General features: G+C 73.4%; 51 protein-coding genes and 1 pseudogene. 17 read left to right on the top strand and 35 right to left on the bottom strand.

The annotated features are described in order from the left end of the window. Positions 1-362 precede the first annotated feature (362 nt). On the bottom strand, positions 363-851 hold the full coding sequence (locus tag ACFVNO_RS26525; protein ID WP_220560331.1) for a glutathione peroxidase: 489 nt from the start codon (positions 849-851) through the stop codon (positions 363-365). A 132-nt stretch (positions 852-983) separates the two neighbouring features. On the opposite strand from ACFVNO_RS26525, the gene ACFVNO_RS26530 reads away from it, so the two are divergent. After that, complete coding sequence (locus ACFVNO_RS26530) at positions 984-1694, top strand: response regulator transcription factor (protein ID WP_378896556.1); 711 nt, start codon at positions 984-986, stop codon at positions 1692-1694. After that, positions 1691-3145, top strand: a complete 1455-nt coding sequence (locus tag ACFVNO_RS26535; RefSeq protein ID WP_378896559.1) for a sensor histidine kinase — start codon at positions 1691-1693, stop codon at positions 3143-3145. The genes ACFVNO_RS26530 and ACFVNO_RS26535 overlap by 4 nt, the downstream gene beginning before the upstream one ends. An 87-nt stretch (positions 3146-3232) precedes the next feature. Here the strand turns inward: ACFVNO_RS26535 and ACFVNO_RS26540 are convergent, their stop codons facing one another. Beyond that, complete coding sequence (locus ACFVNO_RS26540) at positions 3233-3856, bottom strand: TetR/AcrR family transcriptional regulator (RefSeq protein WP_220560325.1); 624 nt, start codon at positions 3854-3856, stop codon at positions 3233-3235. A 62-nt stretch (positions 3857-3918) separates the two neighbouring features. Here ACFVNO_RS26540 and ACFVNO_RS26545 point away from each other — a divergent pair, with 62 nt between their 5' ends. Then, a complete protein-coding gene (locus ACFVNO_RS26545) occupies positions 3919-5325 on the top strand; it encodes a serine hydrolase domain-containing protein (RefSeq protein ID WP_378896562.1) in 1407 nt (468 codons plus the stop codon). Here ACFVNO_RS26545 and ACFVNO_RS26550 read toward each other — a convergent pair. From ACFVNO_RS26550 to ACFVNO_RS26570, 5 genes are all read right to left on the bottom strand, one after another. Next, the gene (locus ACFVNO_RS26550; protein ID WP_378896565.1) at positions 5276-6037 is read right to left on the bottom strand and encodes an SDR family NAD(P)-dependent oxidoreductase; all 762 of its coding nucleotides are present in this window, start codon (positions 6035-6037) and stop codon (positions 5276-5278) included. The two genes, ACFVNO_RS26545 and ACFVNO_RS26550, sit on opposite strands and share 50 nt — an antisense overlap. Before the next feature lie 78 nt (positions 6038-6115). After that, complete coding sequence (fabI, locus tag ACFVNO_RS26555) at positions 6116-6880, bottom strand: enoyl-ACP reductase FabI (protein WP_220560320.1); 765 nt, start codon at positions 6878-6880, stop codon at positions 6116-6118. A gap of 54 nt (positions 6881-6934) precedes the next feature. Next, on the bottom strand, positions 6935-7639 hold the full coding sequence (locus tag ACFVNO_RS26560) for a beta-ketoacyl-ACP reductase (RefSeq protein ID WP_220560319.1): 705 nt from the start codon (positions 7637-7639) through the stop codon (positions 6935-6937). A 184-nt stretch (positions 7640-7823) separates the two neighbouring features. After that, positions 7824-8483, bottom strand: coding sequence for a response regulator transcription factor (locus ACFVNO_RS26565; protein WP_220560318.1), 660 nt, complete (start codon positions 8481-8483; stop codon positions 7824-7826). Continuing rightward, the gene (locus ACFVNO_RS26570) at positions 8480-9748 is read right to left on the bottom strand and encodes a histidine kinase (RefSeq protein WP_355265236.1); all 1269 of its coding nucleotides are present in this window, start codon (positions 9746-9748) and stop codon (positions 8480-8482) included. Before ACFVNO_RS26570 ends, ACFVNO_RS26565 begins: the two co-directional genes overlap by 4 nt. Before the next feature lie 358 nt (positions 9749-10106). On the opposite strand from ACFVNO_RS26570, the gene ACFVNO_RS26575 reads away from it, so the two are divergent. The 3 genes from ACFVNO_RS26575 (at position 10107) to ACFVNO_RS26585 (ending at position 15292) form a co-directional block, all read left to right on the top strand. After that, complete coding sequence (locus ACFVNO_RS26575) at positions 10107-10877, top strand: ABC transporter ATP-binding protein (protein WP_255646463.1); 771 nt, start codon at positions 10107-10109, stop codon at positions 10875-10877. 4 nt (positions 10878-10881) lie between these two features. Beyond that, on the top strand, positions 10882-13587 hold the full coding sequence (locus ACFVNO_RS26580) for an ABC transporter permease (protein WP_378896571.1): 2706 nt from the start codon (positions 10882-10884) through the stop codon (positions 13585-13587). Positions 13588-13687: 100 nt separating this feature from the next. After that, the gene (locus tag ACFVNO_RS26585) at positions 13688-15292 is read left to right on the top strand and encodes an MFS transporter (protein WP_378896573.1); all 1605 of its coding nucleotides are present in this window, start codon (positions 13688-13690) and stop codon (positions 15290-15292) included. Positions 15293-15323: 31 nt separating this feature from the next. Here ACFVNO_RS26585 and ACFVNO_RS26590 read toward each other — a convergent pair whose 3' ends face one another. From ACFVNO_RS26590 to ACFVNO_RS26605, 4 genes are all read right to left on the bottom strand, one after another. Then, positions 15324-15743, bottom strand: a complete 420-nt coding sequence (locus ACFVNO_RS26590; RefSeq protein WP_220560314.1) for a hypothetical protein — start codon at positions 15741-15743, stop codon at positions 15324-15326. Positions 15744-15910: 167 nt separating this feature from the next. Then, positions 15911-16729 (bottom strand): polyprenol monophosphomannose synthase, encoded by an 819-nt coding sequence (locus ACFVNO_RS26595; RefSeq protein WP_220560312.1) that lies wholly within the window; start codon positions 16727-16729, stop codon positions 15911-15913. A gap of 117 nt (positions 16730-16846) precedes the next feature. Beyond that, positions 16847-17653, bottom strand: coding sequence for a DeoR/GlpR family DNA-binding transcription regulator (locus ACFVNO_RS26600; RefSeq protein WP_355265247.1), 807 nt, complete (start codon positions 17651-17653; stop codon positions 16847-16849). Positions 17654-17706: 53 nt separating this feature from the next. Beyond that, complete coding sequence (locus ACFVNO_RS26605) at positions 17707-17874, bottom strand: hypothetical protein (RefSeq protein WP_220565935.1); 168 nt, start codon at positions 17872-17874, stop codon at positions 17707-17709. Positions 17875-17978: 104 nt separating this feature from the next. On the opposite strand from ACFVNO_RS26605, the gene ACFVNO_RS26610 reads away from it, so the two are divergent. Beyond that, positions 17979-18740: a 4'-phosphopantetheinyl transferase superfamily protein gene (locus ACFVNO_RS26610; RefSeq protein WP_220560310.1), complete on the top strand. Its 762-nt coding sequence runs from the start codon at positions 17979-17981 to the stop codon at positions 18738-18740. 36 nt (positions 18741-18776) lie between these two features. Here ACFVNO_RS26610 and ACFVNO_RS26615 read toward each other — a convergent pair whose 3' ends face one another. After that, the gene (locus ACFVNO_RS26615) at positions 18777-19931 is read right to left on the bottom strand and encodes an acyl-CoA dehydrogenase family protein (RefSeq protein WP_355265252.1); all 1155 of its coding nucleotides are present in this window, start codon (positions 19929-19931) and stop codon (positions 18777-18779) included. 516 nt (positions 19932-20447) lie between these two features. Here ACFVNO_RS26615 and ACFVNO_RS26620 point away from each other — a divergent pair. Then, complete coding sequence (locus tag ACFVNO_RS26620) at positions 20448-21353, top strand: LysR family transcriptional regulator (RefSeq protein WP_355265255.1); 906 nt, start codon at positions 20448-20450, stop codon at positions 21351-21353. A gap of 6 nt (positions 21354-21359) precedes the next feature. Here ACFVNO_RS26620 and ACFVNO_RS26625 read toward each other — a convergent pair whose 3' ends face one another. Continuing rightward, positions 21360-21488 carry a hypothetical protein gene (locus ACFVNO_RS26625; RefSeq protein ID WP_355265258.1) on the bottom strand — a complete coding sequence of 43 codons (129 nt, stop codon included), beginning with the start codon at positions 21486-21488 and terminating at the stop codon, positions 21360-21362. A 394-nt stretch (positions 21489-21882) separates the two neighbouring features. Here ACFVNO_RS26625 and ACFVNO_RS26630 point away from each other — a divergent pair, with 394 nt between their 5' ends. Beyond that, a complete protein-coding gene (locus ACFVNO_RS26630; RefSeq protein WP_355265261.1) occupies positions 21883-23208 on the top strand; it encodes an ABC transporter substrate-binding protein in 1326 nt (441 codons plus the stop codon). Between the two features lie 60 nt (positions 23209-23268). Here ACFVNO_RS26630 and ACFVNO_RS26635 read toward each other — a convergent pair whose 3' ends face one another. The 6 genes from ACFVNO_RS26635 to ACFVNO_RS26660 form a co-directional block, all read right to left on the bottom strand. Then, on the bottom strand, positions 23269-23913 hold the full coding sequence (locus ACFVNO_RS26635) for a VTT domain-containing protein (protein WP_355265264.1): 645 nt from the start codon (positions 23911-23913) through the stop codon (positions 23269-23271). A 29-nt stretch (positions 23914-23942) separates the two neighbouring features. Beyond that, entirely contained in the window at positions 23943-25118 is a 1176-nt protein-coding gene (locus tag ACFVNO_RS26640; RefSeq protein ID WP_378896580.1) for an AI-2E family transporter, read from the bottom strand. Further along, positions 25115-26452 carry a sensor histidine kinase gene (locus tag ACFVNO_RS26645; RefSeq protein ID WP_378896583.1) on the bottom strand — a complete coding sequence of 446 codons (1338 nt, stop codon included), beginning with the start codon at positions 26450-26452 and terminating at the stop codon, positions 25115-25117. Before ACFVNO_RS26645 ends, ACFVNO_RS26640 begins: the two co-directional genes overlap by 4 nt. Before the next feature lie 207 nt (positions 26453-26659). Next, entirely contained in the window at positions 26660-27451 is a 792-nt protein-coding gene (locus ACFVNO_RS26650) for a TIGR03943 family putative permease subunit (protein WP_355265273.1), read from the bottom strand. After that, positions 27448-28515, bottom strand: a complete 1068-nt coding sequence (locus ACFVNO_RS26655; protein WP_355265275.1) for a permease — start codon at positions 28513-28515, stop codon at positions 27448-27450. The genes ACFVNO_RS26650 and ACFVNO_RS26655 overlap by 4 nt, the downstream gene beginning before the upstream one ends. Before the next feature lie 328 nt (positions 28516-28843). Continuing rightward, positions 28844-30394, bottom strand: coding sequence for an alanine/glycine:cation symporter family protein (locus tag ACFVNO_RS26660; protein WP_355265278.1), 1551 nt, complete (start codon positions 30392-30394; stop codon positions 28844-28846). A gap of 217 nt (positions 30395-30611) precedes the next feature. On the opposite strand from ACFVNO_RS26660, the gene ACFVNO_RS26665 reads away from it, so the two are divergent. Next, positions 30612-31925 carry an MFS transporter gene (locus tag ACFVNO_RS26665; protein WP_378896588.1) on the top strand — a complete coding sequence of 438 codons (1314 nt, stop codon included), beginning with the start codon at positions 30612-30614 and terminating at the stop codon, positions 31923-31925. Positions 31926-32010: 85 nt separating this feature from the next. Here the strand turns inward: ACFVNO_RS26665 and ACFVNO_RS26670 are convergent, their stop codons facing one another. The 6 genes from ACFVNO_RS26670 to ACFVNO_RS26695 form a co-directional block, all read right to left on the bottom strand. Then, positions 32011-33726, bottom strand: coding sequence for a DEAD/DEAH box helicase (locus ACFVNO_RS26670; protein ID WP_378896591.1), 1716 nt, complete (start codon positions 33724-33726; stop codon positions 32011-32013). A gap of 325 nt (positions 33727-34051) precedes the next feature. After that, positions 34052-34888 carry an enoyl-CoA hydratase/isomerase family protein gene (locus ACFVNO_RS26675; RefSeq protein WP_220560272.1) on the bottom strand — a complete coding sequence of 279 codons (837 nt, stop codon included), beginning with the start codon at positions 34886-34888 and terminating at the stop codon, positions 34052-34054. Between the two features lie 67 nt (positions 34889-34955). Next, positions 34956-35162: a helix-turn-helix domain-containing protein gene (locus ACFVNO_RS26680; protein ID WP_220560271.1), complete on the bottom strand. Its 207-nt coding sequence runs from the start codon at positions 35160-35162 to the stop codon at positions 34956-34958. A gap of 214 nt (positions 35163-35376) precedes the next feature. Continuing rightward, positions 35377-36975, bottom strand: coding sequence for an ABC-F family ATP-binding cassette domain-containing protein (locus ACFVNO_RS26685; protein WP_355265288.1), 1599 nt, complete (start codon positions 36973-36975; stop codon positions 35377-35379). A 213-nt stretch (positions 36976-37188) separates the two neighbouring features. Next, positions 37189-38586 carry an AI-2E family transporter gene (locus tag ACFVNO_RS26690; RefSeq protein ID WP_355265291.1) on the bottom strand — a complete coding sequence of 466 codons (1398 nt, stop codon included), beginning with the start codon at positions 38584-38586 and terminating at the stop codon, positions 37189-37191. Between the two features lie 126 nt (positions 38587-38712). After that, on the bottom strand, positions 38713-39120 hold the full coding sequence (locus tag ACFVNO_RS26695; RefSeq protein WP_355265293.1) for a YccF domain-containing protein: 408 nt from the start codon (positions 39118-39120) through the stop codon (positions 38713-38715). A 772-nt stretch (positions 39121-39892) separates the two neighbouring features. On the opposite strand from ACFVNO_RS26695, the gene ACFVNO_RS26700 reads away from it, so the two are divergent. Then, on the top strand, positions 39893-40192 hold the full coding sequence (locus ACFVNO_RS26700; protein WP_017588640.1) for a WhiB family transcriptional regulator: 300 nt from the start codon (positions 39893-39895) through the stop codon (positions 40190-40192). Between the two features lie 141 nt (positions 40193-40333). Here the strand turns inward: ACFVNO_RS26700 and ACFVNO_RS26705 are convergent, their stop codons facing one another. Continuing rightward, a complete protein-coding gene (locus tag ACFVNO_RS26705) occupies positions 40334-41641 on the bottom strand; it encodes a phosphoribosyltransferase family protein (RefSeq protein ID WP_355265296.1) in 1308 nt (435 codons plus the stop codon). 128 nt (positions 41642-41769) lie between these two features. After that, complete coding sequence (locus tag ACFVNO_RS26710) at positions 41770-42330, bottom strand: GNAT family N-acetyltransferase (protein ID WP_220560266.1); 561 nt, start codon at positions 42328-42330, stop codon at positions 41770-41772. Positions 42331-42637: 307 nt separating this feature from the next. Here ACFVNO_RS26710 and ACFVNO_RS26715 point away from each other — a divergent pair, with 307 nt between their 5' ends. Next, the gene (locus ACFVNO_RS26715; RefSeq protein ID WP_220560265.1) at positions 42638-43831 is read left to right on the top strand and encodes an MFS transporter; all 1194 of its coding nucleotides are present in this window, start codon (positions 42638-42640) and stop codon (positions 43829-43831) included. A gap of 129 nt (positions 43832-43960) precedes the next feature. Here the strand turns inward: ACFVNO_RS26715 and ACFVNO_RS26720 are convergent, their stop codons facing one another. The 6 genes from ACFVNO_RS26720 to ACFVNO_RS26745 all read right to left on the bottom strand — a co-directional run bounded on the left by ACFVNO_RS26720 (position 43961) and on the right by ACFVNO_RS26745 (position 49809). Continuing rightward, the gene (locus ACFVNO_RS26720) at positions 43961-44773 is read right to left on the bottom strand and encodes a hypothetical protein (RefSeq protein ID WP_378896602.1); all 813 of its coding nucleotides are present in this window, start codon (positions 44771-44773) and stop codon (positions 43961-43963) included. Between the two features lie 30 nt (positions 44774-44803). Beyond that, a complete protein-coding gene (locus ACFVNO_RS26725; protein ID WP_378896605.1) occupies positions 44804-46246 on the bottom strand; it encodes a hypothetical protein in 1443 nt (480 codons plus the stop codon). A gap of 373 nt (positions 46247-46619) precedes the next feature. Then, positions 46620-46904 carry a hypothetical protein gene (locus ACFVNO_RS26730; protein ID WP_378896608.1) on the bottom strand — a complete coding sequence of 95 codons (285 nt, stop codon included), beginning with the start codon at positions 46902-46904 and terminating at the stop codon, positions 46620-46622. Between the two features lie 100 nt (positions 46905-47004). After that, positions 47005-47766, bottom strand: coding sequence for a hypothetical protein (locus ACFVNO_RS26735; RefSeq protein WP_378896611.1), 762 nt, complete (start codon positions 47764-47766; stop codon positions 47005-47007). Continuing rightward, complete coding sequence (locus ACFVNO_RS26740; RefSeq protein WP_378896613.1) at positions 47763-48590, bottom strand: hypothetical protein; 828 nt, start codon at positions 48588-48590, stop codon at positions 47763-47765. The genes ACFVNO_RS26735 and ACFVNO_RS26740 overlap by 4 nt, the downstream gene beginning before the upstream one ends. Positions 48591-48798: 208 nt before the next feature. Then, complete coding sequence (locus ACFVNO_RS26745) at positions 48799-49809, bottom strand: YihY/virulence factor BrkB family protein (protein WP_355265316.1); 1011 nt, start codon at positions 49807-49809, stop codon at positions 48799-48801. A gap of 526 nt (positions 49810-50335) precedes the next feature. Between ACFVNO_RS26745 and ACFVNO_RS26750 the strand changes: the two genes are divergently transcribed. The 5 genes from ACFVNO_RS26750 (at position 50336) to ACFVNO_RS26770 (ending at position 54566) form a co-directional block, all read left to right on the top strand. Beyond that, positions 50336-52033 carry a nitrite/sulfite reductase gene (locus ACFVNO_RS26750; RefSeq protein WP_378896617.1) on the top strand — a complete coding sequence of 566 codons (1698 nt, stop codon included), beginning with the start codon at positions 50336-50338 and terminating at the stop codon, positions 52031-52033. 198 nt (positions 52034-52231) lie between these two features. Then, on the top strand, positions 52232-52426 hold the full coding sequence (locus tag ACFVNO_RS26755; RefSeq protein ID WP_255646456.1) for a hypothetical protein: 195 nt from the start codon (positions 52232-52234) through the stop codon (positions 52424-52426). A gap of 2 nt (positions 52427-52428) precedes the next feature. Then, a complete protein-coding gene (locus tag ACFVNO_RS26760; protein WP_355265322.1) occupies positions 52429-53130 on the top strand; it encodes a phosphoadenylyl-sulfate reductase in 702 nt (233 codons plus the stop codon). Then, entirely contained in the window at positions 53112-53969 is an 858-nt protein-coding gene (locus ACFVNO_RS26765) for a sirohydrochlorin chelatase (protein ID WP_378896621.1), read from the top strand. The genes ACFVNO_RS26760 and ACFVNO_RS26765 overlap by 19 nt, the downstream gene beginning before the upstream one ends. 171 nt (positions 53970-54140) lie before the next feature. Next, positions 54141-54566, top strand: a complete 426-nt coding sequence (locus ACFVNO_RS26770; RefSeq protein WP_355265328.1) for an Hsp20/alpha crystallin family protein — start codon at positions 54141-54143, stop codon at positions 54564-54566. 69 nt (positions 54567-54635) lie between these two features. Here the strand turns inward: ACFVNO_RS26770 and ACFVNO_RS26775 are convergent, their stop codons facing one another. Beyond that, complete coding sequence (locus ACFVNO_RS26775; protein ID WP_378896624.1) at positions 54636-54959, bottom strand: DUF5713 family protein; 324 nt, start codon at positions 54957-54959, stop codon at positions 54636-54638. A 105-nt stretch (positions 54960-55064) separates the two neighbouring features. Beyond that, positions 55065-56262, bottom strand: a pseudogene (locus ACFVNO_RS26780) (MFS transporter). Between the last annotated feature and the right edge of the window lie 169 nt (positions 56263-56431).

The following is a 56431-nucleotide window of genomic DNA, read 5'->3' on the forward strand; positions in this document are numbered from 1 at the left end:
TGGCCCATCGCGAAAACAATGCGGTGGCCGATTGCGGACTTGAACGGAACCGGGGATCAGATGAAAAAATCCTAAACCATCTCATGAGATATCCCTGCAAAACACATGAAACCGCCCTGACATGCACTTATAAACTCAGTTCGATCATAGAGCGCGACTCCAACACCGGAGAAAAGGGGCTTCATACCACAGAACGAATGGCCGGGACACCCCCGTTTTCGCGAAATGGAACGGGGCATGGGCGGGTAATCACCCGATCCCTCCCCGTTTTCCGGAGGCCCGGAACGGGATTTCCTTCTCAACCTACCGGGAAGGTCACCAACCCGCGGGAAGAACGGGAACGGCCCGGGCGGGGCGCCGGGTCAGCCCCGGGGGAGGTTCTCCTCGATGAGCGCGACGATCGCCGGGTCGTCGGGCACGGTCGAGGGCCGGAAGCGGTGTACCGCGCCGTCGGGCAGGACCAGGAACTTCTCGAAGTTCCACTTGACCCGCCCCGCGTCGCCCCCGGCGTCCGGGGTGCGGGTGAGCTCGGCGTACAGGGGGTGCCTCCCCCTGCCGTTCACCTTGACCTTGCTCATCATCGGGAAGGTCACGCCCCAGGTCATGGAGCAGTACTCGGCGATCCTGTCCTCGCCGCCGAACTCCTGGAGGAACTGGTTGCTGGGGAAGCCCAGCACCGTGAACCCGCGGTCGCCGTAGGTCTTCTGCAGCTCCTCCAGCGCGCCGTACTGCGGGGTGAGCCCGCAGCGGGAGGCCACGTTCACCACCAGGCGGACCTTGTCCGCCCACTCCCCGAAGGTCGTCTCGCGCCCGTCGATCAGCGTCACCGGGATCTCGTTCAACTCCGCCATGGTCCACACCCCTCGTCACCGTGCCTGCGCGCCGGACTCCAGAGTGCCAGAGCCGTGCGGCGCGCTCTCACCGGTCTCTCACCCGGACGGCGTAACCTGCCGCACGGCGGCGGGCGAAGACGGGAGCAGTCGATGGCGCATTCCCCTGCCGGGGCCGAGGGGCCCCGGGTCCTCATCGTGGAGGACGAACCCAACATCCTGGAGCTGCTCACGGCGTCCCTGGAGCTGAGCGGCTTCACCACGCGGGGCGCGCCCGACGCCGAGGGCGCGCTGGCGGCCCTGTCCGGGTTCGCGCCCGACATCGCGCTGGTGGACGTGACCCTGCCCGGACGCAGCGGCCTGGACCTGGTCGGGGACCTGCGGGCCCGGGTCCCCGGGCTGCCGCTGCTGTTCCTGACCGCGCGGGACACGGTCGGGGACCGGATCTCGGGTCTGCGGGCGGGGGCCGACGACTACATCACCAAGCCGTTCAGCCTGGAGGAGGTCGTCCTGCGGCTGCGGGCGGTGCTGCGCCGGTCGGGCGCCGAGGCGGCCGGGGAGCCGCTGCGCTACGGCGACCTGGAGCTGGACGAGGACGCCCACGAGGTGCGGCGCGGCGGGGTGCCGATCGACCTGTCCCCCACCGAGTTCGCGCTGCTGCGCTACCTGCTGGCCAACGCGGGCCGGGTGCTGACCAAGACGCAGATCCTGGACCGGGTGTGGGGCGGCCAGAGCGACGACGTGCGGGTGGTGGAGACCTACATCAGCTACCTGAGGCGCAAGATCGACCGGGACCGGCCGCCGCTGATCCGGACGGTGCGCGGGGTCGGCTACGGGCTCCGCCCGCCCCGGGCCGAACGGTGAGGCGGCCGCGGTCGCTGCGCGGCGGGATCACGCTGGCGGTGCTGGCCCTGGTCGCCCTGGGGCTGGTGGTGTCGGGGGCCGCCGGGGTCCTGCTGCTGCACCGGGCACTCGTCCAGGAGGTGGACCACCGCCTGCGCGGGCTGGCCGCCGCCGAGGCGCCCCCGCGCTCCGATGGGTTCCCGCCGGAGGAGGCCGGGCACCGGCCGCCGCCGCTGCCCACCGACCTGCGGTCGCTGTCGGTGTCCGCCGACGGCGAGGTGACACGGAGCAGCGGGCAGAGCTCCGGGGACGAGGGGCTGCCCGACGTGTCCGTGGTGGGCGCCGAGGGGCTGCGCGAGCGCGCGGGCGTCCCCTTCACACTGCCCGACACCGGCGGCGGGGACGACTGGCGGGTGCTGGCCACCGCGCGGGAGGACGGCGGCGCGGCGGTGGTGGCGCAGTCGCTCGGCGGCGTCGGCACCACCGTGCGCACCCTGGTGCTCATCGAGGTGTCGGTCGGCGCGGTCATCCTGGCCGCACTGGGGGCCGGCGCGACCGCGGTGGTGCACCGCAGGCTGCGGCCTCTGCGGGAGATGGAGGAGACCGCCCGGGCGATCGCCGGGGGCGACCTGGACCGGCGGGTGCCCCGCGACGGCGCGGCCGCGGAGGTGGACCGGGTGGGCGAGGCGCTGAACACGATGCTGGGCGAGCTGTCCCGGGCGCTGGCCGAGCGCGACCGGTCGGCGGCCACCACCCGGCGGTTCGTCGCGGACGCCTCCCACGAGCTGCGCACACCGCTGTCGTCGATCCGGGGGTTCGCCGAGCTGTACCGCCAGGGGCGCGACCGGGGTGTGGTGGCCGGGGACGAGCGCGGCGACGGCTGGGTGGCGCGGATCGAGGGCGAGGCCGAGCGGATGGGCTCGCTGGTGGACGACCTCCTGGTGCTGTCCCGGTTCGACGAGGAGCCCGCCCTGGAACGGGCCGACGTGGAGCTGGGGGCGATCGCCCGGGAGGTCGCCGCGGCCGTGTCGGCCCGGGCGCCCCGGGCGTCGGTGCGGGTCGAGGCGGCCGCGCCGGTACGGGCCGTGGGCGATCCGGGCAGGCTGCGCCAGGTGCTGGAGAACCTGGTGGGCAACGCGGTCGCCCATACCCCGGAGGGGACGCCGGTGCTGGTGCGGGTGGACCGGGGACCGGTGCCGGAGGGCGGCGCCCCGGCGCGGGCCGGGGGGCTGCCGCCGGAGGTGGCCGAGGTGGCGGTCGTGACCGTCGCCGACGAGGGGCCGGGGATCGCCGCGGCGGACCTGCCGTTCGTGTTCGACCGGTTCTACCGGGCGCCGGGGCCGCGCGGACCGGGCGCCGGACTGGGGCTGGCGATCGTGGCGGCCCTGGTGGGGGCGCACCAGGGGGTGGTGACGGCGGACTCCGGGCCGGAGGGCGGCACGGTGTTCACGGTGCTGCTGCCGCTGGGATGAGGCCCCGGTGCCGGCGGGTGCGCCTTCGCCGGTGGGAGGGCGGGTGCGGACCGGGGTTGGAATCGGGTGAGAGGGGTCCGGGCGCGGTCAGCCGGTGTACTGGCGGCACTCCCCGGTGAAGACCGCGTCGATCTCGGCGCGCAGGACGGCCAGGGCGCGGTCCCGCTCGCCGGGGTCGCGGTACAGGGCGGTCGCCAGGCCCTCGGTCGCGGCGGCCAGGCGGGCGGCGGCCAGGGCGGGGTCGGCGGCGGGGTCGACCTCGCCGCACTCGAAGCCGTTGGTGACCGCGCGGGCGATCTCGGCGCGCATGGTGGCGGCGGTGCGGGCGTCCACCTCGGCCAGGCGGGGGTTCTCCAGGGCGCGGCCCGCGAAGGTACGGGTGACGCGGAACTCGGCCCGGCGGCGCCCGTCCAGGGGCAGGTACTCGGCCAGGGCTGCGGCCAGGACGTCGGCGATGGAGCGCTCGTGCCGGACGCCCCCCGCGATCACGTCCGCGACCCGGGCGGCGACGGCGGCGCCCACCCGCTCGAAGGCGTGCAGGAGCATGTCGTCCTTGGCCGGGAAGTAGTGCTGGACCAGGCCGACGGAGATGCCCGCACGGTCGGCGGTGCGGGCGACGGTGACCGCCGCCAGGCCGCCGGAGGCGATGAGGTCGGTCACGGCGTCCGCGATCTGGGCACGGCGCTGGTCGTGGTCTGCGGTTCGTGGCACGGGTTGACCGTATCAGCATACGGCTATAACAATATGCTCATACGGTTATCGAAAGGACGCCGATGCGCCTCCCCCTCGCCCTGCTGCTCACACTGACCCCCCTTCCACCCGCCGAGGCCGCGGACACCGGGGCCATGGACGCCCGCGCCGAGGCGCACGCCGCCGCGGTCGGCGTCCCCGGGCTGGCCTACGCCGTGGTCGGACCCGGGGGCGTGGAGCACGCCTTCCACACCGGCGTCGACGGCGCCGGGGAACCGGTGGACGCCGATACCGCCTTCCTGTGGGGGTCGGTCGCCAAACCCGTCACGGCCACCGCCGCCCTCGTCCTGGCCGAGGAGGGGAGGCTGGACCCCGACGCGCCGGTGGGCGACCACCTGCCCGCCTTCGAGGGGCGCGACATCACCGTCCGCCACCTGATGACGCACACCTCCGGGATCCCCGAACGCGCCGCCTTCGCGGTGGCGGACCACTACGGGCCGGACGCGATGGGCCTCGACGAGCGGGTGGAGCACCTGGCCGGGGTCGCGGCCGCGGAGCCCGGCACGCACGCCTACTCCAGCGCCAACCACCTGCTGCTCGGCGCCGTGATCGAGGAGGTCACCGGGGACCTGCACGGCCACCTGCGGGAGGCGGTGCTGGAGCCCGCCGGGATGGACGGCGCGTTCACCGACGCGGAGGAGGCCCGGGCCGCCGGGCTCACCCCCGGCCACCGCTTCCTGTGGGGCGCGCCGGTGGCGGGCGCCGACGCCGGGAAGGTGGACGACGAGGGCGTCGCCTTCGGCTACCTCGGCGGGACACTGGACGACCTCGCCGCGTTCGCCCGCCTCCAGCTGGACCCCGATCCGCCGCTGCTGGACGCGCAGACCCTGGCGGGGATGCGCGAGGGCGTCGTCCCGGTGCCCGGGTCGGCGCAGACCTACGGGCTGAGCTGGCGGGAGACCGAGCTGTCGGGCACCGGGGAGCCGGTCGTGTTCCACGGCGGGGCCACCCCGGGGTACGCCGCGATCGTGGTGCTGCTGCCCGAACGCGACCGTGCGGTGGTGGCCGCCCAGAACGCCTACGCGATCGCCGCCGACGGGGAGATCCAGCGGATCGCCTTCGACCTGGCCCGGATGCTCTCGGGCACCCCGGTGGAGGAGCCCGCCGCCGCGTGGATCCCCCCGGCCGCGGCCTGGGGCGCGACCGCCGCGGCCCTGGGGCTGGGCGCGGCGGCCGTGCGGCCGGGCCGGGGCCGGACCCGCACCGCCCTGGGCGCCGTCGGCGTGCTCGCCGCCGTCGCCTCGGCCGCGCTGCTCTCCTACCTCGGGCCGCGCAGCTCGCTGCTGTGGATCCCCGACCTCACCCTGGCCGTGGCGGCCGGGGGCCTGCTGGGCGCGGTCCTGGCCGTGCGGGGCCTGGCGCCCCTCCTGCGGGGCGGGGTCAGACCCGGTCCAGGAAGCCGCCGTCCACGACGAGGTTCTGGCCGGTGACGAAGGCCGCCGCCGGCGACGCGAGGAAGGCGACCGCGCGGGCCACCTCCTCCGGGCGGCCCAGCCGCCCGAAGGGGATGCGCGAGCGGATGCCCTCGTAGAAGTCCGGGTCCTCCTCCCGGCGGCGGGCCCAGCCGCCGCCGGGGAACTCGATCGGCCCCGGCGAGACGGTGTTGACCCGCACCCTCTGCGGCGCCCAGGCGCGGGCCAGGGAGGAGGCGTGGTGGTTCAGGGCCGCCTTGACCGCCCCGTAGGAGCGGGCCCCGGCGGGCGGGGTGACGTGCAGCGCCGAGGTGGTGGAGATCAGCACCGCCGCCCCGCCCCGGGCCGAGGCCGCCAGGTGGGGCTCCGCCGCCTCGGTCAGCCGCAGGAACGGTACGAGGTCGGTGTCGAAGGCCCGCTCCCACTGGTCGGGGGTGGGCGCGCTGCCGCCGGAGACGTTGGAGACCAGCACGTCCAGCCCGCCGAGGTCGGCGGCCGCGTCGGCCACGAAGGCGGTCAGCGCGTCGTGGTCGCGGACGTCCAGGGGCAGGGCGTACACCTTGACGCCCTTGGAGCTCAGCTCCCCCGCCGCCTCCGCCAGGGGCACCCCGTCCCGGGCGCACAGCGCCAGGTCGGCGCCCTCGTCCGCGAACACCTCGGCGATGGCCCGGCCGATCCCCCGGCTGGCCCCCGTCACCAAGACCTTGGCGCCCGACAGTCCCAGATCCATGTCCGCGTCCCTCCCTCTGCGACGAGTACGGCCGGCCCCCGGGGAGCGGGGACCGACCGCGTCAACCTAGCAGGGCGCTCAGGCCCCGGTGGAGTGGAACCCGCCGTCCACGTGGACGATCTCGCCGGTGGTGGCCGGGAACCAGTCCGACAGCAGGGCCACGACGGCCTTGGCCGCGGGCTCGGGGTCGCTCACGTCCCAGCCCAGCGGGGCGCGCTCGGGCCAGTGCTTGGCCAGCTCCTCGAACCCGGGGATGCTGCGCGCGGCCATGGTGCTCAGCGGGCCGGCCGAGACCAGGTTCACCCGGATGTTCTGGTCGCCGACGTAGCGGGCCAGGTAGCGGGCGGTGGAGGTGAGCGCGGACTTGGCCACACCCATCCAGTCGTAGATCGGGTAGGAGACGCTGTTGTCGAAGTCCAGCGCCACCACCGAGCCGCCGTTCTTCATGAGCGGCGTCAGCGAGGTGGTCAGCGACTTCAGCGAGAACGTCGAGGTGTGCATCGCGGTGGCCACGTCCGACCACTGCGTGTTGAGGAAGTTGCCGCCCAGGGCGTCCTGCGGGGTGAACCCGATGGAGTGGACGATGCCGTCCAGGCCGTCGACGTGCTCGCTCACACGCGCGGCCAGGGTCCCCAGCTGCTCGTCGTCGGTGACGTCCAGCTCCAGGACCGGCGGCGGCTCGGGCAGGCGCTTGGCGATGCGCTCCACCAGGCTCAGGCGGCCGTAGCCGGTCAGGACGACCGTGGCGCCCTGCTCCTGGGCCAGGCGGGCGACGTGGAAGGCGATGGAGGAGTCGGTGAGCACCCCGGTGACGAGGATGCGCTTACCTTCGAGAAGTCCCATGGTGTCGGGTTGTCCGTCCTGTTTCTGGTCTGCTGTGCGGTGGGCCGGGTCGGCTCAGTGGCCCATGCCCATGCCGCCGTCGACGGGGATGACCGCGCCGCTGATGTAGGCGCCGCCGGGCCCGGCGAGGAAGGACACCGTGCGTGCGATGTCCTCCGTGGTGCCGTAGCGGCCCAGGGGGATGTTCTTCTTGATCTCGGCCTGGCGCTCCTCCGGCAGGGCGCCGGTCATGTCGGTCTCGATGAACCCGGGCGCCACCACGTTGACCGTGATGTTGCGCGAGCCCAGCTCGCGGGCGAGCGAGCGGCCGAAGCCGACGAGCCCGGCCTTGGAGGCGGCGTAGTTGGCCTGGCCGCCGGAGCCGAGCAGGCCCACCACCGAGGAGATGAGGATGATCCGTCCCGAGCGCTTGCGCATCATGCCGCGGACGGCGCGCTTGGCGACGCGGAAGGAACCGGTGAGGTTGGTGTCGAGCACCGACGAGAAGTCGTCCTCGCTCATGAGGGCCAGGAGCTGGTCCTTGGTGATCCCGGCGTTGGCGACGAGGACCTCGACGGGTCCCTGCGCCTCCTCGACCTCCTTGAACGCGGCGTCGACCTGGGCGGAGTCGGTGATGTCGCAGCGCACGCCCAGGAACCCCTCCGGGGGCTCGCCGGACCGGTAGGTCACGGCCACGTCGTCGCCGCCGGCGGCCAGTTCACGGGCGATGGCCAGGCCGATTCCGCGGTTGCCGCCGGTGACCAGTACCGAGCGGGACATAGAGGGCTCCTTGTTCTACCCGCGGCCGCCGGGGCGGCCACGGCACGTGACGGGGTCGGGGATCGCAATGCAGCGTACCGAGGTCGCGGGGGGTGGTCGCAATGCGGCCGGGTACAGGACTCCTCCCCGGCTTCCTGTGGGGTTCCGACATGCCGGACCGGCCGGGGTGAGGCGGGTCACGCCGTCAGGCCCACCCGGCGTCGTGGGCGAGGATGGCCGCCTGGACGCGGTTGGACATGCCGAGCTTGGCGAGGATGCGGCTGACGTGCGCCTTGACGGTGGCCTCCCGCATGCCCAGGGCGCGCCCCGCCTCGGCGTTGGACATGCCCTGGGCGACGGCGACCAGGACGGCGCGCTCGCGTTCGCTCAGCACCTCCAGGCGCCGCTCGGCGCTGGCCCGGCCCTCGGCGGAGTCGGCCGGGGCCGGGGCGGCGAACCGCTCCAGCATGCGCTTGGTGACACTGGGCGAGAGCATGGCGTTGCCCTCGTGCACGGTGCGCACCGCGGCGATGAGGTCGCGCGGCGGGGTGTCCTTGAGCAGGAAGCCGACCGCCCCGGCGCGCAGCGCGCCGTGCACGTACTCGTCCAGGTCGAAGGTGGTGAGCAGCACCACGTGCGGCGGGTCGGGCAGAGCGGCCAGCCGGGCGGCGGCGGTGAGGCCGTCCACGCCGGGCATGCGGATGTCGAGCAGGACCACGTCGGGGGCCAGCTCCTCGGTGAGGCGGATCGCCTCGGCCCCGTCGCCGCCCTCGCCGACCACCTCGATGTCGGGCGCGGAGTCCAGGATCATCCGCAGTCCGGACCGGACCAGTTGTTCGTCGTCGATCAGAACAGTGCGGATCACGGAACGGCCTCCTCGGCGCCTGCGGGTGTGTCGGTCGGCACGATAGCGCGCAACCGCCAGCCGCCGTCCGGGCACACACCGGCGGTGAGGTCCCCGCCCGCCAGCACGACGCGTTCGCGCAGGCCGGTGAGGCCGAACCCGCTGCGCGGCGCGGGCGCCCCGGCCCCGGCCGGGGCCGGGCCGTTGGCGACCTCCACCTCCATCCGGTCCGGGGCCCGGTGCAGGAGCACCGTGACGCGGGCCCCTTGGGCGTGCTTGGCGGCGTTGGTGAGCCCCTCCTGGACGATGCGGTAGACGGTGCGCTGCACGGACCCGGGGACGGGCCGGTCCCCGCCGGTCTCGGTGAGCCCGATCTCCATCCCGGCCGCGCGCCACTCCCGGACCAGGCGGTCCAGGTCGGACAGCACGGGCTGGGGCGCTGTGGGCGCGGCCGCGCCCTCCTCGCGCAGCACGCCGAGGATGCCGCGCAGCTCGGTCAGGGCCTCGCGGCCGGTGGTGCGGATGACCCCGGCGGTCTCGATGGTGCGCGGGTCGTCGGAGGAGACCTCCAGGCCGCCCGCGTGCAGGACCATGAGGCTGACCCGGTGGGCGACCACGTCGTGCATCTCGCGGGCGATGCGGGTGCGCTCGGCGGTGATGGCCTGGTCGGCGAGCAGGTGCTGTTCGCGCTCCAGGCGCTCGGCGCGCTCGTGGAGGCGGTCGATGAGCTGGCGCCGGGTGCCCACCCACAGGCCCATGACCGTGGGGGTGATCAGGAACCCGGTGATGAGGAAGAAGTACCCCAGGAAGACCGCCTGGTAGGAGGCGGTCACGGCCAGGCTCAGCGCGACCAGCCAGGCCACCAGGACACGGCGGTCGGAGAAGTAGACGGCGTAGGAGTACAGGGCGATGGCCGCCGGGACGAAGTTGCCGAACAGCAGCAGGATCACGAGCGCGCTGGCCAGCAGCCACCGCGGGTCGGTGCGGCGCAGCAGCACCATGGCGGCGGCCCACAGCACCGGGGCGCCGTAGAACACGAACCCGGCGAGGAGGGTCGCGAAGGCGTTGACCGGTGCCAGGGAGTTCAGGAGGAACACGAACGTGCCGCCCAGGATCCCGATGCTCCCCGAGGAGCCCGAGGACAGCTGGAACATGGCGCTGAACGGCAGCGGCGCCAGGGCGTAGAACCAGTCGGCGAAGACGAGCCTGCGCTCCCACCACCAGCGGCCGTTGCGCCGGCCCAGGGCGCCCAGCGCCCTGCCCGACTCCTTCACCCACTTCCACATGCTGCGGAGTCTACGGCGGGGCGCCCGGCGGTCCGGCGGGCGCGCGGGCGCGGCGCCGACTCGGGGGAGCACCGCCGCCTTTCGATGTCCTCGCAGTTCAGAGCGGGTGAAAGCGGGCCTCCGTCACCTTCGGTGCCCGGGGGACAACCGACGAAAGTCGGGGGGCCGACAGGACGAAGGGGTCGGTCCGCCCCCGCGCCTCCTTCCTTTGGACGAGGGGGGAAACCGTCCTGGGGGCCGAGGTCCCGGGCTTTTCCCGGACCTAGCGTTGAGATCACCGGCGACGCCGCCGGGCGGGACCCGTCCCGTCCGGTGCGCCCCGGTCCATCGTCACCGCACATCGTCTGGAGCAGTTCCCGTGAACGCACCCGCAGTGGATCCCCTCTCCTCCCCCGTGGCCCCGCCCCCGGTGGTGGTGGCCCGGGGTCTGACCAAGGTCTACGACACCGGGGAGACCCGCGTGCACGCCCTGGACGGGGTCGACGTGGAGTTCCACCGGGGCGCGTTCACCGCGATCATGGGCCCCTCGGGCTCGGGCAAGTCGACCCTCATGCACTGCCTGGCCGGGCTGGACGTGGCCACCTCCGGCAGCGTGCACCTGGGCCGGACGCAGATCACCGGGCTGCGCGACGCCGAGCTGACCCTGCTGCGCCGCGACCGCATCGGGTTCATCTTCCAGTCGTTCAACCTGCTGCCGATGCTCACCGCCGAGCAGAACATCCTGCTGCCCTCCCAGATCGCCAAGCGCAAGGTGGACCGGGAGCGGTTCGACCGCATCATCGGGGTGGTCGGGCTGCGCGAGCGGCTGCACCACCTGCCGGCCAAGCTCTCCGGCGGCCAGCAGCAGCGCGTGGCCGTGGCCCGCGCCCTGCTCAACGCCCCCGAGGTGGTCTACGCCGACGAGCCGACCGGCAACCTGGACTCGCGCTCGGGCGCCGAGGTGCTGGAGTTCCTGCGCGCCTCCGCCAAGGAGCTGCACCAGACCATCGTCATGGTCACCCACGACCCGGTCGCCGCCTCCTACGCCGACCGGGTGGTGTTCCTGCGCGACGGCCGCCTCGTGGACGAGGTGACCGAGCCCACCGCCGAACTGGTCTCCCAGCGGCTGCTCAAGCTGGAAGAGGCCTGATCCGATGCTGCGCACCACACTGGCCGGGCTGCGCCTGCACAAGTCCCGGTACGTCACGACCGTGCTGGCGATCATGCTCGGCGTCATGTTCACCACCGGCACCATGGTCTTCGCCGACACCCTGGAGGCCGGGTACGAGAAGACCGTCATGGGCTCGGCCACCTCGGTCGACGCCATCGCCGTCCCGGCGGAGGGGGGCGAGGAGGAGCCCGCTCCCCTGACTGAGGAGGCCCTGACCGAGATCCGCGCGCTCCCGCAGGTCGCGGGGGCCGACGGCCTGGCGGAGGGGCAGGTCGTCCTGCTCGACTCCGAGGACCGCGCGTCCGGCTTCGTGCCGCCCGCGGCGGTGTCCTTCGGCGAGCACACCCGGTTCTCCGCCGAGGAGGGCGACCTGCCCGCCGGCGGCGACGAGATCGCCCTGGCCGTCTCCACCGCCGAACAGCTCGGGTTCGGGGTCGGCGACACCGTGACCGTCCTCGACCCGGACCAGGAGAAGCGGGAGTTCACCCTCACCGGCCTGGTCGAGTTCGGCGCCGACCCCCGGTACAGCTACAGCGGCGTGGTGGTCTTCGACCACGCGACCCTGGGCGGGATGACCGCGGCCGAGGGGTACGTCGAGATCGACGCCGTGGCCGCCGAGGGCTACACCGACCGGCAGGTCGCCGACGCGGTCGCCGGGGTCCTGGGGGCCGACGCCGAGGTGCTGACCGGCGAGGAGTTCGGGGTGGCCCTGGCCGAGGAGTCCGGCGCCGACACCGCGATGCTGCGCGTCGTGCTGCTGCTGTTCTCCTTCATCGCCATGTTCGTGGCCGGCATCGTCATCTACAACACCTTCGCCATCCTCATCGCCCAGCGCCAGCGCGAGCTGGCCCTGCTGCGGTGCGTGGGCGCCAAGCGCTCCCAGGTGTTCCGGTCCATGCTGGCCGAATCCCTGATCGTGGGCCTGGTCGCGTCCGCCCTGGGGGTCCTGGCGGGCATCGGCATCGGAATGGCCGGGGCCACCTTCGGGGGCCCGCTGCTGGGCATGGACGGAGCCGCGCTCACCGTCACGCCCCTGGCCGTGGCCACCGGCATGGTCCTGGGCACCGTGGTGACCGTGTTCTCCGCCCTGGTCCCCGCCACCCGGGCCACCCGGGTGGCGCCGCTGGCGGCGCTGCGCACCAGCGCCACCGCCGCCGGGCTGGAGAAGGGCACCGGCTGGGTGCGTGTGGTCCTGGGCCTGCTCGCCTTCGCCGCGTCCGCGGCCCTGGTCGCGGTCAGCCAGCTCGCCGGCCCGAACCAGCTGGGCCCGGTCATCGTCACCGGCTCCGCGCTGATCGCGTTCCTGGGGGTGGTGGTCCTGGGGCCGCTGCTGGTGCGCGGGATCGTGAACGTGGTGGGCCTGCCGCTGCGCCGGGTGGGGGTGCCGAGCATGCTGGCGGTGGACAACTCCGTGCGCAACCCGCGCCGGGCCGCCACCGCGATGATCGCGCTGACCGTGGGCGCCACGCTCATCACGGGCTACTCGGTGGTGAGCGCCTCCACGGAGACGACCCTGACCAAGATGCTGGACGAGCAGTTCCCGGTGGACTACCAGATCATGGCCCAGATGGGCACCGAGGCGGTCCCGGCCGCCGAGGACGCCCCCGCCGAGGGGACGGGCGAGGAGGCCGCCCCCGCGGAGGACGCCGCCGCCGAGGGAACCCCCGCCGAAGGGACCCCGACCGAGGGGACCGCCGAGGAGCAGCCGGGGACGGACCCGGCCGCCACGGCGGCGGACTCCGAGGTCGAGGGCCTGGCCCTGCCCCTGGACCCGGGCATCCCGGCCGAGGTGCGGGACGCGCTCGGCGAGCAGGACGAGCTCGAGCGGGTGATCGCCGACCGCAACGTGTACGTGGAGCTCGGCGGGGACCAGAGCATGCCGGTCACCACGTACATCAACGGCCGGATCGGCGTCGACCTGACCGCGGACACCGTCGAGGGCGACCTCACCGACCTCGGCCCCGGCAGGGTCGTGGTGTCCGAGGGCTACGCCGACGGGGCGCGGGTGGGCGACACCTTCACCGTCCCGGGCCTGTGGGGCGCCGACGACCTGGAGCTCGACATCGTCGCGATCACCGAGAACGGGGGCGGCCTGACGGGCGCCACCGTCGACCCGGAGGACTTCGCCGCCGCCTACCCCGAGGTCCGGGAGGACCGGACGCTGTACGTGGTCGCCGACGCCGACGCCGAGGCCGACCGGGTGCGGGACGCCGTCCTGAGCTCCGTGGAGGACCACCCGACCCTCCAGGTCATGTCCGTGGCCGAGATGAAGGAGCAGTTCACCGGCATCCTCGACATCGCCTTCTACACGGTGGCGGCGATGCTGGGGCTGGCGATCATCATCGCGGTGTTCGGCATCGCCAACACCATGGCCCTGTCGGTGCTGGAGCGCACCCGCGAGTCGGCGCTGCTGCGGGCGCTGGGCCTGACCAAGGCCCAGCTGCGGCGGATGCTCAGCGTCGAGGCGGTACTGCTGTGCCTCATCGGCGCCGGTATCGGCATCGTGTTCGGGGTGCTGTTCGGCTGGGCGGCCGCGGACTCGGTGCTGCCGAACATGGTGTTCGCCGTCCCCTCCGGCCAGATCGCGGTGTTCATCGCGGTGTCGGTGCTGGCCGGGCTGGTCGCCGCGGTGCTGCCCGCACGCCGCGCCGCGGGCACCTCGATCACCGGGGCGCTGGCGAGCGAGTAAACACCGCCCACATCCGGCGTCAACACACGGAACGGAAGTGCTCGGGCCCCCGCCCACGGCGGGGGCCCGCGTCGTACCGTGGGGCCGGGGGGTGGGGCCGATGGGCGGTTCGACGGCGAGGCCGGTCGCGGCGGGGGGTGTGGCCTGGGGTTCGCCCGAGGCCCGGTGGATGCTCACCGCCACGGTGCTCGGCTCCGGGATGGCGTTCCTGGACTCGACGGTCGTGACGGTGGCGCTGCCCGCCATCGAGGGAGACCTGCGGACCGGGCTGTCCGGGCTCCAGTGGATCGTCAACGGGTACATGGTGACGCTGTCCGCGCTCATCCTGCTCAGCGGGTCGCTGTCGGACCGGTTCGGCCGGGTGCGGCTGTTCGTCTGGGGTGTGGCGGTGTTCGCGGTGGCGTCGGCCCTGTGCACGTTCGCCCCGACGCTGGAGTGGCTGGTGGCGGGCCGGATCGTGCAGGGGGTGGGCGGCGCGCTGCTGACCCCGGGCAGCCTGGCCATCCTCCAGGCGGGGTTCCGGGAGCAGGACCGGGCCCGGGCGATCGGCGCCTGGTCGGGGCTGACCGGGGTGGCCTCCGCGATCGGCCCGTTCGTCGGCGGGTGGCTGGTGCAGATCGGCGACTGGCGGCTCATCTTCCTCATCAACCTGCCGCTGGCGGCGGTCGTGCTGGCCATCGCGTGGTTCAAGGTGCCCGAGTCGCGCGACCCCGAGGCGGCGCGGCGGCTCGACTACCCGGGGGCGCTGCTGGGTGTGGTGGCGCTGGGCGGCACCACCTACGCGCTCATCCAGTGGGGCGCGGCGGGCGCCACCCCGGCGGTGTGGACGGGCGCGGCCGTCGGCGTGCTCGCCCTGGTGCTGTTCCTGGTGGTGGAGTCGCGGGTCGCCGACCCGATGCTGCCGCTGGGGATGTTCGCCTCCCGGGGGTTCAGCGCGACCAACGCGGCGACCGTGCTCGTCTACGGTGCGCTGGGGCCGCTGTTCTTCCTGCTGGTGATCTACCTCCAGGAGGTCGCCGGCTACCCGCCGATCGCGGCCGGGGCCGCCTCGCTGCCCATCACCGTGCTGATGCTGGCGCTGTCGGCCCGGTCCGGGAAGCTGGCCGCGCGGATCGGCCCGCGCCCCCAGCTGGTCGCCGGTCCGCTGCTGGTGGGGGCCGGCCTGTGGCTGCTCTCGCGGATCGGCACCGACGCCCCCTACCTCACCGACGTGCTGCCCGGGGTGCTGCTGGTCGCGCTGGGGCTGTCCACCACGGTGGCGCCGCTGACCGCGACCGTGCTGGCGTCGGTGCCGGAACGGCACGCGGGCCTGGCGTCGGGGGTGAACAACACGTTCGCGCGCGGCGCCCAGCTGATCGGCGTGGCCGCGGTCCCGGCCCTGGCGGGGATCGCCGCGGGCGGGGAGGCCGGGGGCGCCGCCGACACCGGGTCCCTGGCCTCCGGGTTCGGGACCGCGATGCTCATCCTGGCCGGGCTGTGCGCGGCGGCCGCGCTGTGCGCGCTGCTGCTGCCGCGGGGGCGGACGCCCGGCGCCTCCGGGGTCGCCGCAGGCGGCCCGTCGGCCGAGGAGGCCGCCGCGGCGCCCCCGGGCGCCGAGGAGCGGCCGCTGCGGTTCTGCGGGGTGGCGGGGCCGCCGTTGCGCTCCTGCCCGGGGTCCGCCGCGGGGCGGACCCAGGACGGCCCGCCTCCCGGACAGGGCGGCTGACGGCCCCGCGGCCCCTCGCGTCGGCGCCGGGTCAGGCGTCCGGCGCCCCGGTGTCCCTGGGGTCCTCGGCGTCGGGGACGTAGGCGTCCGTGTCCTCGGTGCGGTCGCCGCGGCCGTCGGGCGAGTCCGCCGGGTGCCCCTCCGTCCGGCCGCCCCCGGCGTCGCGGACGGCCGCCCCCGGCGCGTCCTCGTCCACCGAGTCGTCGTCCTCGACCCGCAGGGCGTCCTCCTCCGCGGAGGGGGCCTCCACGTCCCAGCTCTGGCGGGGCAGGACGTCGCTCCGCTCGTCGGCCACCGCGCGGTCGATCCCGCGCTCGCCGCGGCTGTCGTCGTCCTCGAACTCGTAGCCCTCGATGTCGTAGTCGTTCTCGACCCGCCGTTCGCGCTCCTCGATCAGGCTGCGCTCCGGGTCGTCCCCCATGTCGGTGTCCACGTCGTACGGCTCGGTCATCGTCTCCCCCGTCCGTGGTCGGCCTCTCCGCGGATCGCGTCCGCCCCGGCGGCCGGGCCGGCGCCGGCGCCGTGCGACCGATCCGCCGTGGGATCCCTCCTACCCCCGCGGCACCGGGATCATCACAGGCCGGGGCGAGGTTTTACGGGAGGCGGGGACGGCGCCGGTCAGCGGCGCGAGTTCTCGGCGCGGCGCAGCCGCAGCGGGCGCAGGGCCGCCTCCAGGGCGACGGCGCCGTCCAGCTTGCTCTCGCCCACGGCCCTCTCCTCGAAGTGGATGGGGATCTCGACGATCTTCTGCCCCCGGCGGAAGGCCCGGTAGTGCATCTCCACCTGGAAGGCGTAGCCGGTGCTCTCGATGCCCGGCAGGTCGAGCACCTCCAGGGCGGAGGCCCGCCACACCTTGAAGCCCGCGGTGACGTCGCGGACCGGGATGGCCAGCACCGTCTTGACGTAGGCGTTGGCCCACCCGCTGAGCAGGCGGCGGCGCAGCCCCCACTGCTCGGACAGGCTGCCGCCGGGCACGTAGCGGCTGCCGATGACGACCCCGGCGTTGGTCGCCAGCAGGGTGCCCAGCAGCTGGGGGAGGTAGCCGACGGGGTGGCTGAGGTCGGCGTCCATCTGCGCGACGTACTCGGCGCCGTCCTCCAGGGCCCGGGTCATCCCGGCCACGTAGGCGCGGCCCAGCCCGTCCTTGGCCGTGCGGTGCACCACCGAGACCCGGCCGGGGAACTCCAGGGCGAGCTTGTCGGCGATCTCCCCGGTGCCGTCGGGCGAGTTGTCGTCCACGACCACGGCCCGGAGCCCGGGCAGGTCGAGGGACATGAGCTGCCGGACCAGCACCGGCAGGTTCTCCGCCTCCTCGTAGGTGGGCACGACCACCGTCAGCGCGGCCCGGGACCAGGGCTCGGGCAGGGCGACCGGCTCGGGGGTGACGCGCACCGGCGCGGACGGGGGGTGCTCCGGGGGCGTCGCTGAGGAGGGCATGCGCGGAAGGCTCCTGAGGGTCGGTCGGCGTCGGGTGCGTCCAGGATCACCCATCGGGCACGGAACGCACAATGGGCGTGAACGGTAGGGTACGCCCTTTGCGGGCGCAAGCGGGGCTCACTGCCCCCGTTCACGTGCCACGACGGCGACGTGGACCAGGGCCCCGGTCTCCTCCAGGGTCATCAGGACCTCGGGATCGGAGCTACTGTCCGTGACCAGGTGGGCGATCTCCTCGGGCGGGACGGTGGCGACCATGGTGTCGGCTCCGATCTTGGTGTGGTCGGCCAGGACCACGGTCTCCTCGGCGCAGTCGGCCAGGGCGGCGTCCACGCCCGCGACGGCGGGGTTGGGGGTGCTCAGCCCGCGCTCGGCGCTCACCCCGTTGCCCGACAGGAAGGCGCGGGTGACGCGCAGCCCCTTGAGGCTCTGCTCGGCGGCGGCGCCGACCAGGGCCCGGGCGGGCCCGTAGAGGGTGCCGCCGGTGACCACGACCTCGACGCCGGTCGAGCCGGCCAGGGCCTCGGCGACCCGCAGCGAGTTGGTGACGACGGTGATGTCCGAGCGGGAGGCCAGCTCCCGGGCCAGGGCCTCGGTGGTGGTGCCGGGGCCGATGGTGACGGCGTCGCCCGGGCGGACCAGCCGGGCCGCGGAGGCGGCGATGGCGGCCTTCTCCGCGGCGGCCTGGCCGCTGCGGCCGGTGTAGCTCTGCTCGTGGCCGATGCGCCCGGGCAGGGCCACTCCCCCGCGGCGGCGGTCGACCAGCCCCTCGGTCTCCAGGGCGCGCACGTCGCGGCGGACGGTGACCTCGGAGGCGTGCACCTTGACGGCGATGTCGCGCAGGGACATCGTGCCGTTGGCGCGCACGAGTTCGAGAATGCGCTCCCGGCGTTCGGCGGCGAACGCCGGACGGTTCTCCTCGACCATGGACCTGACCTTCCGTGCTCCGGGCTGGGGCACGGGCGGTGCCCGTGCCCGGTCTAGAGTACGGACCGGCCGGCGACCGGGCGCTCCTCCTCGGCCTCCTCGGCGTCGAGGGGCGTGTCGATACGGTCGGGGTCCTCGGTCAGGAGGGTCGCGATGATGACCGCGGTGAGGGCCACCAGTCCGACGAGCGCTCCGGCTCCGAACAACATCACAACGGACATCTCCGGCCTCCCCAGGGGACGGGCTGACCTGTCCTTTACCCGATTCCCGGTTCGGACCCCCCTCACACCACCGAACACCGTGCGACCGGGTCCACAATGGGGGCATGACTCTCCCTCCTCTGGCGCCCGAGGTCTGGTGGGCGCACACGTCCTCGGCCGCGGACCGGCTCTCGGACCTGTTGGACGAGCGTGAACGGGCCCGGGGCGACCGGTTCCTGCACCGGGCCGACCGGGACCGGCACCTGCTGGCCCGGGCGATGTCCCGGCTGGCGCTGGCGGAGCGGGCGGGCTGCGACCCGCGGGAGGTGGCCTTCGAGCTGCGCTGCCGCTCCTGTGACGAGAAGGAGCGCGCCGGGGCGGAGCGGGACGCCGAGCCGCACGGCAAGCCGCACCCGACCGGCCCGGCCGGCGGGTGGGAGATCTCGGTGAGCCACTCGGGCGAGTGGGTGGTGCTGGTGGTCTCCGAGGGCGTCCCGGTGGGCGTGGACGTGGAGCGGGTGTCGGCCTCGCGCGACCTGGGCGGGCTGGCGGCCTACACGCTGTCCGACACCGAGCGCGAGGCGTGGGAGGGGCTGTCGGAGGCCGAGCGCACGGGGGCGTTCTTCGGCTACTGGGCGCGCAAGGAGGCGCTGCTCAAGGCCACCGGCCTGGGGCTGGCCGGGGGCCTGCGCCGGGTGACGGTGAGTCCGCCGCACACCGGCGCGCGGCTGCTGGAGTGGACGGGGGGCGGCGACCCGGAGGCGGCGTGGCTGACCGACCTGGACCGGGGCGAGGAGTACCGGGCGGCGCTGGCGGTGCTCACCGACCGCCCGGTGGAGCCGGTGCTGCACCCCCCGTCGGCCGTCCGGGACCTGCTGCGCCGTTGAACCGCCGCCGCGGGCGGCCGCGGCGGCGGTGGCGGCTCAGGCGCGGCGGGCGAGGTGGCGGCTGATCACCAGGCGCTGGATCTGGTTGGTGCCCTCGACGATCTGGAGGACCTTGGCCTCGCGCATGTAGCGCTCGACCGGGAAGTCGCGGGTGTAGCCGTAGCCGCCGAAGACCTGGACGGCGTCGGTGGTGACCCTCATGGCGGTGTCGGTGGCCATGAGCTTGGCCATGGCGGCCTGCTCGGAGAAGGCCAGGCCGGCGTCGCGGCGGCGGGCGGCGGCCAGGTACAGCTCGCGGGAGGCGGCGACCTGGGTGGCCATGTCGGCGAGCATGAAGCCGACCCCCTGGAAGTCGCCGATGGCGGAGCCGAACTGGCGGCGCTCCCGGGAGTAGGCCAGGGCGGCGTCGAGTGCGGCCTGGGCGACGCCCACCGCACAGGCGGCGATGCCCAGGCGGCCGGAGTCCAGGGCCGACAGGGCGATGCCGAACCCCTTGCCCTCCTCTCCGATGAGGGCGTCGGCACCGACGCGGACGCCGTCGAAGAGGACCCCGGAGGTGGTGGAGGAGCGCATGCCCATCTTGCGTTCGGGCGCGGCCGCCGACAGGCCCGGGGCGCCGGCCGGGACGTGCAGGCAGCTGATGCCGCGGGCCCCGGAGTCGGGGGCGCCGGTGCGGGCGAACAGGGTGTAGTGGTCGGCCTCGCCGCCGTGGGTGATCCACGCCTTGGCGCCGTTGACCAGGTAGCCGTCACCGTCGCGTTCGGCGCGGGTGGTCATGGCCGCGGCGTCGGAGCCGGAGGCGGTCTCCGACAGGCAGTAGGCGCCCAGCCGGTCGCCGCCGAGCATGGCGGGCAGGTGCTCGGCCTTCTGGGCGTCGGAGCCGAAGGACGCCAGGGGGTAGCAGGACAGGGTGTGGACGCTGACGCCCAGGCCGACGGCGAGCCAGCCGCGGGCCAGCTCCTCCACGACCTGGAGGTAGACCTCGTAGGGCTGGCCCGAGCCGCCGTACTCCTCGTCGTAGGGCAGGCCGAGCAGTCCGGCCGCCCCCAGGGTGCGGAACAGGTCGCGGGGGAAGGCGCCCTCCTCCTCGTCCCGGGCGGCGCGCGGGGCGAGCTCCTTGTCCACGAGTTCCCGGGTCAGCTCCAGGAGCTGTTCCGCCTCGGGCGTGGGCAGCATGCGTTCGACCGCCATGAGTCCTCTCCACCGGTTCCTCGCCATTCCCCGGGATCTTCCGCGGGAATGTAGTAGGACGTCCAACTATATAGTGACGCACGGCACCATATCCCATGGCGACACCCACTCCGGGAGGCGCCCCTTGGACACCGGGGCCCCGGGGGCCGAGGGGGCTGCACGGGGTGTTCCGCCGCGGCCGCCCGCGGAGGGCATCTGTACAGCGGCGCCCGGAACGCCTAGATTCCACGCCATGTCCCCTTGCAGACACCCGCGGCGGAACGGCGGCCCCCGGACCGCCGGCGCGCCCGTGTCCGCAGCCCGCGCCCGGCACGCACCGGAGCCCCGCCGGGACGCGTTGTACAGTCGACAGTGGCCGATGGGCGGCGCGGGCGGAACGGGAGACCGCGGCACGGCGCCCGGGAGGAGTCCGGCGGGCGCGTCCCCGCGCGCCCGCGGCGGACACGCCCCACACGCCCCCGACCGGCCCGGAGCAGCACCCCGACCACCGTCCGACGGCCGGCCCAGGAGGCCCTGATGGATCTCGAACTCCGCCATCTGCGCACCATCTGCCTCCTGGCCGACACCGGAAGCGTCACCAAGGCGGCCGCCGCGCTCTCCACCTCCCAGCCCGCGCTGACCACCCAGCTCCAGCGGATCGAGCGCGAGGTGGGCGGCGCGCTGTTCCACCGGGGCCGCTCGGGGGTGCGCCCGACGGAGCTGGGCGAGTTCGTGCTGGTGCGCGCCCGCGCGGTCCTGCTGTCCATGGACGACCTGCTGCACGACATCACCGCGCGGGGGGCCTCGCCCACCACGCTGCGCGTGGGCGGGGTGGGGCCGCTGGCGATCGACCTGGCGGCGCGGCTGCCGGAGATCTTCCCGAACGTGCCCGCCCACGTGCGCACCGAGTACTCCCCCAAGCTGGTCACCGACCTGGTCCGGGCCGGGCGCCTGGACCTGGGCACCACCATCGACTACGTGGACCGGGACCTGTCCACGGACGGCCCGCTGTCGTGGGCGATGCTGGCGGTGGAACCGCTGCACGTGGCCCTGTGGGCCGACCACCCGCTGGCGGACAAGCCGACGGTGGCCCTGAGCGACCTGGCGGACTGTCCCTGGGCGCTGACCCCGCCGGACGGCACCGGCTGGCCGGAGTGCTTCTACCTGGCCTGCCAGCGCGCCGGGTTCACCCCGCAGGTGCCCTACCGGCTCTACGAGCGCTCGGAGATCCGCGACCTGGTCGCCCGGCGCCGGGCGATCGCCCCCTGCCAGTCGGACTTCGACACCGGGGAGGACGTGGTGGTCCGCCGGCTGGAGGGCGAGCCCATACAGCTGCGCCACCTGCTGGTCTGGCGGCGCGACGGCGCGGTCAGCGGCTCCTCCGACGACATCGCGCGGCTGGCCCGCGAGATCCTGGGCCGGGCGCGCCCGGCCCAGGGCTGACGGGGGTCAGGACGCCCGGGGGCGGACGCGCGGGCGCCGCAGCCAGGGGGCGACCGCCCACAGGCCCGGTCCCGCCCCCGCCGCGAGGACCAGGGCGGTGACGACCCACTCCCCCGAGCCGTTCGGATGGACCACCCGGGTCCGGGCGCGACCGGCCGCCCCTCGGCGCGGCCCCCGCCGGGCCGGCCGGTCGCGGAGGGCCGACAGGCGGCGCGGACCGGTGGGCGCGGGTGCGCCGCGGCCCCGGGTGCGCCACGCGCGACGCACGGGGTGATCGCAGGGGAACTCAGGGGGTCCACGTCGGTTCGGGACGGCCGACTGTGGACAGCGGCAACATCACGAGTTCACTCAAACACCATCCGCAACATCTCGAACCTGTTACCAGTGGTCTCACACACGCGTATGGTGTTTACTCACGGGTAACGTACCGGCCAGTAGGTATCCCTGTCGGGCCCGGCAACGGCCTCGTTCCCCCCTTGGGCCACTCACACCCGCTCCGTGAAGGCACAACGAAGTCCAGGACAGCACCATGCGACCATTGAGAACGATCGCCACGGCACTGGCCGTCGCGGTACTCGCCACCTCCTGCGCGGAGGGGGCGTCCTCGGACCAGGCGGCCGAGGAACTCGCAGCCCAGACCCGAGGGGTCACCGACGACGCGATCGTCATCGGCACGCACCAACCGCTCACCGGACCGGCCTCCCCCGGTTTCCGGCACGTGTCCACCGGCGCCCGCGCCGTGTTCAACTACATCAACGACAACGGCGGCATCCACGGGCGCCGGATCGAGTACCAGGTACAGGACGACTCCTTCGACCCGTCCAAGACCGTCGAGGCCGCCCGCACCCTGATCGAGGACCAGGAGATCTTCGCGATGCTCGGCGGGCTGGGCACGCCCACCCACGAGGCCGTCATCGCCGAGATCAACGAGGCCGGCGTGCCCGACCTCTTCGTCTCCTCCGGCGCCCTGGCGTGGGACCAGCCGGACGTCTACCCCTACAGCTACGGCTTCCAGGTGGACTACTCCCGGGAGGCCAAGATCCAGGGGAGGTACATCGCCGAGAACTTCCCCGGCGACGACGTCGGCCTCCTCTACCAGAACGACGACGTCGGCCCCTCCTCCCAGGCGGGGCTGGAGCAGTACCTCACCGACGAGATCGTCGCCTGGGAGTCCTACGACCCCGGGGCCCCCGAACTCGCCGGCCAGATCGCCTCCCTGAAGGAGAGCGATGCGGAGGTCGTCGTGTGCCACTGCATCCCGGCCTTCCTGGGCCTGGCGATCCTGGAGGCCACCGCCATCGGCTACGACCCGCAGTGGATCGCGCCCAGTTTCGGCGGTGACGTGGAGATCGTGACCTCCCTCATCGAGGAGTACGCCCAGGGCACCCCCGCCGAGGACGTCCCGCCGGAGACGTTCCTGGACGGGCTGATCATCACCGCGTTCCTGCCGATGGCGGCCCAGCGCGACGACCCGTGGACCGAGTTCTTTCTGGAGATCCACGAGGAGTACAACGCCGACACCCCGTTCACCGACACCACGGTCTACGGCATGGTGCAGGCGGTCCTGCTCGCCCAGGTGCTCATGGAGACCGGGCCCGACCTGACCCGCTCGTCCCTGATCGAGACCCTCAACTCGCACGAGTGGACCGGGCCGGGGCTGGTGCCCTTCGCCGCCTCCGAGACCGACCACAGCGGCTACGGCGGTGTCATGGTGGTCCGGCACAACGCCGGCGAGAGCCCGGAGATCCTCCAGGAGCCGATGGTCACCGACAGCGACGGCGGGGAGATCCTCCCGTTCGACATGGAGCGGCCCACTCCCGACGAGGTCGCGATCTTCGGCGGCGAGGGCTCCTGACCCGCCGCGCGCCGGGCGCGGGAGGGGGCCCGGTGCCCTTCCCCCGCGCCCGCCGGGCCGTCAGGCCTCCCCCGCCCGCGGCCCGCGGTGGGCGCGCACCCACCACAGCAGCCCCAGCAGGGCCGCCAGCGCGATCCCGCCGACCGCCGCGGGCAGCCCCAGGTCCGCTCCCCCGGACCCGAGCAGCACCATCGCGGCGGTCGCCGGGACGCCGCCCACCAGCGTGCCCAGGGCGAACGGCCCGACCCGCATCCGGGTGAGGCCGCACCCGTAGTTGACCACCTGGTACGGGACCACCGGCAGCAGCCGCAGCTGGAGCACGGCCTTGAGCGCGTGCTCCCCGGCCACGGCGTCCAGCCGCGCACGCGCGCCCGCGGGCAGCAGCCCGGCCACGGCGTCCCCGGCGACGTACCGGGCGACCGCGAACTGCGCCAGCGCCGCGGCCACCCCGCCGGCCAGGGCCAGCGGCAGCCCCGCCGCGAGCCCGAAGAGCAGTCCCGCGGCGAGGTTCAGCGCGGGCCGGGGCACCAGCGCGAAGACCGCCACCGTGTACAGCACCACGTAGGCGACGGGTGCGGCCGGTCCGGACGCCTCGATCCAGGCGCGCACCTGCTCTGGCTCGGGCCCGTAGACCAGGGCGGCGACCAGCGCCGCCGCCCACACCACCACGAGTACCGCCCGCACCCGCACCCCTCGTCCGTCCACCCGGGCAGCCTACGCGGCGCCCGGGCCGCTCAGGCCTCCTCCAGCCGGGGGAACACCACCTTGTTGAGGATGATCGTCAGCGACGCGGCGACCGGGATCGCCAGCAGCGCCCCCACCAGGCCCATCATGGCGCCGCCGACCAGGGCCGCGGTGATGTTGGCGGTCGGCGAAACGTGCACGGCCCGGCGCATGACCCGGGGGGAGATCACGTAGCTCTCGATCTGCTGGTAGACGAGGAAGAAGGCCAGGGTGAACAGCCCCAGCCAGGGGTCCACCACCACCATGGCCAGCGAGGCCGCCAGCGCGCCGATGGTGGTGCCCACCAGCGGGATGAGCGCCGTCACGCCCACCACCAGTGCCAGGGTCAGCGCGTAGGCGGACCCGACCGCCCACAGGAACAGGAACGCCACCAGCCCGGTGATCGCCGCCACCACCAGCTGGCCGGCGATGAACGCGCCGATGCGCAGCACGATCTCGTCGCCGATCTCGCGCACCCCGCCGCGCCGCGAGCGGGGCACCAGCCGGTAGCAGACGTCGAGGATGCCGTGCAGCGACGCCATGAAGAACAGGGTGAGGATGAAGATCGTGAACGAGGCCACCAGGGAGTCGACGACCACCTGCCCCACCCCGACCAGGCCGCCGAACAGCTGCCGCCCCACGTCGGGGTCGACGACCGCCCCCTGCAGCTTGTCCAGCAGGTCGTAGCGCTCGTTCAGGTCGGCGAAGAAGGGGTTCTCCTGGAGGTCGCCGATCATCGCGGGCAGCCCGGCGGCCAGGCCGGCGATCTGCGCGCTCAGCGGCGGGACGATCGCCCACACGAACACGGCGGCGAACGCCACCAGGGCCAGGCACACGGTGACGATGGCCGCCCACCGCGGCATGCGGGCGCGGACGTGCAGGAACTCGATCATCGGATTGAGCCCGACGGCGAGGAAGAGCGCCACCAGGATGTAGACGAGCACCCCGCGCACGCCCACCAGTGCCTGCACCATCAGCCAGGCGACGAGCACGCCCAGGGCCCCGACGAACCCGATCCGGAAGTAGGCCGGGCGCCGGGCCGGGGGTCCCGGACGGTCCTCCGCCGCCGTCTGCGGCTCCTCCCTGGCCGTGTGCTCCTCCCGTCCGGCCCCCTCCCCCCGCGGCCCCCTCCCCTCGCGCGGTCCGCCCCTGCCGCCGTTCGGCTCCGTCGACGCTCCGTCGCTCATGCCGTCTCCGCCCCCTTCTCCGCTGGAACGCGCAGGGTGAACAGCGCACCGCCGAGCAGGTCGCTGCGACCGGCCACCAGGGTGCCCCCGTAGGCCTTGGCGATCTCCCGGGAGATGGCCAGTCCCAGGCCGCTGCCCTCGGGGTCCAGGTCGCGCGACTCGCGCAGCCGGGCGAACCGCTCGAAGATCCGCTCGCGGTCGGCCTCGGGGACCCCGGACCCGTCGTCGTGCACCTCCACCACCGCGTATCCGTCCTCGTCGAGGTCGACGACGATGTCGATCCGCTCGTGGGCGTGGCGCTCGGCGTTGGCGACCAGGTTGGTCAGCAGCCGGGTCACCCGCAGCCGGTCCATGCACACCGGGACCTCGACCGGGGCGCGGACGTGCAGGTCGGCCACCTCCTGGCGGTCCCCGAACTCCTTCCGCACCAGGGCGGCGAGGTCGAAGGGCTCGCGGGAGGCCGCCAGGTCCGATCCCATGCGGGCGAGTTCGAGCAGGTCGGAGACGATGTTCTCCAGGCGCTCGGTGTCCGAGAGCAGGTCGGTCAGCAGCCGCTCGCGCTCCCGGGGGTCGGGGCGGGGGTCCGACAGCTCCACCTCCAGCTTGGCGCGCATCCCGGCGATGGGGTTGCGCAGCTCGTGGGAGGCGTCGGAGACGAACCGGCGCTGGCGGGTGACGGCCTCCTCCAGCCGGTCGAGGCTGGCGTTGGCGGTACGGGCCAGGTGCGCGATCTCGTCCTCGGTGCGCGGGACCCGGAGCCTGCGGTGCAGGTCGGTGACGGAGATGGCCTCCATCTGGTCGCTGATCAGCTCCACCGGGCGCAGGGCGCGGCCCACGCCGACCCAGATGATCAGCGCGGTGACGGCGAGCAGCCCGAGCGAGGTGCCGATCAGCACCGCCTCCAGGGTGCCCGTGGCCAGGACCGGGGGCGTCCGGGACGCCGCCAGCACCATGACGTCGCCGTAGGCGGAGTCGGCGACGGCGTACCCGACCACCAGGTAGCAGTCGGTGTAGTCCCCGTCGTCCCGGTCCACGCAGGTGGTGGTGTCCACCCGGAAGTCGCCCCGGCTGGGGTGGTCGTGGGTGAGCGGGGGGAGGCCGCGCATGGCGTCGCTGGCAGCGAGCACCTCGCCGGAGTGCCAGTCGACGACCTGGAGCCGCAGGACCGGTTCGGGGGCCGGGACGGGCCCCGGGTAGCGCTCCGTGCTGATCTCCTCGACGACGTGGCGCGCGGAGATGGCGGCGCGGTCCCGGGCCTGGGAGGTGATGAGGTCGCGCAGCAGGAGGATGGAGACGGTCAGGCCGATGGCGACGACGACCACGAGCGCGATCATGGCCCCCGCGGTGACCCGTCCTCTGATCGAGCGGGGACGCACGCGGTTCCAGATCCGTCTGCGGCCACCGCTCCTGTCCGACACCCGCCCATTGTCACCCGCCGTGGCCGTGAACCGCCGAATTGGGCCCGGTGTGGCGCAGTGGGTGCACGGACAGTGACCCGTGTCCCGATTCGGGGCGTTCCGGTCGCCCGGGGGCCCGCGGCATCACTCGTAGGGGTCCGGCGGGTCGGTCACCTCCTCCCGTTCGGTGACCGCGAACCGGTGCTCGCTGACGTCGTACAGCTCCCCCTCGGGCTCCACCCAGGTGCCCCGGACGGTCCACCAGCTGTCCGCCTCCGGGACGGGGCCGTCGGTGATCAGCACCTTGTTGACCACCGCGTCGGCGGCACAGCAGGCCATCTGGAGCCGGGCCAGGTACCATCCCTCGCCGTCCTCGGCGGGGACGGCGAACCCGGTGAGCTCGACGGTGCGCCCGGCCATCGCGCGCTCCTCGTCGATCCAGGCGCGCATGACGAACTGGCGCAGTTCCAGGGGGACGACCTCGCCCTCGGCGGCCTCCTCCAGGCCGTCGTCGAACTGCCCCGACCGCTCCCGCTGGGGCGGTGGCGCTGAGGACTCCGAGGCGGTGCTCTGCACGGTGTAGGAGCCCAGCGCCGGCGGGGCCACCACGAACACGGCGAGCACCGGGAGCAGCAGCAGCCAGGCCACGTGCGGGGCGCGCGAGTGGTCGTGGCCGTGGCCGCCGCCGTGCCCGTACGCCTCGGCGACGGCCTCGTCGTCCCCGGGGTGCGCGTGGTGCGCGTGCTCCTCGGCCTCCCCGCGCAGCTCGGCGATGACCAGCCACACGCCCAGCACCGCCATGACCGCGCCGGCGGCGATGAGGAACGGCTGGAAGGCGGGTTTGACCCAGTTGAGGTACATGTCCGTGGGCACGGTGGCGGTGAGCGCCGAGGTGCCCAGCAGCACCAGTGTGAGCCCTTGCGCGATGCGGTTCACAGGATCAGGCCTCCGATCAGGAAGGTGGCCGCCAGGGCGACGATCAGGCACAGGGGGACGAAGCGCACCACGAACCGCCAGCCGAACATCCCGGCCTGCATGGCGATGAGCTTGAGGTCCACGATGGGGCCCACCACCATGAACGCCAGCTTGGCGGTGGGCGAGAAGTCGGTGAGGCTGAGCGCGACGAACGCGTCGGCCTCGGAGCAGATCGACAGCAGGATCGCCAGCAGCGCGAGCACCAGCACCGAGACCACCGGCATCCCCGCCACGGTCAGCAGCCACTCGCGGGGGACCATGACGTTGATGGTGGCGGCGGCCAGCCCGCCGACGACGAGGTAGCCGCCGGCGTGCATCATGTCGTGCACCATCGACTCGCGGAAGACCCGCCACTTGGACTCGCCCGGGTCGACCGGCCGCGAGGGCAGGCGCAGCCACTCGGTACGGCCGAAGCGCACCCAGATCCAGCCGATGACGACCGCGGCCAGCAGCGAGGCGACGAACCGGGCGAGCACCATCTCCGGCTGCCCGGCGAAGGCCACGGCGGTGGCGATCATGACGACCGGGTTGATGGCGGGCGCCGCCAGCAGGAAGGTGAGCGCTGCGGCGGGGGCGACCCCGCGCCGGATCAGGCTCCCGGCGATGGGCACCGACGCGCACTCGCAGCCCGGCAGCAGCGCGCCGGACAGCCCGGCCACCGGGACCGCGTGGCCGGCCTTGCGCGGGATGAACCGCTGGTAGACGGAGGTCGGCACGAAGGCGGTGAGCGCCGCCGACAGCGCGACCCCGAAGACCAGGAAGGGCAGCGCCTGGAAGCAGATGGCGGTGAAGATGGTCGCCCAGGTCAGGAACGCCGGCCCGGTCAGCTGGTCGGAGAACCAGGCGTGGCCGACGGCCATCGCGGTGATGAGCGCCGCGAACAGCCAGACCGTCCCGGTGCGGCGCCCGCCGCGGCGGCGCCCCCAGTCGTCGGGTGGCAGCTCGGAGTCCCGTGCGGGGACGAACGGGTCGCCGGGCGGGGGCTCGCCCCCGTGGGTGTGCTGGGGTGTGGTCCGTTCGGACACGGTGGCACTCCGTGATGGATCGTGTGGGTCTTCGGGCATAGTACCGAAAACCGTTTTCGTCCTGGACCGGTCCGGGACGGCCTGTGGACGACTCCTCCGCACCGTGGCACGGGCATGGCGAGGCCGCCCGGCCCGGACCGCACACCCGCCCCCGCGTGCCGGGCCCCCGGCACGGCAACGGGGGGCACCGTCCACAGCGTGGCACAGGCGTAGCGGGACCGACCGGCCCGGACCGCGCACCCGCCCCCGCGCGCCGGAGGAGTCCGGCACGGCAACGGGGGGAGCGCCGTCCGCTCCCCCCGTGTCCCCGCCGCGCGGTCCGCGGGCCTCAGTCGCCCCGGCGCTCGTCGTCCTCGGGCCCCTCCTCCGGGGTCTCGTCGTGCTCGGCCAGGGCCTCGGCCGGGTCGGCCGGGGCCTGCCCTTGGCTGCGGTCCACGTCCTCGGGCAGCGCCCCGCCGGGCTCGCCCCAGCACTGGACCCCGCGCAGGTCGGGCATCTTGGACAGCGTGAACTGCGGGTCCAGCCCGTTGCGCAGCTGGCGGCTGTAGTCGGCCAGCAGGCGGAAGGCGACCGCCGACAGCGGCGCCAGGGCCAGCAGGTTGACGGTGGCCATGACGCCCATCGCGATGTCCGCGAGGTTCCACACGACGGTGAGCGGGGCGACGGCGCCCAGGAAGACCGCCGCCAGCACCGCGTAGCGGAAGTACGCCATGTGCTTGGGGTCGGCGTCCAGGAACCCGAGGTTGGTCTCGCCGTAGTAGTAGTTGCCCAGCACCGACGTGAACGCCAGCAGGAACAGGATCACGGTCAGGGCGTGCAGGGACCAGCCGCCCAGGGTGCTCTCCAGCGCCCGCTGGGTGACCTCGGCCCCGGTCTCCGTGGTGAAGTCGGGCCCGTAGACCAGGATGATGAACGCGGTGACCGAGCACACCAGCCAGGTGTCGAAGTACACGCCCAGGGTCTGCACCAGGCCCTGCTTGGCGGGGTGGGAGACCGACGCGGTGGCGCCGGCGTTGGGCGCCGAGCCCAGGCCGGCCTCGTTGGAGAACATGCCCCGGCGCATCCCCTGGAGGATCGCGGCCCCGGCACCGCCCGCCACGAACTCGCGCACCCCGAACGCCCCGGCGAAGATGTCGCCGACCACCCGGGGCAGCTCCTCGATGTTGAGGGCCACGACGGCCAGGCCGAGCAGGATGTACAGGATCGCCATCAGCGGGACCAGCGCCTGGGCGACGGTGGCGATGCGGCGCACGCCGCCGAAGATGACGGCCGCGGTCAGGCCCACCAGCCCCAGGCCGACGACGACGTCGAGGAACCAGCCGGCGGGGAGGCCCAGGTCGCCGACGGAGGTGGAGACGGCCCCGGCGATGCTGTTGGACTGCACCGTGTTGAAGACCAGGCTGAAGGTGACGGTGATGACGACCGCGAACAGCACGCTCATCCACCGGTTCTCCAGGCCGTAGCGGATGTAGTAGGCGGGGCCGCCGCGGAAGCCCGTGGGGGTGCGCACCTTGTACAGCTGGGCCAGGGTCGACTCCACGAACGCGGCCGCGCCCAGGACGCAGGACATCGCCCACATCCAGAAGACCGCGCCCGGACCGCCGAGCATCACCGCGGTCGCCACGCCCACGATGTTGCCGGTGCCGACCCGGGAGGCGGCCGAGATCGCGAAGGCCTGGAAGGAGGAGATCTCCCTGCCGCCGTCGGGGGCCGTGCCGGGGCTGCTGCGCAGGACCCGGAACATCTCCGGCAGCAGCCTCAGCTGCACCACACCGGACCGGACCGTGAAGTACACGGCCAGCAGGACGAGGAGTGGGATGAGGAAGTAGGACCAGAAGACGTTGTTGACGGCGACGAGAAAGGTGTTGAGGACGGGCACGCGTTTCCCTTCCGGCGACCGGGTGGCCCCGTTGACGGCACCGGGGTCTGCCCGCCACTGTCCACCGCGGCCCGGCCGGAACGGGATGCGGACACGCGAAACCGCGGTAAAGGACCTTAATGTCAGCGCCGCACGGGGCCATCACCCATACCGGGGCGGTCACATATGGCGCATGTGACCATGGTCACTGCCGATCGGCGTCTCTACCGTTCGGAACATGAGCACGACCACCCCAGACCCCGCCGCCGCGAAGCGCACCCCCTTCATGCGCGTGGTGACCGCCAGCCTGATCGGCACCACCATCGAGTGGTACGACTTCTTCCTCTACGGGTCGGCCGCCGCCCTCGTCTTCAACCACGTCTTCTTCCCCGAGTCCGATCCGCTGGTGGGCACCATGCTGGCGTTCACCACCTACGCGGTCGGCTTCATCGCCCGCCCGCTGGGCGGACTGGTCTTCGGCCACTTCGGCGACCGGATCGGCCGAAAACAGCTCCTGGTCCTGAGCCTGCTGCTGATGGGCGGCGCGACCTTCGCGATCGGCCTGCTGCCGACCTACGCCGCCGTCGGCGTCGCCGCGCCGCTGCTGCTGACCCTGCTGCGGGTCGTCCAGGGGTTCGCCCTGGGCGGCGAGTGGGGCGGGGCCGTCCTGCTGGTCGCCGAGCACGGCAGGCCCGAGCACCGGGGCTTCTGGGCCTCCTGGCCGCAGGCGGGCGCGCCCGGCGGCAACCTGCTGGCCACCGCGGTGCTGGCGGTCCTGGCCGTGGCCCTGCCCGACGAGGCCTTCCTGGACTGGGGCTGGCGCATCCCGTTCCTGCTGTCCGGGGTGCTGGTCCTCATCGGCCTGTGGGTGCGCCTGGCGGTGACCGAGTCCCGGGTGTTCCAGGAGGCGCGGGCCCGGGCCGAGGGGTCGGGCGAGCGGGAGCGGGCGCCCATCGTCGGCGTACTGCGCCACCACTGGCGTGAGGCGCTCGTCGCGATGGGCGTGCGGATGGCCGAGAACGTCTCCTACTACGTCGTCACCGCGTTCATCCTGGTCTACGCGACGCAGCAGGCGGACATGCCCAACGGCCTGGTGCTGAACGCGGTGCTCATCGCCTCGGCGGTCCACCTGGTGACGATCCCGCTGTGGGGCGCGCTGTCGGACCGGGTGGGGCGCCGCCCGGTGACGGCGGTCGGCGCGGCCGGGGTCGGCCTGTGGGCGTTCGCGTTCTTCCCGCTGATCGACACCGGCGCGTTCTGGGCGGTGACGCTGGCCGCGACGGTGGGCCTGGTGATGCACGGTGCCATGTACGGCCCGCAGGCGGCGTTCTTCTCGGAGCTGTTCAGCACGCGGACGCGCTACTCGGGGGCGTCGGTGGGCTACCAGCTGGCGTCGATCGCGGCGGGCGGGGTGGCCCCGCTGATCGCGACGGCCCTGCTGGCCGCGTTCGGGTCGAGCCTGCCGATCTCGCTGTACGTGGCGGCGATGGGCGCGCTCACGCTGACGGCGGTGTGGGCGTCCCGGGAGACCCGGGGCCGTTCCCTGGACTGATCGGCACCGCGTCCGAGAGGAGTCCTCACCCCGGTAAGGGCCCGGGCCCGGCAGGTGATCCTGCCGGGCCCGGGTCGGTGCTCGCTCAGTACTGGCGGGCGGAGTCGAAGCGCTCGCCGCCGCGGCGGTTGCCGCGCGGGCCGCCCCGGGAGTCGTCCCGGTAGCCGCCCCGGCGCTCGCCGCCGCGGTAGCCGCCCTCACGGCGGTCACCCCCGCGGAAGCCGCCCTCGCGGCGCTCGCCGCCGCGGAAACCGCCCTCGCGGTCACCGCGGAAGCCGCCCTCACGGCGGTCCCCGCCGCGGAAGCCACCGTCGCGGTCGCCCCGGTAGCCGCCCTCACGGCGCTCGCCGCCACGGAAGCCGCCTTCACGGTCGCCACCGCGGAAACCGCCCTCGCGGTCGCCCCGGTAGCCGCCCTCACGGCGGTCCCCGCCGCGGAAGCCACCGTCGCGGTCACCGCGGAAGCCGCCCTCACGGCGCTCGCCGCCGCGGTAGCCGCCCTCACGCCGGTCGCCGCGGTAGCCCCCGCGGTAACCGCCGCCGCGCGGGCCGCCGCGGCCGCGGCGCTCGCGCACCGGCTCCGGCGGCTCGATCCACGGCTCCCAGGAGGGCTCGCGGGCTCCGGTCACCTCGGCGAGCAGCTCGTCGCCGGGGTTCACCAGGTGTTGCTGGGCGTCGACGCCGGCGTCGCTGAGCAGGCGTCGGGCCATGCGGCGCTGGTTGGGCGCCACCAGGGACACCACGGAGCCGGAGGAGCCGGCGCGGGCCGTGCGGCCGCCGCGGTGCAGGTAGTCCTTGTGCCCGGTGGGCAGGTCGACGTTGACGACCAGGTCGATGCCGTCGACGTGGATGCCGCGCGCGGCGACGTCGGTGGCGACCAGGGCCTGGATGCGGCCCTCGCGGAACTTGGCCAGGGTGCGGGTGCGCACGCTCTGGGTCTTGCCGCCGTGCAGGGAGGCACTGGGCACGCCGGCCTCGGCCAGCTGCTCGCTGATCGTGTCGGCGCGGTACTTGCTGCGCACGAACAGGATGGTGCGGCCCTCGCGCGCGGCGATCTGGGCGATGATCTTGTTCTTGTCGCGGGGCAGCACCTTGAGCAGGTGGTGCTCCATGGTGGTGACCTGGGAGACCGGCGGGTCCACCGAGTGGGTGCGCGGGTCGTTCATGTACTTGCGCACCAGCTTGTCGACGTCGCCGTCGAGCGTGGCGGAGAACAGCAGGGTCTGGCCCTCGGGCTTGACCTGGTCGAGCAGCTCGCTGACCTGCGGCATGAAGCCCATGTCGCACATCTGGTCGGCCTCGTCCAGCACCGAGATCTCGACGTCGCCCAGGTCGCAGGCGCCCTGCTCGATCAGGTCGGTGAGGCGGCCGGGGGTGGCGACCAGGACGTCGACACCGCGGCGCAGCTCGTTGATCTGGCGGGTGTAGGAGCTGCCGCCCACGACGTCGCCGACGCGGGCGCCCACGATGCGGGCGTAGGTGCGCAGCGCGTCGCGGACCTGGTGGGCGAGTTCGCGGGTGGGCACGAGGATCAGGGCCCGGGGGCGGTTGGCGGCGGCCCGGCGCTCGGCGGCGCGGACCAGGACCGGCAGGCCGAAGGCCAGGGTCTTGCCCGAGCCGGTGCGGCCGCAGCCGAGGACGTCGAGTCCCTCGAGGGCGTCGGGGATCGTGGCCGCCTGGATCGGGAACGGGGTGGTCACACCGTTCTTGGCCAGCTCTTCGACGATGTCCTGGGGAAGCCCGAGGCTGTCGAAGGCAGGCTCTACGGCAGTGTCCGTCAAGGTGACGTGTACCTTCCTCATCGGTTGGCGGCGTTTCGAGGAAGGCTCCACACGGAAGGCCATCGCGGTCCCGGCGAAGAAATCACACAAACGCGCCTGATCACACGCGGATGTGGGCCCCTACGTCGGACATGGGGCTTGGTCTCTTCGGGAAGAGTCGCGCCGAGGTGATCGGCGTACGAGATCCGCGTCTTGAGCGGTCTCGGCGCGCCCTGATGCGCGCGGCATTGCGAACGACCGCTTGGTGAAGCCTACTAGAGATCGCTCCGAAGTGGGGACGGGACGGGCGTTTTTCACCGGTGATCCGGGTCTCTCCGCCCCGTCCCCGCCTTCGGGCGGCGCGGGGTCAGGCCCCGGCGCCCATGGCCTTGGCCAGGGAGGTCAGCCGGTCGACCTGCGCGCGGCGCTCGGCGCGGGCCTGCTCCTCGAGGGTGTTGCCCGCGGCCTGCTGGAGCAGCGCCTTGGTGGCGGCGGCCGCCTCCGGGTTGGTCGCCAGCAGCGCGGCGACGACGTCGTCGACGGCGCCCTCCAGCTCCTCCACGGGGACGACCAGCTCCGCCAGGCCCAGCTCGCGGGCCTCGGCGGCCTCGACCCGGCGGGCGGTCAGGCAGATCTCGACGGCGCGGTTGACGCCGACGATGTCGACCAGCGGCTTGGTGCCGGTGAGGTCGGGGACCAGCCCCAGGGCGGGCTCCTTCATCGTGAACTTGGCGTCCTCGGCGAGGATGCGGATGTCGCAGGACAGGGCCAGCTGGAACCCGGCGCCGATGGCGTGCCCGCGGACGGCGGCGACGCTGACGATGTCGGGGCGGCGCAGCCACAGGAACCCGGCCTGCAGCTCGGCGATGTGGCCCTCGATGTCGTCGGCGTCGGCGCTGCCGTCCAGGACGCCGGCCACCAGGGAGCGCTCCCCCTCGACCCCTTCGGGGGTGAACATGTTGAGGTCGATCCCGGCGGAGAAGATGTCGCCCTCTCCGGCGATCACGACGATTCGGACATCCTCGGGAAGGGTCTGGCCGATGTGGGCCAGGGTCGTCCAGGTGCGCCCGGTCATCGCGTTGCGGCGCTCGGGGCGGCTGATGGTGATGCGGGCGACGTGCCCGTCCACCCTCAGCCGGAGCCCGGCCCTGGAGAGCTCGTCCTCGGTGGGCGGCTCACCGGCGCCGTTCGCGGCCTGTGCCATGGGGGTTCCTTCCGTGGGTGTGCCGTGTCACCCCGAATATTACCCATGGGTAACCGCCAGGGCGCGCTCAGGCCTTGCGTGTCGCCCCGCCCCGGCCGCGCAGCTCCACCCCCGCCTCGCCGAGCAGGCGGTGCACGAAACCGTAGGAACGCCCGGTGGCCGCCGCCAGCTGGCGGATGCTCTCGCCCGCGTCGTAGCGGCGCTTGAGCTCGACGGCGAGTTCGGAGCGGTTCTCACCGGCCACCCGGGTGCCCTTTCCCAGCGCGTCGTTCACAGGTTCACTCCTCGAGGGGTCGACGGTCAGGGACCCTCATGATGGGACATCGGGATCGCGGACCGCCACATTGACCGCCCGCCACGCCGGACACGCCGGGCGATCGCCCATTTTCGGAACGCCGCAAACGCCGACCGAAAAGAGGAGGGGTGAACCTCACCGGTCCCCCGGGCGTCCACCCCCGTCCCGGGGCGCCCGGGCGCCCCGCCGGCGCTCACGCCAGCGCGATGAGGTCCTCGAACTCGGCGTTCCACACGTCCTCGACCCCGTCGGGCAGCAGGATGACCCGCTCGGGCTGGAGCGCGTCCACCGCCCCCTCGTCGTGGGTGACCAGCACGATCGCGCCCTTGTAGTTGCGCAGCGCCGCCAGGATCTCCTCGCGGCTGGCCGGGTCCAGGTTGTTGGTCGGCTCGTCCAGCAGGAGCACGTTGGCGCTGGAGACCACCAGCGTGGCCAGGGCCAGCCGGGTCTTCTCGCCGCCGGAGAGCACCCCGGCGGGCTTGTCCACGTCGTCCCCGGTGAACAGGAACGAGCCCAGGGTGCGCCGCGCCTCGACCTCCGGCAGGTCCGGGGCGGCGCTCATCATGTTCTCCAGGACGCTGCGGTCCACGTCCAGGGTCTCGTGCTCCTGGGCGTAGTAGCCCAGTTTGAGCCCGTGCCCGGGGACCACCCGCCCGAAGTCGGGCTGCTCGATCCCGCCCAGCAGGCGCAGCAGGGTCGTCTTGCCCGCGCCGTTGAGGCCCAGGATGACGACCCGGCTGCCCCGGTCGATGGCCAGGTCCACGCCCGTGAAGATCTCCAGCGACCCGTAGGACTTGGACAGCCCCTCCGCCATCAGCGGGGTGCGCCCGCTCGGCGCCGGGTCGGGGAAGCGCAGCTTGGCGACGCGGTCGGCCTGGCGCACCCCCGCCACGCCGTCCATGATGCGGTCGGCGCGGTTGAGCATCTGCTGGGCGGCGCGCGCCTTGGTCGCCTTGGACCGGAACCTGTCGGCCTGCTTGCGCAGGGTGTCGGCCTGCTTCTCGGCGTTGGCCAGCTCCCGCTTGCGGCGGCGCTCGTCGGCCTCGCGCTGGGCCAGGTACTGCTTCCAGCCCATGTTGTAGATGTCGATGACGCTGCGGTTGGCGTCCAGGTAGAAGACCTTGTTCACCACCTGCTCGACCAGCTCCACGTCGTGGCTGATCACGATGAGCCCGCCCTGGTGGGACTTGAGGAAGTCGCGCAGCCAGGCGATGGAGTCGGCGTCCAGGTGGTTGGTGGGCTCGTCCAGCAGCAGGGTGTCGGCCCCGCTGAACAGGATGCGCGCCAGCTCGATGCGGCGGCGCTGGCCGCCGGACAGGGTGCGCAGCGGCTGGCCCAGCACCTTGTCGGGCAGGCCCAGGCTGGAGGCGATGGCGGCGGCCTCGGACTCGGCGGCGTAGCCGCCCAGCACGTGCAGGCGCTCCTCCCAGCGCCCGTAGGCGCGCACGCCCTTGTTGCGGGTCTTGGTGTCGGTGCTGGCCATCTTCTTCTCGGCCTCGCGCAGCCCGCGCAGGGCCTCGTCGATGCCGCGGGCCGACAGGATGCGGTCGCGGGCCAGCACGTCGAGGTCGCCGGTGCGGGGGTCCTGGGGCAGGTAGCCGATGCTCCCGGAGGAGGTGACCGTGCCGCCGGTGGGCAGGCCCTCGCCCGCCAGCACCTTGGTCATCGTGGTCTTGCCCGCGCCGTTGCGCCCCACGAGTCCGATGCGGTCACCGGCGGCGACGCGGAAGGTGGTCGGCTCCAGCAGGAGGCGAGGACCGACGCGCAGTTCGAGGTCGGTGGCGATCAGCATGATGGGGCTTCCTACGAGGTGGAGACGGTTCGGGCGGCCGTGCGCGCCGGTCCGGCGGCGGTGCGGGCGGACGGGGGAGCGGTGGCGCGGGGGCCGACCGATCCAGCCTAACGGCAGCGGTCGGGGGCGCCGCCAGGGGTTTTCTCCCCGGGACGACGGCGTCCCCGTCCTGTCGAACAGGAACGGGGACGCCGGACATTCCCGGGGGCGGGGTCAGCCGTCGGAGGGCGGGTCCTCCGGACGCTCCTCCTTCTTGTCCCCCTTGCCGGGCTTGGGAGCGGCCTTGGCCCCGGTCTTGGCGGTGCCCTCCCCCGGGGAGGGCGTCGTGGCCATGACCCCCTGCTTCTTCTTGGCCTTCTCCGTCGGCGCGGAGCCGGGGTCGTCGGGCTCGGCCTCCTCCTGCTCCTCCGGTGCGGCCGGCGGCCGGTCGCGCAGCAGGGCGGCGAGCACCGCGGCCACGGGGGTGGCCAGGAACATGCCGGGGATGTTCCCCAGGACGGCGCCGATGGAGATCGCGATGAGCACGACCGGCGAGGGCAGTTCCAGCGCCTGGCCGTAGATGCGCGGCGCGAAGAGGTTGCTCTCCAGCTGCTGGATGAGCAGCACCCAGCCGAGCACGACCAGGGCCATGACCCAGTCCACGGTCACGAACGTCACCAGGACGGCGACCAGGCCGCTGAGGAACGCACCGATGATCGGCAGGAACGCGCCGATGAAGGTGAGCACGATCAGCGGGATCGCCAGGCTGGGGTCGAGGATGAAGATCAGCAGCACACCGATGCCGATGGCGTCGATGGCGCCGACCGCCGCCACCCCGCGCACGTAGTTGCCCATCACCTTGTAGGTGACGTGCCCGGCGTGCTGCAGGCCGGGGCGCGACCCCGGCGGGAGCAGGGTGAGCAGCCAGTCCATGAGCAGGTCGCCCGAGTGCACGAAGTACACGGTCAGGGCGATGATGAGGACGATGCCGACCAGGATCGAGACGACCGCGGCGCCCGCGGTCCACGCGCCGCTGATGAGCTGGCTGCTGTTCTCCTCGATCATGGTGGTGATCTGCCGGGTGGCGTCGGCGATCATGTCGTCGAGCTCGAACATCTCGGGGCTCAGCCCGAACGGCAGCTGGAGGTTCTGGATCTCCTCCAGGCCCTCGGTGACGCTGGAGACCAGGGCGTCCGAGCCCTGGACCGCCGGCATGATGATCATCGTCAGGACGCCGCCGAAGACGATGAGCGCCACCACGATGGAGATCGTGGTGGAGAGCCCCCGGCCGAGCCCCTTGCGGCGCAGCCAGTTGGCGAGCGGCATCAGCAGCGCGGTGATGAAGACCGCCAGGATCAGCGGCAGGGTGACCACCGACAGGTACACCAGCGCGTAGATCAGCAGGCCCGCGACGAATCCGATGAGCAGCATCCGCCAGGCGACGTCGCTGACCCGGCGCAGCAGGTCCGGCGGGGCGGCCTCGGCCTGCGCCGCCGCCTCCTCGGCCCGGCGCCTGGCCTCGGCGATCTCGCGCTCCTCGGCCTCCAGCCTGGCCCGGCGCTCCTCGTTGGCCCGGCGCGCGGCGAGCCACTTGTTCAGGAGCGCCCAGACTCCCGGCCGTTGGGCTTGCACATCGACTCCATTTCTTCACTTCTGCGGGTGCCCCCCGTCACGGGGTGGAGGGGTGCACGGGGGTTCTTGTAGAGGGTGATGCGTCCGGGGGATGGGGGGTTCGCACCCGTCGGCGTGAGAACGGTGTCAGAACTGCCAGGGTTCCCGGGGACGGCCGCTCTCGACGATCTCGTTGCCGAAGGGGGCCAGCGCGACCGGGATCATCTTGAGCGAGGCCCAGGCCATGGGGATGCCGATGATGGTGATCGCCAGGCCGATCGCGGTGGCGATGTGCCCCAGGGTGAGCCACCAGCCGGCGACGATCAGCCAGATGACGTTGAGGACGGTGCTGCCCGCGCCCGCGCCGGGCTTGCGCACGAGTTCGCGGCCGAAGGGCCACAGGGCGTATCCGGCCATCCGGAAGGAGGCGACGCCGAAGGGGATCGTGACGATGAGGATGCAGCAGATGAGCCCGGCGAAGGCGTAGCCCACCGCGAGCCAGAAACCCGCGACGAAGAGCCAGATGACGTTGAGGATGAACCGCAGGAGGGCCACGGCGACTCGAACTCCTTGTGGTGGTGCCAGAGGACGACCCGGTATCGGGGTGTCCTTCGCTTTCTATCGCGTGTGACGCCCGGACACCACGACCTGTTCCTCCTGCGCGCCCCTGGTCCTTCCCCTAGGGGCCCGCCCGTCGCCCGCCACCACCCTCAACGGACGGCCCACGGCCGCGGCCCCTCCCAGCCGTCGCCCGTCGGCCGCCGTCGGCACCCAGGGGGCGGGGGTTCGCGCCGGCCGCCACCCCGGGGGCGGCGACGGAGGGTGAGGACATACGGTCCCACCCAATCGCGGTGACGTGTCGTGTCCGCAATGTGATCGGCGTATCAGGGGGAGCCCCTAGGCAGGAGCGACATCGCCCCATACGATGTGCTGTGTCCTTCGCAAGGCACTCGTTCTTGCAATAAGTGACGAACTCGGACAAACGACCGGAGATCCGCCGCAAGGCATCAGATTTCGGTAACGGTTGGGCGAGTAATTTCCCCACCCCCCGTGCACGATCGGGAGTGGGGATGGCATGATTACGTACCGGCTCGGACGGATGGCCGTCACCGCCTCCGAGAGCCGTTCGCGTGAGAACACACCCGCAGTCGGCGATCACCGCCGCTCGGTTCGCGTGCTTCTCGTGGTCTCAGCCACACCGGGGAACATCGCCTGCACCGTTCGGCGTTTGCGTCGTGCGGGGTCGCTCACGCCGCATGACCGACTTTTGGGTGACTGAAGCTTTTTCCGACAGCTTACTAGTGATTTCAGTAGAGGTGGTTCAAGCATGTCTCAGGTACGTCGGCAGGCCGCGCTGCGCCCCCGCCCGAGCTGGGGGTGGCAGGATGCCGCCGCGTGCCGGGGCGAGGACCTTGTGCTCTTCTTCGGCCCGGATGGCGAGCGCCAGCCGGAGCGGGAGATCCGCGAGCGCAAGGCCAAGGAGATCTGTGCGGCCTGCCCGGTTCGAACCGACTGCCTGGACTATGCGATCTCGCGTCCGGAGAAGTACGGCACCTGGGGCGGCCTGAACGAGGACGAGCGCGCCTCCGAGCGCCGTCGTCGTATGCGTCGCGCCAACGCCGCCTGAGTCCTCAGGCGGTCGCGCAACCGCGATCCGGCCGATCTTCCTCCTCGGCGGCCCCGGCCCCGTGCGAAACCCGCGTCGCCCCGACACTCCGTCGGCGGCGGCGCGGGTTCTTCGTTCTCCGGCGCCCTCCGGGCCCGGGCCTCAGCCCCGGCCGCGCGGGAGGTAGCGGTCGAACCAGTCCTGGGCCTCCACCGCCACCTGCCGCCATTCCCGGGCGCCCCGGAGCAGTTCCTCGGCCCCCGACAGCACCTTGAGGTCGGTGGGCCCGCCCATCCGGCCCCGGGCCCACTCCCCCAGTTCGCGCACGAACGAGTCGCGGCTCTCCAGCATCACCAGGACCGGGGCGCGCACGTCGGGCAGCGCGGGCTCGGCGAGGTCGATCCGGCCGCCGTGCACCACCGCCGCGGCCACGTCGCCCGGCCGCCGCGCGGCGGTCACGAGCGCCGCCGGGGCACCGGCCCCCGAGCCCAGCACCCCCACCGGCTCGCTGGCGGCGTCGGTGGCCCGGCGCAGCCAGGTGACGGCCGAACTCAGCCGCTCTCCCAGCACCTCCGTCGCGGCGCCGCCGCCCACCGAGGAGCGCTCCTCCCCCACCAGCAGGTCGAGCATCAGGGTCGCGTACCCCGCCCGTTGCAGCACCGAGGCGATCGCCCGCCAGCGCGGATCGCCGCGCGCCTCCCCGAACGCCAGGACCACCGCGCCGCGCAGCGCCGCCGGGAGGGTGAGGTCGCCGTCCAGGTAGACGTCGCCCGCGCGCACCCGCACGCCCCGGGCCGTGCCCGGCCGGCTGTGGCTGCGCCCCACCTCCGACATGATGGCGGTGACGTGGCCGTCGGAGAGCTGGTCGAAGTCGCGGTACCACTCCCCCACCGCCCGGAAGTTGTCCGGGACTCCGAGCACCACGACGGCGTCGGCCTCCTCCTTGAGCATCGCGATCGCCTCCCTGGAGGCGACCGGGACGGCCAGCACCAGCTGGGCCGGGCCGGCCTGGCGCACCATGCGCAGGGCGGCGCGGGCGGTGCCGCCGGTGGCCACCCCGTCGTCGACGACCACGCAGTCGCGCCCGGCGATGTCCGGGGGCGGGCGCTCGCCCCGGTAGACCCGGCGGCGCCGGTCGAGTTCGGCGCGCTCGGCGTCCACCGTCCCGGCCAGGGCCTGGCGGGGCACCCGCATCCGGGCCAGGGCCAGGTCGTCGAAGAGGACGCGCCCGTCCTCGGCGATCGCGCCGACCCCCAGCTCGGGGTGGCCCGGAAGGCCGATCTTGCGGACGACCAGAACGTCGAAGTCGGCGTCGAGGCGGCGGGCCAGCTCCGCGCCGACCGGGACACCGCCCCGGGGCAGGGCCAGGACCAGGGGGTCCGAGACCGCGTACGGCCGGACCCGCTCCGCCAGGCGGCGGCCCGCCTCGGAGCGGTCGGTGAACGGCAGGGAAACGGGTACCGGATTCATGTGCCTCACCGGCGCCGGGCTCGGGCGCCGCTCCTCTCGCCGTGTCGAAGGGAGCCGATGGAAAAGTGGTACCGGACATACCCCGGGAGCCGGAGGTTGCAACCCCGGCCACGGTCAAAACCCCCGGGTCAGGTCCTGCGGTACCCGTTCCGCAGCACGGCCATGAGCAGGGCGTCGTGGCGGCGCCCCTCCCACAGCAGCGAGTCGCGCAGCCGCCCCTCGACGGAGAAGCCGCAGGAGCGGTACACGGCGATGGCCCTCATGTTGAAGGCGTAGACGTACAGCCACACCCGGTGCAGGCCGACGTGCTCGAAGGCGTACTCCAGCACCATCCGGGTGGCCTCCCGGCCCAGCCCCTGCCCGGTGAACTCCAGGGCGGACAGGGCGATGCGGTACCCGGCGCTCTCGTTCTCCGGGGCCACCGAGTACAGCGACAGCTCGCCGAGGTAGCGGCCGTCGTGCGGGGCCGTGATGGCCAGGTCCAGCCGGTCCGGGCTCCGCGGGCGGCCGCGGCACCACTCCCGGGCCTCGTCGTAGGTGAGGTGGTGGTGGGTCCCGGTGAGTCTGCGGATCTCCTCGTCGAGTCCCGCCGCGAAGTAGGCGTCCGTGTGCTCGGGGCCCAGCGGCACCAGGCGCACGTGCTTTCCGGTGAGTGTGGGTTTGTCTCGCAGCGCGCTCGTATTGATCATGGGCTCTTCCGGTTCCGGCCGGGCGCCGCGGAACGGCGGCCGGGGCGAGGGAGTCGGCGTCGGGGGCCCGTGCCCTGTGCGTGAGCGGGTCGCTGGGGGCGGGGACCGGTGCGGTGGTGACCGTGTGCAGTCGTCGGGGGTCGTCGGGGGCTTCTCCGTTACTGAGCGGAATCCCCATGTAAATCGGAACGGCGGCGGATCGCAAGCCCACCGGAGGGGAGATCGCGGGGGCCGGGAAACGCATGGCCGGACCCGGACCGGAGTCGATAGCATCCGCAGGCACCGAACGGCCACCCGTGGGAGACGCATGAACAGCCCGAAGACCACCGCCCCGCCCCGGCAGGCCCGCCGGGCCAGGCTCGCGGTCTCCACCCTCTTCTTCGTCAACGGTTTCACCTACACCAACGCGGTCCCCTGGCTTCCGGCGATCAAGTCGGGGCTGGGGCTGAGCAACGCCGAGCTGGGGCTGGCGATCGCGGCGATGCCGACCGGCGCGATCCTGACCGGGATGCTCGCCGGGCCGCTGATCCACCGCTTCGGAAGCGGGCCCACAGCGGTGGGGACCAGCCTGTTGTCGCTGGGAGCGCTTCCATTCATCGCGCTGGCGCAGAACTGGTGGGCGCTGGCGGGGGCCCTGTTCGTCATGGGCTGTGCCGACGCCTGGACGGACTCGGCGCAGAACTCGCACGGGCTGCGGGTGCAGCGCCGGTACGGGCGGACCATCATCAACACCTTCCACGCGGTGTGGAGCCTGGCCGCGGTCTCCGGCGGCCTGCTCGGCGCGGTCATGGCCGGCTCCGGGGTGCCGATCCTGTGGCACCTGGGCGGTACGGCGGTGGTGCTGGTGGCGGTGAACCTGACGGTGAGCCGGATGCTGCTGCCCGGCCCCGAGGACAGTGAACGCGCCGACGGCGCGCGGGAGGCGGACGGGCGGCGACCGCGCATCCCCGGGCGCGCGGTGCTGCTGCTCGTCGCGCTGGGCGTGCTGCTGATGCTGGCCGGGGGCATCGAGGACTCCGCGGCGTCCTGGGGCGCGGTGTACATGGCCGACGAACTGGACGCCTCCCTGTTCCTGGCGGCGATGCCGTTCGTGGCCTGCCAGGCGATGATGGTGGTGGGCCGCCTGCTGGGCGACCGGGTCACCGACAGGTTCGGTGCCGCGACCGTGGGCCGGGCCTGCGGCCTGCTGGCGGCGGGCGGGATCGCGCTGGCGCTCGCGCTGCCGCACCAGGCGACGACGGTCATCGGGTTCGGGGTGATGGGGCTGGGAGTGTCCACGCTGTTCCCGCTGACGCTGGCGGCGGCCGGGAACGTGCCCGGGGTGCGCACCGGCGACGGGGTGACCATCGTCGGGTGGCTGGGCCGCGCGGGCTTCCTGGCGTTCCCGCCGGCGGTGGGCCTGATCGCGGACGCGACGGCGCTGGGGACCGCGCTGTGGACGATCGCGGCGGCCGGGGTGTTCGCGTTCCTGCTCGCCCCGGTGCTGCGCCCGCGCGCCTGAGAGGGAGCGCGGAGGCGAAGGGCCGGAGGAACGGTGCGGGCCCCCGGACGCCGAGGCATCCGGGGGCCCGTGCACGTGGTCCGCGCCCTCACCGGGCGACGGCCGGCGGAACCGTGCCGATCCGCCGTGTTACTCCGCCGGCATCGCGGAGGGACGGCGCGCGCCCGCCCAGAGGGCGATGGCGCCGATGCCCGTGACGATGGCACCGCCCAGGACGAAGCCCTCCATGTCGACACCGGTGGTCGGCAGGGTGGGGGTGGTCCCGCTGGAACCCGAGGTGCCGGCGGTCACCGGGGAGGTGCTGCCGGGAGTGCTGGTGCCGGGAGCCTGGCTCTCGTCACCGTCGTCGTCACCGGGGTTCCCGCCGTCACCCGGGTCGGGGTTCTCCCCGCCGGGGTTCTCACCACCGGGGTCTTCACCGCCGGGGTCCTCCCCGCCCGGGTCTTCACCACCCGGGTCCTCGCCACCGGGGTCCTCCCCGCCGGGGTCCTCCCCGCCCGGGTCCTCACCACCGGGGTCTTCACCGCCGGGGTCCTCCCCGCCCGGGTCCTCACCACCGGGGTTCTCACCCTCACCGGGGTCACCGCCGCCGGGGTTCTCACCCTCGCCAGGGTCTCCACCGCCGGGGTTCTCACCCTCACCGGGGTCACCGCCGCCGGGGTTCTCACCCTCACCGGGGTCACCGCCGTCGTCGCCGCCACCGGGGTCCGGGGAGGGCGGGGTGTCGAAGAGTTCTCCGACGCCTTCGGCGATCCCGCCGACGATGGGGGTGACGACCGGGACCTCAGGAAGGACCTGGGGTTCGGTGACCTGCTGGGCCGCTTCGGGAGCGGCCGCAGGGGCGGTCTCCTCGATGGTCTCGGCGAACGCAGGGCTCACCGAGAACCCGGCCATGAACAGGCCGGCCGCGGTCACGGTCAGTGCACGCTTCTTGGGGGTCATCCCACTCCTTTCTTCTTTTATCGGGGGTTGCTACTGAGAGGGGATGGCATAGAGGTGGTCCTCGTGGACCACGATGGCGTTGCCGCCGAGCAGGCCGGCGGGCTGGGCCGAGGCCGGGTCCGGCCTGCGGACCTCGCCCGCGGTGTCCACGGCCGCCGGGGCACCGCCGAGCTGGCCGAACACGGTGGCTCCCACGGCCACCTGCGGTTCGAACCCGGGGACGACCGCGGTGGTGCCGGTCTCGGGGTCCATCACGACCGGGCCGTAGGAGACGGCGGCGGTGCCGATGGGGCCGGAGCGGTGCCGCACGTCCTCCAGGTCGGCCGGGTCGATCTCGGCCGCGCCGATGACGGAGCCGTCGCGGCTGTCGTGGAAGGCCAGCACGGCCCCCTCGCCGCGCAGCGGCTCCCAGCGGACGATCACGTACTCGCGCAGGGCGGTGACCACCGACTCCATCTCACCGGCGTTCTCGGGGCGGCGGGCGGTGACCTCGGCGACCTCCCCTTCGGGATCGACCCAGGTCCAGGCGCCGGTGCGCACCGCGGTGAGCACCTCGGCGCCCTCGGCCAGCATCGGCGCCGCCCCGCCGGGGACCTCGACCGGCGCCAGCTCGCCGCCGGCCGGTACGAGGGCGTCGTCGCCGCTGCGGACCAGCGCTGAGGAGCCCACGTACTGGGTGGAGGCGTCCTCCGGCAGGGTGATGCTGGTGTGCTCACCGCCCGCGACCGGCCAGAACCACAGGGTCCCGGTGGTCTCCATGACCACCGCGGGCTCGCCGTCGTAGTCGACGAACCGGGGCGGGCCCAGGAACTCGGTGGAGGCGGCCGGGAGGGCGGCCGACCACAGGCGCTCGCCGGAGGCGTCGAACAGGGTGAGCCGCTCGTCGGGGTCCATGAAGGCCATCAGGTCGCCGTCGCGGGAGACGCCGGGCTGGCTGCCGGGGGCGAGCGCCTCGGAGAACTCCACGGTGTCGCCGTAGCCGGGCGGGGCCGGGTGGCCCAGGACCTGCGCCTCGGTCGTGGTGGTCTGCGCGGCGGGGTCGTCGCCCGGGATCAGGTTCCAGGCGACGAAGCCGGCGCCGCCCAGGAGCACCACGGCGAGCGCCGCCGCACCCGCGATGACCAGGCCCCGCCTGCCGCGTCCGGGCCGCTCGGCGGGCGCCGGGGGGCGGGCCGCGGCGGGGGCGGGCCCGGCCGTCGGGGGGAGCCGGTCGGCGGCCTGCACGACGCCGTCGGGGGTGGCGACCAGGTTCCAGTAGCCGTTGCTGTCACGGGCGTCGATGAGCACCGGCTGGCCGATCCTGGCGGCGTAGCCGGTGGCGACGTCCAGCGCCGCGCGCCGGGTCTCCTTGGGAACGCTGCCGGTGACGACCTGGCGCTGTCCCTCGATGACGATCTCGGCGCTGCGCTCGTCCGGGGCGATGGCGATGACGGCGGTGGGCCGGGGATGCCCCGGACGGGACGCCCGGCTCATGGTGCCTCCGAAGGCATGGGAAGGGTGGACCTGTTCGTGTGCGGGTGACGGGGAACGTCGGTCGGGGGCGACGGCGGGACCGGGCCCGGGAGATCACCGGGCGCCGGTGTCGACGTGCACGAAGCCAATGCTGAACGCGATGATACTGATCGTGACGGACACGGCCCACCCGGGTACGGGCGGCCGGTAGCGGACACGGCGCGCTGTGCGGTCAACGGTGTTCCCGCTCCCCTTCCCCCTGACCTGGCATGTCTTCGGAACGCGGGGAGGGCCGCCCGGCCCGCCCTCCCGTGGTCACGTTCATATGGACACGCGGATGTGTCGATGAGTTCACACCGTAACTGGCCGAATCCGGCCACCGGTCTCCCACGGTTCACGCCGGGCCCTGGCCTCCCGTGGGCCCCGTGACATGCGGAAGGATGCGGAAGCCGGGGCCGGGCGGACCGAAGTTCGGTTCGCTGGTGACCGTGAAGTGCACGATACCGCCAGGTACGACCGAAAAGGGGCACGGGGGTGACCCCCGGCGCTGCACCCGGACGGTGTGGGCGCCGGGCGGCAGGCCGACGACGAGGGTGCCGCCGGAGGCGAGGAAGCCGACGTGGCCGCCGTCCACTTCCAGGGGCGGGTCCTCGGCGAAGCCGCCGCGCGCGTGGAACACCACAGGGCTCCAGCCGGAGGGCATCCGCGCGGGGTCGCGTAGACCGATGAGCTTGGGCGCCTCCGGCGGGGCGGCGGGCGCCCGTTCGGCGTCGCGCAGGTCATGCGGAGTGCTCCTGTCGCGTGACGGTCGGGTTCCACAGGGCGATACGGGTGTCCGCGCCGACGTAGAGGTGGACGGTGCGCCCCGGGACCGCCGCGAACCGGAACGGGTACTTACCGGGCGAAACCGGGATCCGTGCCGTGTGCTCCCCCGGCGGCAGGCCGATGACCAGGCTCTCCCCCGGCGGCAGCTCCCCGACCCGGTCCCCGTCGATCTCCAGGGGGTGGTCCCTGAGGTTGTGCGGGAACAGGTCGGATCTGTAGAACACCACCGGAACCCATCCGGGAGGCATCCGGGCGGGATCGCGCAGGCCGAGGAGCCTGGGCACCTCCGGACGGTCCGCCGCCCGTGCCTGATGACGCCAGGGCCGCTGCCACAGCAGCACGGCCAGGGCGGCGAGCCCGATCGTCTCGGCGGTCACGAGCAGGGGGAGCAGGCCCAGGCTTTCGTAACGCACGGTGTACCAGAGGCCGAGCGGCAGGAGGAGGACATGGCCCGAGGCCAGGACGAGCGCTCCCGCTCCGACCGCCGGCCTCACCGCCCGGGCCGAGGAGCCCGGACGCCCCCGGGACCCCTGGAAGGGAAGGAGGGAGAACACGACCACCAAGAACAGGAACCAGCTCAGGGCGAGACCGGCTCCGAGGGTGATCTCGCGCGCCGCGGACTCCATGGAGGTGAGGATCCAGTTGTGGAGCAGCATGCCGAAGAACGCGTGTGTGGTCACGGCGGGGAACCAGCGGAGGTCCTTCAGGGCGATCACCTTCCGGATCGGGGCTCGGTGGCCGGGGGTGCGGCGGGTTCGCCGGGGGTGAGGAGGATGTACTCCTCCGGCCGGGGCGTGTGGCCGGCGTAGGGCGCGCCTCCGGGACCGCCGGGCTCGACGGTCAGGTGGGACACGGTGTCCGCCGCGACGGCGACCGTGACGGGCGCGCCGGTGCGGCGGCCCAGGCGGCCGCGCACCCGGTGCTCTCCCGGCGGCAGGCCGATGACCAGGCTCTCCCCCGGACCGATCGTGCCCACCCGGTCGCCGCCGACGTGGATCCGGTAGTCGACGGCCGCGTCGCGGAGGACGTGCCCGGGGCGGTGGACCACCAGCGCGGCCCACCCGGAGGGGACCTCCTCAGGGGAGCGCAGGCCGACGAGCTTGGGACCGGTCAGCAGAGGCTCGGCCAGGGATTCCCCGAACTCCCGGCGTTCCCGCCGCGCCCGGACCACCGCGAGGACGCAGCCGGTGAGGGCGACCAGCACCAGGGGCGACAGGCTCAGGGAGGCGCCGGGCAGCATGAACACCACCGCCATCAGCAGGTTCAGCCCGATGACGGCGAAGTCCGTCCGCGGCCGGTCGGTGAGCGGCCAGGGCACGGCCCCCGTGTGCAGGCGCCGTCGCTCCCCCGGTGTGGGATCCGGGTCGGCGTCGGCGACCAGGGCGAGCGCCAAGGCCAGGAGGAGGGCGGGCGGCACCGTGGCCGGCCACGGGACCGTGCCGGGGTAGCCGGGGTAGAAGGCGCGGAAGGACGCGGCCAGCATCACGGAGACCAGGGCCGCCGCCATCGCGATCTGCCGCAGAAGCTGGGAGGCCTTCACCGGCGCCCCCTCCCCCCGGCGGAGGCGCGGGGAGCGGACGGGGCGGAGATGCGGGGCGCGGACGGGGCGGGGGTCATGGGGGATGCCCTTTCCAGCCGTCCGGGTGCGGGGGGGGCGGCGGGGGCGCGGCCCGCCCGCCGGAGGCACCTCGAACATACCGACGCGCCGTCGCGTTCGGGTGTACGGCGTACGCTCTGACCGGTTCCGGTCAGCGGCCGTTGTTCTCGACGATGGTGTCGATGACCGCCTGCTCGCGGCGGCGGACCAGGCGGTCGGCGCGCTCGAAGCGGCGGTTGGCGATCTCGGCGCGGGCCGCGGCGGTGCGCACCGTCGGCCACATGGCGTCGATCTCGGCGTTGAACGACGACCCCACAAGCACCGCGACCGCCATCACGAACAGCCAGGCCAGGATCGCGATCGGCGCGGCCAGCGAACCGTAGAGGCTCACCTGCGCCAGCGAGGCGTCCAGGTAGGCGCGCAGCCCGATGGACCCGGTGATGAGCACCGTCGTCGCCAGCAGCGCCCCCGGCAGGTGCCGCCACAGCGGGGTGCGCACCGGGATGCTCAGGGTGTACAGCATCGTGACGGCGGCCGTGGCCAGTACCGCGACGGTCGGCCAGTACAGCAGGTTGAGCCGCCCCACCGTGATCGGCAGCAGCCGGTGGACCAGGTCGGGGCCGGCCACCAGGACCGGCAGCACCAGCAGGGCGAACGCCAGCCCGCCCAGGTAGGCCACGAAGGCGAGCACCCGCTGGGTGATCCAGCCGCGCAGCTCCTCCAGGCCGTAGGAGATGGTGATGGAGCGGATGAACACGTTCATCGCCCGCGACCCCGACCACAGCGACACCAGGAAGGTCACCGACAGCACCCCGCCCCGGACGCCCTGGAGGAGGTCGTCCACCAGCGGGGCCACCACGCTCTCGACCGTGTCGGGGGTGAGGATCTGGGCGGTGCTGTCCAGGATGAGCCCGCGGATCTCCTCCACCGTGCCCTCCCCCAGCACCGGCGCCAGCGGGACCAGCACGCCCAGCAGTCCCAGCAGCAGCGCGGGCAGCGAGATCAGGGTGAAGAAGGCGGATTCGGCGGCCAGGCCGACGACCCGGTCACGCGAGAAGGCCCGGATGGTGCGCAGCACGAGCAGCAGACCGCCGCGCAGCCGGGGGCGGCGCCTCAGCCAGGCGTCGGTGATCCGCCACAGCCCCTCCCAGAAACCCACCACGGGGAGAACGTTAGCGGTCCGGGGGCGGACGCCGGGACCGCGCACCGCCCGGGGAGTGGTCTGCGACGTGCGGTGAGCGGTGAGTGGGCGGGCGGGCCGCGTGGCGCGGCGGGCAGCGGGTGGCCTGCGCAGTGTGGTGGGCAGCGGGTGGCGGGTGGCCTGCGGCGTCCTTCGCCGAGTGACGTGACTCACTCGGGAGCCCTCCGGACCCGCCTGGACAAAGGACGCGCGCACATGACATTCTCATTTCATGATCGCTGCCCTGGACCCCATGCTCTGCGTGCGTCGCCACGTGGACTTCCTGCGGGTCCGCAGCGCCATCTGTTGCAGCGTCGGTTAATCTCGCCGCCTTTTTGACGCACCCCAGGGGTGCGCGCGGCACCGGCGCTCTCCCCTTTCTCTTCGCATCCCACACACGCGGATTCCGACCCGTGGCACCTGCACGACGATGTGCGGCGCCGACGGGCCGTAGCGGTGCGGGCGCCGGGGCCGTACGGACCCCGTGACCCCATCGGAGACACCCGCGATGCCTCCCTCTTCCGCGCAGAACGGTCGGACGGCGACGGCGGCCAAGCCGCGTCGCCGCCGCGGCGAGGGCCAATGGGCCCTCGGCTACCGCGAGCCGCTGAACAAGAACGAGGAGAACAAGAAGAACGACGACGGGCTCAACGTCCGCGATCGGATCATCAACATCTACTCCAAGCGCGGTTTCGACTCGATCGACCCCGCTGACCTGCGCGGCCGTTTCCGGTGGTTCGGCCTGTACACCCAGCGCGCCCCCGGCATCGACGGCGGCAAGACCGCGGTCCTGGAGCCGGAGGAGCTGGACGACCGCTACTTCATGCTGCGGGTGCGCATCGACGGCGGCCAGCTGTCGGTGGCCCAGCTGCGCGCCGTCGCGGGGATCTCCCGCGACTTCGGCCGCGACACCGCCGACATCACCGACCGGCAGAACGTCCAGTACCACTGGATCCGGGTCGAGGACGTGCCGGAGATCTGGGACCGGCTGGAGTCGGTGGGCCTGTCCACCACCGAGGCCTGCGGTGACACCCCCCGCGTCATCATGGGCTGTCCGCTGGCCGGAGTGGCCGAGGACGAGGTGCTGGACGGGACGCCGGAGATCTTCCAGATCTACGAGGAGCACATCGGCAGCCCGCTGTACTCCAACCTTCCGCGCAAGTTCAAGACGTCCATCGCGGGCTGCTCGGTGTACTGCACCAACCACGAGATCAACGACGTCGCGTTCGTGGGCGTGCGGAACGAGGCGGGCGAGGCGGGCTACGACCTGTTCGTCGGCGGCGGGCTGTCCACCAACCCGATGTTCGCGCTGCGGCTGGGGGCCTTCGTCCGCCCCGACCAGGTGAGCGAGGTGTGGGCGGGGGTCTGCGCGATCTTCCGCGACTACGGGTACCGCCGGCTGCGCACCCGCGCCCGCATCAAGTTCCTCATCAAGGACTGGGGCGCGGAGAAGTTCCGGCAGGTGCTGGAGGAGAAGTACCTGGGGTACGCGCTGCCCGACGGCCCGGCCCCGGTGCTGGACCAGGGCCTGCGCCGCGACCACGTGGGCGTGCACCGCCAGCGCGACGGAAGGTTCTACGTGGGGTTCGCGCCCAAGGTGGGCCGGGTCTCGGGCACGTCGCTGGACCGGATCGCCGACATCGCCGAGGCGCACGGCTCCGACCGCATCCGTACGACCGCCGACCAGAAGCTCGTCATCCTCGACATCGAGGAGGACCGGGTCGAGTCGATCACCGCGGCCCTGGAGGCGGAGGGCTTCCAGGTTCGGCCCAGCACCTTCCGCCGCCAGACGATGGCGTGCACCGGCATCGAGTTCTGCAAGCTGGCGATCGTCGAGACCAAGGGGCGGGCGTCGACCCTCATCGACGAGCTGGAGAAGCGGCTGCCCGACTTCGAGGAGCCGCTGACCATCAACGTCAACGGGTGCCCGAACTCGTGCGCGCGCATCCAGGTCGCCGACATCGGCCTCAAGGGGCAGTTGGTGATGAACGACCGCGGCGAGCAGGTGGAGGGCTACCAGATCCACCTGGGCGGCGGCATGGGCCTGGACGCGGCCTTCGGCAAGAAGATCCGCGGGCTCAAGTCCACCGCCGAGGAGCTGCCCGACTACGTGGAGCGGGTGCTGCGCCGGTTCCAGGACCAGAGGAAGGACGGGGAGTCGTTCGCGGCCTGGGTGGGCCGGGCCGCGGAGGACGACCTGAAGTAGGGAAGCAGGGCGGGGCTGTTCGGGCTCGGGTCCGGGGCCGGGCTTGGGTTCGGGGCCGGGTCTGGGTCTGAGGTCGGGTCCGGGTCCGGGCTCGGGACCGGGTCCGGGTCCGAACGGCTCCGGGTGGGTCGGGCGCGTGTGCGCGTCCGGCCCGCCGAATCCACCATCCGCGACATCCCCGATTGGAGGAGGTGCGCCGTGTCCGAGAGGGCCGCACCCTACTACTGCCCCTACTGCGGGGACGAGGACCTGGTGCCCGAGGAGGGCGCCCCCGTCAAGGGCGAGGGCTACCCCTGGGCCTGCCTGTCCTGCGCCCGGGTCTTCCGTGTCAAGTACGTGGGCCTGCGGTCCGCCTCGTTCGGCGACGCACCTTCTAGACCGACGGAAGGGTAGGAATGAACGCCACCATCACCCCCGTGGGCGGTCCCGAGCTCGCCGAGCGCGCATCGCGCGAGCTGGAGGAGGCCACCGCCCAGGAGATCATCGCGTGGGCCGCCGAGACGTTCGGCGACGGCCTGTGCATGACCTCGTCCATGGCCGACGCCCTCATGGTCGACCTGGCCTCCAAGGTGATCCCCGGCATCGACGTGATCTTCCTGGATACGGGATACCACTTCCCCGAGACCATCGGCACCCGCGACGCCGTGGCCTCGATCTACGACATCACCCTGATCAACGTCGAGCCGACCCGCACCGTGGCCGAGCAGGACCTGGCGCTGGGCCCGCGGCTGCACGGGCGCGACCCGGGCATCTGCTGCCACCTGCGCAAGGTGGAGCCGTTGAAGAAGGCGCTGGCGCCCTACAGCGCGTGGCTGACCGGGCTGCGCCGGGCCGACTCGGTGACCCGCCGCGACACCCCGATCGTGCAGTGGGACCGGCGCAAGCGGATGACCAAGGTCAACCCGATCGCCCGGTGGACCCAGGAGGAGGTCGACGCCTACATCGAGGAGAACGGGGTGATCATCAACCCGCTCCAGTACGACGGGTACCCCTCCATCGGCTGCGAGCCGTGCACGCGGCGGGTGGCCCCGGGCGAGGACCCGCGCAGCGGCCGCTGGGCCGGCAGCGGCAAGACCGAGTGCGGGATCCATCTGTGACCGGCGACGGGCCCCGCCCCGCGCCGCCGCTGCTGGCGGTGGCGCACGGCAGCCGCGACCCGCGGTCTGCGGCGGCCGTGGAGGCGCTGTTCGAGCGGGTGCGCGCGCTGCGGCCGGAGGCCGACGTGCGGGTGTCCTACCTCGACCACACGGCCCCGTCGGTGCGGGACGCCCTGGCGTCGCTGGCCGCCGAGGGCGCGGGCGAGGTCGTGGTGCTGCCCGCGCTGCTGACGGCGGCCTACCACAGCAAGGTGGACCTGCCGAAGGTGCTGGAGCGGGCGCGCGAGACCGGACCGTGGGTGCGGGTGCGCTACGCCGGCACGTTGGGACCGCACCCGGGCCTGGTGGCGGCGGTGGAGCGGCGGCTGGCCGAGGCCGGCGCGACCGCGGCCCCGGACACCGCGCTGGTGGTGGCCTCGGCGGGGTCGAGCGACCCCGGGGCCAACGCGACGGTGGAGTCCGTGGCCGCGGAGCTGGCGGCGCGCGGGCCGTGGCGGGAGGCGGTGGCGGCGTTCGCGTCGGCGGCGCGGCCCACCCCGGCCGAGGCGGTCGCCGCGGCGTACGCCCGGGGGGCGCGGCGGGTGGCGGTGGCCACCTACCTGCTGGCCCCGGGGTTCTTCGCCGACCGGGTCCGTGAGCAGGCGGAGGCCGTGACGGTGGCGGAAGCGGAGGCCGTGGCGGAGGTGGTGGGACCGGTGGGATCGACCGAGGTGGCCGGTGCCGAGGGAGCGGCCGGGTCGACCGTGGTGTCGGAGGCGCTGGGCGCGGCTCCGGAGCTGGCGGAGATCGTGTGGGAGCGGTACGACGCGGCACTGGCGGAGCGGCACGTGCTGGTCTGAGTGCTGACGTATAGAGCTCTGACGTGCCGTTATGCGAGGCGGGCGGGACCTTCCGGGTCCCGCCCGCTTTGTATGTTCGGGACTTGACAAGCCTTGGGTGATCAATAAAGTTGAGTGTGTTCGCATCAAGTCATCGACGATGATGTCGAAGGCACTTGGAGGTGACGAGCGATGCTGATGCGCACCGATCCGTTCCGGGAGTTCGACCGGCTCACCCAGCGTCTGCTGGAGAACGGCCGACCGGCCGTCATGCCGATGGACGCCTACCGTGAGAACGACGACTTCGTGGTCCACTTCGACCTGCCGGGGGTCTCCCCCGAGAGCATCGACCTCGAAGTCGAGCGCAACGTCCTCACCGTCAAGGCGGAACGCCCCGGCCTGCGCCGCGAGGGCTTGGAACTGATCGTCAACGAGCGGCCGAACGGCACGTTCAGCCGCCAGGTCTTCCTCGGGGACACCCTGGACACCGACCGGATCACCGCGAACTACGCCGACGGCGTGCTCACGCTGCGGATCCCGGTGGCCGAGCAGTCCAAGGCCCGCAAGATCGTGGTCGGGCACGACTCCGGGCGGGAGCAGGCCTCGATCAAGGCGTGACGGGCGGACGCCTCTCTTTTTCGCTCCTGTGGGGCGGGGGCCGCGTGAGGGCGCGGCCCCTTTTGCGCGTCACCAGTCGCGGGGGGCCAGAGCCTCTTCCAGGTCTGCGTCGGCGAATCCGTTGGCTTTCATGACGCGCTCGAAGGAGAGGGCGATGGCCTCCCGGATGACGGTGTCGATGTCGCTGCCCGCCTCCCAGAACTCCTCCTGGAGAGCGTTGAACTCCTCGGTGGCCGCATGGGTGAGCACGTAGAGCTCGGGCAGGTCGGCGGGGCGCTGGGACCCGATGCGCTCGTGGAGAGCGAGCAGGATCGACCTGCCCTTGGCCACCAGGTGGTCGGGGAAGGCGGGGTCGTCCTCCATGCCCTTCAGGTAGACGGGGTCGTCGGCCATGGCGTCTCCTTGTCGGGGGTGGGGTCGCGCGGCCATCCTGGCGGTCGGGTACGACAGACACCGTTGGTGGGGACGGGCCGGGCCGGCGGGTTGGGGCGGTTGTGGTCAGCGGGCGGTGACGGCCGCGGTGATGAGGACGGCGGCGGAGAACAGCAGGGCGCCGGGGGCGCCCACCGCCCCGGCGACCGCGGACGCGGCGGCGGGGATGGCGACCTGGCCCAGCCGGTTGCCCCAGATGCGCAGCGCCAGAGCGGAGCCGCGTGCGCCCTCCGGCGCCAGGGTGGTCACCTCGGCCATGGTCAGCGGCTGGCCCAGGCCGAGCAGGAACCCGCCCAGGCCCAGCACGAGGGCCAGCACCGCGAACCCGCCCAGCGGCAGGGCCACCAGGATCAGCGACAGTCCGGCGACGGCGGTGCTGGCGACGATGAGGGTCTTGCGCGACCAGCGGCGCAGCATCCATGGCAGGGTCAGGCGGGAGAGCAGCGAGGAACCCGCGCGCAGGCTGAGCAGGACGCCGACGAGCACCGGGGGGATGTCCCGGCTCTCGGCGATGAGGGGCAGGTAGGCGGTGAGGATGTCCACCGCGGAGAGCAGCGCCAGGCTGGCCAGCAGGGCGGAGGGCATCCGGCGGCGGCGCAGCAGGTCCAGGGTGGGCACTGGCGGCGCGGCCTTCTGTCCGGCGGTGCGCCGGACCGGGCTCAGCCGGAACAGGGCGAGGAGCGGCAGCGCGCCCAGGGCGGCGACGGCCCCGGCGACGACCAGGGCGGTGGAGGTGGCCGCGAGCAGGGCGTCCCCGGAGGCGTCGGCGAGGATGGCGCCGGAGATCAGGGGGGCCGGCGAGCTGGCCCAGGGAGGCGGCGGCGGTGAACCAGCCGAAGTCGCGGTCCAGGTTCTCCGGGCGGGAGTGGCGGGCGATGAGGCCCTGCCCGGCGACCATGCACAGCAGGTGGCCGACGCCGACGACGGTGCTGGCCAGGGCCAGGCCCGCCAGCCCGTCGACCAGGGAGAGCAGGAGACCGCCCGCGGCGAGGATGACCGAGCCCAGGCCGACGATCCAGGCGATGCGCGCCGAGCGGTCTGTGGCCCGGCCCAGCGGGACGGCGATGACCAGGGGCAGGAGCGCGTAGGCGGCGGTGATGAGGCCGACCTCGACGGCGTCGCCGCCGACGGCGATGGTGCGGTAGGAGATGAGGGGGCGGGTGAGGTTGAGGGCGGTGTGGGTGAGGACCACACTGCCGAGCAGGGCCCAGAGCCAGCGTGTGCGTTCGGGAGGTTCTGCGGCGGACTCCGTCGGCTCGGCCATGGTCTCCTCTCGCGCCGTGCCCCCTGGCGCTGCATCCCGGGAGTGGTCCCATCACGGGATCACTCGTCCCTCGGTGGTGTCGGACGTTGGACGTCGGAGGTTTGGTGGTTAGGGCGAGGGAGGTGGGCGGGTGAATGGTGAGGGGGCGACAGGGGGAATCGTATCGGGG

The sequence above is a fragment of the Nocardiopsis sp. NPDC057823 genome (genome assembly GCF_042797335.1).
GTDB lineage: Bacteria > Actinomycetota > Actinomycetes > Streptosporangiales > Streptosporangiaceae > Nocardiopsis > Nocardiopsis changdeensis.

Bases quoted from the DNA above. Each gene is read 5' to 3' on its own strand.
- ACFVNO_RS26720 (WP_378896602.1), bottom strand. From the start codon at position 44,773: ATGACCCCCAAGAAGCGTGCACTGACCGTGACCGCGGCCGGCCTGTTC.
- ACFVNO_RS26580 (WP_378896571.1), top strand. From the start codon at position 10,882: ATGCTGCGCACCACACTGGCCGGGCTGCGCCTGCACAAGTCCCGGTAC.
- ACFVNO_RS26525 (WP_220560331.1), bottom strand. From the start codon at position 851: ATGGCGGAGTTGAACGAGATCCCGGTGACGCTGATCGACGGGCGCGAG.
- ACFVNO_RS26595 (WP_220560312.1), bottom strand. From the start codon at position 16,729: ATGCCCTCCTCAGCGACGCCCCCGGAGCACCCCCCGTCCGCGCCGGTG.
- ACFVNO_RS26620 (WP_355265255.1), top strand. From the start codon at position 20,448: ATGGATCTCGAACTCCGCCATCTGCGCACCATCTGCCTCCTGGCCGAC.
- ACFVNO_RS26760 (WP_355265322.1), top strand. From the start codon at position 52,429: ATGAACGCCACCATCACCCCCGTGGGCGGTCCCGAGCTCGCCGAGCGC.
- ACFVNO_RS26750 (WP_378896617.1), top strand. From the start codon at position 50,336: ATGCCTCCCTCTTCCGCGCAGAACGGTCGGACGGCGACGGCGGCCAAG.
- ACFVNO_RS26545 (WP_378896562.1), top strand. From the start codon at position 3,919: ATGCGCCTCCCCCTCGCCCTGCTGCTCACACTGACCCCCCTTCCACCC.
- fabI (WP_220560320.1), bottom strand. From the start codon at position 6,880: ATGGGACTTCTCGAAGGTAAGCGCATCCTCGTCACCGGGGTGCTCACC.
- ACFVNO_RS26550 (WP_378896565.1), bottom strand. From the start codon at position 6,037: ATGGATCTGGGACTGTCGGGCGCCAAGGTCTTGGTGACGGGGGCCAGC.
- ACFVNO_RS26775 (WP_378896624.1), bottom strand. From the start codon at position 54,959: ATGGCCGACGACCCCGTCTACCTGAAGGGCATGGAGGACGACCCCGCC.
- ACFVNO_RS26770 (WP_355265328.1), top strand. From the start codon at position 54,141: ATGCTGATGCGCACCGATCCGTTCCGGGAGTTCGACCGGCTCACCCAG.
- ACFVNO_RS26570 (WP_355265236.1), bottom strand. From the start codon at position 9,748: ATGTGGAAGTGGGTGAAGGAGTCGGGCAGGGCGCTGGGCGCCCTGGGC.
- ACFVNO_RS26700 (WP_017588640.1), top strand. From the start codon at position 39,893: ATGTCTCAGGTACGTCGGCAGGCCGCGCTGCGCCCCCGCCCGAGCTGG.
- ACFVNO_RS26600 (WP_355265247.1), bottom strand. From the start codon at position 17,653: ATGGTCGAGGAGAACCGTCCGGCGTTCGCCGCCGAACGCCGGGAGCGC.
- ACFVNO_RS26585 (WP_378896573.1), top strand. From the start codon at position 13,688: ATGGGCGGTTCGACGGCGAGGCCGGTCGCGGCGGGGGGTGTGGCCTGG.
- ACFVNO_RS26705 (WP_355265296.1), bottom strand. From the start codon at position 41,641: ATGAATCCGGTACCCGTTTCCCTGCCGTTCACCGACCGCTCCGAGGCG.
- ACFVNO_RS26675 (WP_220560272.1), bottom strand. From the start codon at position 34,888: ATGGCACAGGCCGCGAACGGCGCCGGTGAGCCGCCCACCGAGGACGAG.
- ACFVNO_RS26605 (WP_220565935.1), bottom strand. From the start codon at position 17,874: ATGTCCGTTGTGATGTTGTTCGGAGCCGGAGCGCTCGTCGGACTGGTG.
- ACFVNO_RS26615 (WP_355265252.1), bottom strand. From the start codon at position 19,931: ATGGCGGTCGAACGCATGCTGCCCACGCCCGAGGCGGAACAGCTCCTG.
- ACFVNO_RS26560 (WP_220560319.1), bottom strand. From the start codon at position 7,639: ATGTCCCGCTCGGTACTGGTCACCGGCGGCAACCGCGGAATCGGCCTG.
- ACFVNO_RS26710 (WP_220560266.1), bottom strand. From the start codon at position 42,330: ATGATCAATACGAGCGCGCTGCGAGACAAACCCACACTCACCGGAAAG.
- ACFVNO_RS26665 (WP_378896588.1), top strand. From the start codon at position 30,612: ATGAGCACGACCACCCCAGACCCCGCCGCCGCGAAGCGCACCCCCTTC.
- ACFVNO_RS26610 (WP_220560310.1), top strand. From the start codon at position 17,979: ATGACTCTCCCTCCTCTGGCGCCCGAGGTCTGGTGGGCGCACACGTCC.
- ACFVNO_RS26640 (WP_378896580.1), bottom strand. From the start codon at position 25,118: ATGAGCGACGGAGCGTCGACGGAGCCGAACGGCGGCAGGGGCGGACCG.
- ACFVNO_RS26685 (WP_355265288.1), bottom strand. From the start codon at position 36,975: ATGCTGATCGCCACCGACCTCGAACTGCGCGTCGGTCCTCGCCTCCTG.
- ACFVNO_RS26670 (WP_378896591.1), bottom strand. From the start codon at position 33,726: ATGAGGAAGGTACACGTCACCTTGACGGACACTGCCGTAGAGCCTGCC.
- ACFVNO_RS26715 (WP_220560265.1), top strand. From the start codon at position 42,638: ATGAACAGCCCGAAGACCACCGCCCCGCCCCGGCAGGCCCGCCGGGCC.
- ACFVNO_RS26530 (WP_378896556.1), top strand. From the start codon at position 984: ATGGCGCATTCCCCTGCCGGGGCCGAGGGGCCCCGGGTCCTCATCGTG.
- ACFVNO_RS26590 (WP_220560314.1), bottom strand. From the start codon at position 15,743: ATGACCGAGCCGTACGACGTGGACACCGACATGGGGGACGACCCGGAG.
- ACFVNO_RS26645 (WP_378896583.1), bottom strand. From the start codon at position 26,452: ATGATCGCGCTCGTGGTCGTCGTCGCCATCGGCCTGACCGTCTCCATC.
- ACFVNO_RS26725 (WP_378896605.1), bottom strand. From the start codon at position 46,246: ATGAGCCGGGCGTCCCGTCCGGGGCATCCCCGGCCCACCGCCGTCATC.
- ACFVNO_RS26630 (WP_355265261.1), top strand. From the start codon at position 21,883: ATGCGACCATTGAGAACGATCGCCACGGCACTGGCCGTCGCGGTACTC.